Source organism: Bacillus kalamii, assembly GCF_047238185.1.
In the GTDB taxonomy this organism is placed as follows: domain Bacteria; phylum Bacillota; class Bacilli; order Bacillales; family DSM-1321; genus Bacillus_AD.
Genome location: NZ_JBDFMI010000001.1, coordinates 2,708,379 through 2,766,049 on the forward strand (window position 1 = coordinate 2,708,379; position 57,671 = coordinate 2,766,049).

55 protein-coding genes and 3 pseudogenes (2 of these 58 cut by a window edge) are annotated in these 57,671 nt (G+C 40.8%); 21 read left to right on the forward strand and 37 right to left on the reverse strand.

Annotated elements, in window-relative coordinates; genetic code table 11:
• From brnQ to ABC357_RS13480, 4 genes are all read right to left on the reverse strand, one after another.
• A protein-coding gene (brnQ, locus tag ABC357_RS13465; RefSeq protein ID WP_412888007.1) for a branched-chain amino acid transport system II carrier protein crosses the window boundary here: on the reverse strand, positions 1 to 1,204 show its 5' portion. The gene continues 119 nt to the left of window position 1, outside the view; 1,204 of the gene's 1,323 nt are visible here — the first part of the coding sequence; the start codon lies at positions 1,202 to 1,204; the stop codon falls past the left edge of the window.
• A 509-nt stretch (positions 1,205 to 1,713) separates the two neighbouring features.
• On the reverse strand, positions 1,714 to 2,907 hold the full coding sequence (locus ABC357_RS13470; RefSeq protein WP_412888008.1) for an MFS transporter: 1,194 nt from the start codon (positions 2,905 to 2,907) through the stop codon (positions 1,714 to 1,716).
• 99 nt (positions 2,908 to 3,006) lie between these two features.
• On the reverse strand, positions 3,007 to 3,318 hold the full coding sequence (locus tag ABC357_RS13475; RefSeq protein ID WP_412888009.1) for an ArsR/SmtB family transcription factor: 312 nt from the start codon (positions 3,316 to 3,318) through the stop codon (positions 3,007 to 3,009).
• Between the two features lie 94 nt (positions 3,319 to 3,412).
• Positions 3,413 to 4,312 carry an SPL family radical SAM protein gene (locus ABC357_RS13480; RefSeq protein ID WP_412888010.1) on the reverse strand — a complete coding sequence of 300 codons (900 nt, stop codon included), beginning with the start codon at positions 4,310 to 4,312 and terminating at the stop codon, positions 3,413 to 3,415.
• A 482-nt stretch (positions 4,313 to 4,794) separates the two neighbouring features.
• Here ABC357_RS13480 and ABC357_RS13485 point away from each other — a divergent pair, with 482 nt between their 5' ends.
• Positions 4,795 to 6,861 (forward strand): copper-translocating P-type ATPase, encoded by a 2,067-nt coding sequence (locus ABC357_RS13485; protein ID WP_412888011.1) that lies wholly within the window; start codon positions 4,795 to 4,797, stop codon positions 6,859 to 6,861.
• A gap of 453 nt (positions 6,862 to 7,314) precedes the next feature.
• On the opposite strand, the gene ABC357_RS13490 is transcribed toward ABC357_RS13485, so the two are convergent.
• Positions 7,315 to 7,473 carry a hypothetical protein gene (locus tag ABC357_RS13490; protein ID WP_412888012.1) on the reverse strand — a complete coding sequence of 53 codons (159 nt, stop codon included), beginning with the start codon at positions 7,471 to 7,473 and terminating at the stop codon, positions 7,315 to 7,317.
• A 79-nt stretch (positions 7,474 to 7,552) separates the two neighbouring features.
• On the opposite strand from ABC357_RS13490, the gene ABC357_RS13495 reads away from it, so the two are divergent.
• The 4 genes from ABC357_RS13495 (at position 7,553) to ABC357_RS13510 (ending at position 11,107) form a co-directional block, all read left to right on the forward strand.
• The gene (locus tag ABC357_RS13495) at positions 7,553 to 8,182 is read left to right on the forward strand and encodes a LysE family translocator (RefSeq protein ID WP_412888013.1); all 630 of its coding nucleotides are present in this window, start codon (positions 7,553 to 7,555) and stop codon (positions 8,180 to 8,182) included.
• Positions 8,183 to 8,433: 251 nt separating this feature from the next.
• Positions 8,434 to 8,742: a hypothetical protein gene (locus tag ABC357_RS13500; protein WP_412888014.1), complete on the forward strand. Its 309-nt coding sequence runs from the start codon at positions 8,434 to 8,436 to the stop codon at positions 8,740 to 8,742.
• A gap of 601 nt (positions 8,743 to 9,343) precedes the next feature.
• Complete coding sequence (locus ABC357_RS13505; RefSeq protein ID WP_412888015.1) at positions 9,344 to 10,513, forward strand: YhgE/Pip domain-containing protein; 1,170 nt, start codon at positions 9,344 to 9,346, stop codon at positions 10,511 to 10,513.
• A 69-nt stretch (positions 10,514 to 10,582) separates the two neighbouring features.
• Entirely contained in the window at positions 10,583 to 11,107 is a 525-nt protein-coding gene (locus tag ABC357_RS13510; protein WP_412888016.1) for a PadR family transcriptional regulator, read from the forward strand.
• 136 nt (positions 11,108 to 11,243) lie between these two features.
• Here ABC357_RS13510 and ABC357_RS13515 read toward each other — a convergent pair.
• The 3 genes and pseudogenes from ABC357_RS13515 to ABC357_RS13525 all read right to left on the reverse strand — a co-directional run.
• Positions 11,244 to 11,462 (reverse strand): annotated as a pseudogene (locus ABC357_RS13515) (DJ-1/PfpI family protein); the annotation flags it as partial.
• Positions 11,463 to 11,660: 198 nt separating this feature from the next.
• The gene (locus ABC357_RS13520; RefSeq protein WP_412888017.1) at positions 11,661 to 12,119 is read right to left on the reverse strand and encodes a hypothetical protein; all 459 of its coding nucleotides are present in this window, start codon (positions 12,117 to 12,119) and stop codon (positions 11,661 to 11,663) included.
• Positions 12,120 to 12,509: 390 nt separating this feature from the next.
• A complete protein-coding gene (locus tag ABC357_RS13525) occupies positions 12,510 to 12,689 on the reverse strand; it encodes a hypothetical protein (protein ID WP_412888018.1) in 180 nt (59 codons plus the stop codon).
• 241 nt (positions 12,690 to 12,930) lie between these two features.
• Between ABC357_RS13525 and ABC357_RS13530 the strand changes: the two genes are divergently transcribed.
• Complete coding sequence (locus ABC357_RS13530) at positions 12,931 to 13,911, forward strand: N(5)-(carboxyethyl)ornithine synthase (protein WP_412888019.1); 981 nt, start codon at positions 12,931 to 12,933, stop codon at positions 13,909 to 13,911.
• 78 nt (positions 13,912 to 13,989) lie between these two features.
• On the opposite strand, the gene ABC357_RS13535 is transcribed toward ABC357_RS13530, so the two are convergent.
• A complete protein-coding gene (locus tag ABC357_RS13535; protein WP_412888020.1) occupies positions 13,990 to 14,202 on the reverse strand; it encodes a hypothetical protein in 213 nt (70 codons plus the stop codon).
• A 311-nt stretch (positions 14,203 to 14,513) separates the two neighbouring features.
• Here ABC357_RS13535 and ABC357_RS13540 point away from each other — a divergent pair, with 311 nt between their 5' ends.
• The gene (locus ABC357_RS13540; protein ID WP_412888021.1) at positions 14,514 to 15,461 is read left to right on the forward strand and encodes an L-lactate dehydrogenase; all 948 of its coding nucleotides are present in this window, start codon (positions 14,514 to 14,516) and stop codon (positions 15,459 to 15,461) included.
• A gap of 50 nt (positions 15,462 to 15,511) precedes the next feature.
• On the opposite strand, the gene ABC357_RS13545 is transcribed toward ABC357_RS13540, so the two are convergent.
• From ABC357_RS13545 to ABC357_RS13565, 5 genes are all read right to left on the reverse strand, one after another.
• Positions 15,512 to 17,152, reverse strand: a complete 1,641-nt coding sequence (locus ABC357_RS13545; protein ID WP_412888022.1) for a putative polysaccharide biosynthesis protein — start codon at positions 17,150 to 17,152, stop codon at positions 15,512 to 15,514.
• A gap of 100 nt (positions 17,153 to 17,252) precedes the next feature.
• Positions 17,253 to 19,085: an asparagine synthase (glutamine-hydrolyzing) gene (gene asnB / locus ABC357_RS13550; protein ID WP_412888023.1), complete on the reverse strand. Its 1,833-nt coding sequence runs from the start codon at positions 19,083 to 19,085 to the stop codon at positions 17,253 to 17,255.
• Between the two features lie 22 nt (positions 19,086 to 19,107).
• A complete protein-coding gene (gene cuyB, locus ABC357_RS13555) occupies positions 19,108 to 19,848 on the reverse strand; it encodes a cysteate racemase (RefSeq protein WP_412888024.1) in 741 nt (246 codons plus the stop codon).
• Positions 19,849 to 19,876: 28 nt separating this feature from the next.
• Entirely contained in the window at positions 19,877 to 21,118 is a 1,242-nt protein-coding gene (locus ABC357_RS13560) for a carboxylate--amine ligase (protein WP_412888025.1), read from the reverse strand.
• A 175-nt stretch (positions 21,119 to 21,293) separates the two neighbouring features.
• Complete coding sequence (locus ABC357_RS13565; RefSeq protein WP_412888026.1) at positions 21,294 to 21,617, reverse strand: hypothetical protein; 324 nt, start codon at positions 21,615 to 21,617, stop codon at positions 21,294 to 21,296.
• Positions 21,618 to 21,818: 201 nt separating this feature from the next.
• Here ABC357_RS13565 and ABC357_RS13570 point away from each other — a divergent pair, with 201 nt between their 5' ends.
• Both ABC357_RS13570 and ABC357_RS13575 read left to right on the forward strand, forming a co-directional pair.
• Complete coding sequence (locus tag ABC357_RS13570) at positions 21,819 to 22,259, forward strand: MarR family winged helix-turn-helix transcriptional regulator (protein WP_412888027.1); 441 nt, start codon at positions 21,819 to 21,821, stop codon at positions 22,257 to 22,259.
• Positions 22,260 to 22,315: 56 nt separating this feature from the next.
• Positions 22,316 to 22,864, forward strand: a complete 549-nt coding sequence (locus ABC357_RS13575) for an NADPH-dependent FMN reductase (RefSeq protein ID WP_412888028.1) — start codon at positions 22,316 to 22,318, stop codon at positions 22,862 to 22,864.
• A gap of 52 nt (positions 22,865 to 22,916) precedes the next feature.
• Here the strand turns inward: ABC357_RS13575 and ABC357_RS13580 are convergent, their stop codons facing one another.
• The 9 genes from ABC357_RS13580 to ABC357_RS13620 form a co-directional block, all read right to left on the reverse strand.
• Complete coding sequence (locus tag ABC357_RS13580; RefSeq protein ID WP_412888029.1) at positions 22,917 to 23,120, reverse strand: zinc ribbon domain-containing protein; 204 nt, start codon at positions 23,118 to 23,120, stop codon at positions 22,917 to 22,919.
• A gap of 128 nt (positions 23,121 to 23,248) precedes the next feature.
• Positions 23,249 to 24,202: a magnesium/cobalt transporter CorA gene (corA, locus tag ABC357_RS13585; RefSeq protein WP_412888030.1), complete on the reverse strand. Its 954-nt coding sequence runs from the start codon at positions 24,200 to 24,202 to the stop codon at positions 23,249 to 23,251.
• A gap of 99 nt (positions 24,203 to 24,301) precedes the next feature.
• On the reverse strand, positions 24,302 to 24,964 hold the full coding sequence (locus ABC357_RS13590; RefSeq protein ID WP_412888031.1) for a phosphatase PAP2 family protein: 663 nt from the start codon (positions 24,962 to 24,964) through the stop codon (positions 24,302 to 24,304).
• Between the two features lie 167 nt (positions 24,965 to 25,131).
• The gene (locus ABC357_RS13595) at positions 25,132 to 25,854 is read right to left on the reverse strand and encodes a 3-ketoacyl-ACP reductase (protein WP_412888032.1); all 723 of its coding nucleotides are present in this window, start codon (positions 25,852 to 25,854) and stop codon (positions 25,132 to 25,134) included.
• A 353-nt stretch (positions 25,855 to 26,207) separates the two neighbouring features.
• Positions 26,208 to 27,599 carry an L-cystine transporter gene (locus tag ABC357_RS13600; protein WP_412888033.1) on the reverse strand — a complete coding sequence of 464 codons (1,392 nt, stop codon included), beginning with the start codon at positions 27,597 to 27,599 and terminating at the stop codon, positions 26,208 to 26,210.
• A gap of 172 nt (positions 27,600 to 27,771) precedes the next feature.
• On the reverse strand, positions 27,772 to 29,106 hold the full coding sequence (locus ABC357_RS13605; protein WP_412888034.1) for a CoA-disulfide reductase: 1,335 nt from the start codon (positions 29,104 to 29,106) through the stop codon (positions 27,772 to 27,774).
• 91 nt (positions 29,107 to 29,197) lie between these two features.
• Entirely contained in the window at positions 29,198 to 30,604 is a 1,407-nt protein-coding gene (locus ABC357_RS13610) for an L-cystine transporter (RefSeq protein WP_412888035.1), read from the reverse strand.
• Between the two features lie 29 nt (positions 30,605 to 30,633).
• Complete coding sequence (locus ABC357_RS13615) at positions 30,634 to 31,908, reverse strand: L-cysteine desulfidase family protein (RefSeq protein ID WP_412888036.1); 1,275 nt, start codon at positions 31,906 to 31,908, stop codon at positions 30,634 to 30,636.
• 188 nt (positions 31,909 to 32,096) lie between these two features.
• A complete protein-coding gene (locus ABC357_RS13620) occupies positions 32,097 to 32,774 on the reverse strand; it encodes a helix-turn-helix transcriptional regulator (RefSeq protein WP_412888037.1) in 678 nt (225 codons plus the stop codon).
• Between the two features lie 296 nt (positions 32,775 to 33,070).
• On the opposite strand from ABC357_RS13620, the gene ABC357_RS13625 reads away from it, so the two are divergent.
• Together ABC357_RS13625 and ABC357_RS13630 are read left to right on the forward strand one after the other, a co-directional pair.
• Entirely contained in the window at positions 33,071 to 33,784 is a 714-nt protein-coding gene (locus ABC357_RS13625) for a hypothetical protein (protein ID WP_412888038.1), read from the forward strand.
• A 157-nt stretch (positions 33,785 to 33,941) separates the two neighbouring features.
• Positions 33,942 to 34,511 carry a GNAT family N-acetyltransferase gene (locus tag ABC357_RS13630; RefSeq protein WP_412888039.1) on the forward strand — a complete coding sequence of 190 codons (570 nt, stop codon included), beginning with the start codon at positions 33,942 to 33,944 and terminating at the stop codon, positions 34,509 to 34,511.
• Between the two features lie 25 nt (positions 34,512 to 34,536).
• On the opposite strand, the gene ABC357_RS13635 is transcribed toward ABC357_RS13630, so the two are convergent.
• Positions 34,537 to 35,910 carry an amino acid permease gene (locus ABC357_RS13635; RefSeq protein ID WP_412888661.1) on the reverse strand — a complete coding sequence of 458 codons (1,374 nt, stop codon included), beginning with the start codon at positions 35,908 to 35,910 and terminating at the stop codon, positions 34,537 to 34,539.
• 350 nt (positions 35,911 to 36,260) lie between these two features.
• Here ABC357_RS13635 and ABC357_RS13640 point away from each other — a divergent pair, with 350 nt between their 5' ends.
• Positions 36,261 to 37,070: a class I SAM-dependent methyltransferase gene (locus tag ABC357_RS13640; protein WP_412888040.1), complete on the forward strand. Its 810-nt coding sequence runs from the start codon at positions 36,261 to 36,263 to the stop codon at positions 37,068 to 37,070.
• Between the two features lie 79 nt (positions 37,071 to 37,149).
• Here the strand turns inward: ABC357_RS13640 and ABC357_RS13645 are convergent, their stop codons facing one another.
• The 5 genes from ABC357_RS13645 to ABC357_RS13665 form a co-directional block, all read right to left on the reverse strand.
• The gene (locus ABC357_RS13645) at positions 37,150 to 37,302 is read right to left on the reverse strand and encodes a hypothetical protein (RefSeq protein WP_412888041.1); all 153 of its coding nucleotides are present in this window, start codon (positions 37,300 to 37,302) and stop codon (positions 37,150 to 37,152) included.
• A 35-nt stretch (positions 37,303 to 37,337) separates the two neighbouring features.
• Positions 37,338 to 37,634, reverse strand: coding sequence for a rhodanese-like domain-containing protein (locus tag ABC357_RS13650; RefSeq protein ID WP_412888042.1), 297 nt, complete (start codon positions 37,632 to 37,634; stop codon positions 37,338 to 37,340).
• A 19-nt stretch (positions 37,635 to 37,653) separates the two neighbouring features.
• The gene (locus tag ABC357_RS13655; protein WP_412888043.1) at positions 37,654 to 38,007 is read right to left on the reverse strand and encodes a rhodanese-like domain-containing protein; all 354 of its coding nucleotides are present in this window, start codon (positions 38,005 to 38,007) and stop codon (positions 37,654 to 37,656) included.
• A gap of 45 nt (positions 38,008 to 38,052) precedes the next feature.
• On the reverse strand, positions 38,053 to 38,307 hold the full coding sequence (locus ABC357_RS13660; RefSeq protein ID WP_412888044.1) for a metal-sensitive transcriptional regulator: 255 nt from the start codon (positions 38,305 to 38,307) through the stop codon (positions 38,053 to 38,055).
• Between the two features lie 184 nt (positions 38,308 to 38,491).
• A complete protein-coding gene (locus ABC357_RS13665; protein WP_412888045.1) occupies positions 38,492 to 38,998 on the reverse strand; it encodes a DinB family protein in 507 nt (168 codons plus the stop codon).
• Positions 38,999 to 39,171: 173 nt separating this feature from the next.
• On the opposite strand from ABC357_RS13665, the gene ABC357_RS13670 reads away from it, so the two are divergent.
• Entirely contained in the window at positions 39,172 to 39,930 is a 759-nt protein-coding gene (locus ABC357_RS13670) for a TrmB family transcriptional regulator (protein ID WP_412888046.1), read from the forward strand.
• Between the two features lie 64 nt (positions 39,931 to 39,994).
• Here ABC357_RS13670 and ABC357_RS13675 read toward each other — a convergent pair whose 3' ends face one another.
• Positions 39,995 to 40,372 carry a VOC family protein gene (locus tag ABC357_RS13675; protein WP_412888047.1) on the reverse strand — a complete coding sequence of 126 codons (378 nt, stop codon included), beginning with the start codon at positions 40,370 to 40,372 and terminating at the stop codon, positions 39,995 to 39,997.
• Positions 40,373 to 40,660: 288 nt separating this feature from the next.
• On the opposite strand from ABC357_RS13675, the pseudogene pgaC reads away from it, so the two are divergent.
• The 3 genes and pseudogenes from pgaC (at position 40,661) to ABC357_RS13690 (ending at position 43,591) form a co-directional block, all read left to right on the forward strand.
• Positions 40,661 to 41,851: pseudogene (gene pgaC, locus ABC357_RS13680) on the forward strand (poly-beta-1,6-N-acetyl-D-glucosamine synthase).
• A gap of 18 nt (positions 41,852 to 41,869) precedes the next feature.
• Entirely contained in the window at positions 41,870 to 42,235 is a 366-nt protein-coding gene (pgaD, locus tag ABC357_RS13685) for a poly-beta-1,6-N-acetyl-D-glucosamine biosynthesis protein PgaD (protein ID WP_412888048.1), read from the forward strand.
• A 180-nt stretch (positions 42,236 to 42,415) separates the two neighbouring features.
• A complete protein-coding gene (locus ABC357_RS13690; protein ID WP_412888049.1) occupies positions 42,416 to 43,591 on the forward strand; it encodes an MFS transporter in 1,176 nt (391 codons plus the stop codon).
• 95 nt (positions 43,592 to 43,686) lie between these two features.
• Here ABC357_RS13690 and ABC357_RS13695 read toward each other — a convergent pair whose 3' ends face one another.
• Positions 43,687 to 44,625 carry a hypothetical protein gene (locus tag ABC357_RS13695; RefSeq protein WP_412888050.1) on the reverse strand — a complete coding sequence of 313 codons (939 nt, stop codon included), beginning with the start codon at positions 44,623 to 44,625 and terminating at the stop codon, positions 43,687 to 43,689.
• A gap of 199 nt (positions 44,626 to 44,824) precedes the next feature.
• Here ABC357_RS13695 and ABC357_RS13700 point away from each other — a divergent pair, with 199 nt between their 5' ends.
• Positions 44,825 to 45,661, forward strand: a complete 837-nt coding sequence (locus ABC357_RS13700; RefSeq protein WP_412888051.1) for an amidohydrolase family protein — start codon at positions 44,825 to 44,827, stop codon at positions 45,659 to 45,661.
• 34 nt (positions 45,662 to 45,695) lie between these two features.
• Here the strand turns inward: ABC357_RS13700 and ABC357_RS13705 are convergent, their stop codons facing one another.
• From ABC357_RS13705 to ABC357_RS13720, 4 genes are all read right to left on the reverse strand, one after another.
• The gene (locus ABC357_RS13705; RefSeq protein WP_412888052.1) at positions 45,696 to 46,490 is read right to left on the reverse strand and encodes a Cof-type HAD-IIB family hydrolase; all 795 of its coding nucleotides are present in this window, start codon (positions 46,488 to 46,490) and stop codon (positions 45,696 to 45,698) included.
• A gap of 211 nt (positions 46,491 to 46,701) precedes the next feature.
• Positions 46,702 to 47,298, reverse strand: a complete 597-nt coding sequence (locus tag ABC357_RS13710) for a histidine phosphatase family protein (RefSeq protein ID WP_412888053.1) — start codon at positions 47,296 to 47,298, stop codon at positions 46,702 to 46,704.
• 99 nt (positions 47,299 to 47,397) lie between these two features.
• Positions 47,398 to 47,955, reverse strand: a complete 558-nt coding sequence (locus ABC357_RS13715; RefSeq protein WP_412888054.1) for an isochorismatase family protein — start codon at positions 47,953 to 47,955, stop codon at positions 47,398 to 47,400.
• 250 nt (positions 47,956 to 48,205) lie between these two features.
• A complete protein-coding gene (locus ABC357_RS13720; protein ID WP_412888055.1) occupies positions 48,206 to 48,970 on the reverse strand; it encodes a M15 family metallopeptidase in 765 nt (254 codons plus the stop codon).
• 183 nt (positions 48,971 to 49,153) lie between these two features.
• Between ABC357_RS13720 and ABC357_RS13725 the strand changes: the two genes are divergently transcribed.
• Entirely contained in the window at positions 49,154 to 50,752 is a 1,599-nt protein-coding gene (locus tag ABC357_RS13725) for an amidohydrolase (protein ID WP_412888056.1), read from the forward strand.
• Positions 50,753 to 51,021: 269 nt separating this feature from the next.
• Positions 51,022 to 51,681 (forward strand): transglycosylase domain-containing protein, encoded by a 660-nt coding sequence (locus ABC357_RS13730; RefSeq protein ID WP_412888057.1) that lies wholly within the window; start codon positions 51,022 to 51,024, stop codon positions 51,679 to 51,681.
• Positions 51,682 to 52,345: 664 nt separating this feature from the next.
• On the opposite strand, the gene ABC357_RS13735 is transcribed toward ABC357_RS13730, so the two are convergent.
• Both ABC357_RS13735 and ABC357_RS13740 read right to left on the reverse strand, forming a co-directional pair.
• Positions 52,346 to 52,702 carry a GNAT family N-acetyltransferase gene (locus ABC357_RS13735; RefSeq protein ID WP_412888058.1) on the reverse strand — a complete coding sequence of 119 codons (357 nt, stop codon included), beginning with the start codon at positions 52,700 to 52,702 and terminating at the stop codon, positions 52,346 to 52,348.
• Between the two features lie 110 nt (positions 52,703 to 52,812).
• Positions 52,813 to 52,930, reverse strand: a pseudogene (locus ABC357_RS13740) (shikimate kinase); the annotation flags it as partial.
• Positions 52,931 to 53,292: 362 nt separating this feature from the next.
• Between ABC357_RS13740 and ABC357_RS13745 the strand changes: the two are divergent.
• Together ABC357_RS13745 and ABC357_RS13750 are read left to right on the forward strand one after the other, a co-directional pair.
• A complete protein-coding gene (locus ABC357_RS13745; RefSeq protein WP_412888059.1) occupies positions 53,293 to 55,053 on the forward strand; it encodes a methyl-accepting chemotaxis protein in 1,761 nt (586 codons plus the stop codon).
• Positions 55,053 to 57,671, forward strand: the 5' portion of a protein-coding gene (locus tag ABC357_RS13750) for a non-ribosomal peptide synthetase family protein (protein WP_412888060.1). The gene runs 1,152 nt beyond the window's last position; the window shows 2,619 of its 3,771 coding nt (coding positions 1–2,619); its start codon is at positions 55,053 to 55,055; its stop codon lies beyond the right edge, outside the window. Before ABC357_RS13745 ends, ABC357_RS13750 begins: the two co-directional genes overlap by 1 nt.

The window sequence follows — 57,671 nt, forward strand, 5'->3', positions numbered from 1 at the left end:
TGGAACTTAAAGGCAAGTTGCCGATAAAGCTAGTTATTCCTGGAACATCTACACCAAGCGATCCTGCTGTATCAAGTATGCTGACAACTGCCGTAAAAAGGATCGTCCCTTTGTAAGCGCCATCATTTGGAACAAAGCGATGGAACGTCCCCAATAGAACTAATGCGATAATGATTGGATAGACTGCCAGGAAAATCGGCATAGTATATTTCACAATCTGCGCTACTCCCAAAGATCCGATTGTTGCACATATGACGCAAATAATGGCAACCCATGTTTTATAGCCTAACTTGTTGAGTGTCAACTCATTGATGAATTCAGCCACAATAACCATGACTCCGATTGTCGATGTCAAGCAGGCCAAAATAATGGCGACCGCAATAGCGTACGTACCGAAAGAACCCAATGACATATCCACGATGGAAGAAAGGCGCTCTGTATCAGACAACTCACTTGGCAGAATATTGCTGACCGTTGCACCAATGTAAAGCAATCCGCCGTATACAAACAGAAGGCACACTCCTGCAACCCCTATTCCCCAAAAAGATACTTTTTTGCTTAGTTTCCCCTTATACCCATAAGCAAGGATGGATGCTAAAAACACCGGAGCCACCAAAATCCCTGTCCCCACATCCCCTGTCTGATAAGCACTCAATAATGAACTGGATAATGTCCCTTGCTGCTTCATGTCAATCGGCGCTCCAAGCGGAGTCGATATACCCTTGATGATAATGATTGCCAAAGCCAAAACGAGCAATGGAGTCAACCATTTTCCAATCTTATCAATCACATTCGATTTATCTAAACAAAAATAAAAGACAATCGCAAAATAAATGATAATCGTCACAACAGTAGGCGTACCTGGTATGATTTTAGCAACGCCCAATTCATGAGTTGTCGCTGCCATCCTAGGCATGGTCACGCACATCCCGATACAGACCATCAATAACGTATTAAACGGCTTATAAAACCATCTTCCAACCGGCCTCATAAGCTTCTCCATCGTTCCGCCCGTATTATAAACCGCTAATACAGCCAATAAGGGCAAAACAATCCCCGTAATGCTGAAACCAATCAATGCAATCGGCCAGTTCGTCCCAGCCGCTTGGCCTACTGTAGGCGGAAACATGAGGTTCCCTGCTCCAAAGTATAAAGCAAATAAAGCCAGCCCTACGATAATAATATGTTTGACTTGTAATCGCATCTCCTATCCCCTTTGTGTCAAAATTGTGTAAATTTAAAAAAATCTTACCAAATAGTTAGGTTATTGAACAAGACTCCATTTTTTTTACGCTAGTGAAAATTTTTTTACTCTAATTCCATCCAATCATATAGCCTTCACTTCCATGTTTAACCGAAATCCTATTTTTATATACCAATGACAAAGTGAAGATAGATGATTTCATTTCTGATTATTCATTAAGAAGCAGGTTTCCGAAGGATTCGTGGAAGCAGTAATAAAGAGGCTAATAAATATGTACATCAAGAGAAAATAATCGTTATATATTTTTCAACTAATCAGGATACCTATAACCCTCCTATACAAAACCCCATAAAAAAGACGAGATGAATCAACATCTCGTCTAATTATGATTGCTATTTGTTCTTGGCTAATTTTGAAGATATAACAAAGCCAGTTAATCCATTTGCCACATCCTTATGGTATGAGCTTGAATGACCAGCGGTAATAATGGCCATTCAGGTTCGCTTTATTTATTCCAAAACTTGTGACGGAACTGGTTTTATTTTCTCTTTACTTCGATTGAGCATTTTTGTTTTCAGCATTATGAGCATGAATGCAATTATAGCAAAAATGACCCCGCTCCAGATGAGCTGGTGTATGCCAAATTGGGCAATAAACCAGCCTCCCACTGAAGCGCCTATCGTTATCCCAAGATTAGAAAATGACACAAATAAGCTATTTCCGAATTCAGGCGCTTCATCTGCCTCAGCCATAAGCCAATTCTGGCTGACAATAAGGCCGCCTGAATGGATAATCCCCCAAATACATACAGCTAAAATCATTGGCAACAAAAAAGAACCTGCCAGATAAGCGACTACATAAATGACTGTATATAAAACCGGAAACAGAATGACCGTTTTAGTCATATTTTTCTGCAAAAAACCCCCGAATAAAAAATTCCCATAAATCATAATGCAGCCAAAGGCCATCAACATGACACTTATTAAGGACTTATTCATGTTTGTCACTTCACTCAGATACTCGGCAAAATAACTGTAAACAGAGAACATGGCAGCAAAGATAAACATAATTGCACCGATATTGATCCATAATCCCGGCTTCCGCAGGATGCCGAGCTGCTTGCCATATGATAGTTTCTCCTTAATAGGCAAGGATGGGAGCCAGATCAACATCCCAATAAACGCAATCGCATTAACCGCTGCACCGAACAAAAATGCAGACTCTAATGAAAACTGTTCAGCAAGAAAAGAAGTCAACGGTACACCGAAAGCAAAACCTACCGTTATACCTGCGAATACTTTCGCAATTGCAGCATTACTTTTTTCCGGCACCACTAGGCCTGCGGCGGTTACCAGTGCCACTGAAAAAAAGACAGGATGGAACATAGCTGGAAGAATGCGAAAAATCAACATAACTTGGAAGCTCGCAGTATATGCATAAAAAATATTAGATAGCACAAACATGAATATAGCCGTCAAAAGAACAATTTTACGGTTAAACCGCGAAAAAATTAACGTTAGAAAAGGGCCAGAAACAGCCACAATTAAAGCAAATATACTAACAAGCATTCCAGCCTGTGAAGCAGTAATGTTAAATTTTTCAGTAATTTGGGGAAGAACCCCGACAATGCCCATCTCAGTGGTTATGATTCCGAATACGCCTAACGCCAACATAAACATCAGCAATATATTACTTTTTTTCAATTTCAATCCCATCCTTTTCCTTTATCCGTATGGAAACAAATCTTCTTAATTATATATCTAGATATATAGATATATAAGGCTAAAAAAACACCCTCCCTCTTATAATTCAGTTTTAATATACTCTGCGAATTCCTTTATAGTCTTTTCGTTCCGGCGGTAAAACGTCCACTTCCCTATCCGTTCAGACTCTAAAAGGCCGGCATTCTGCATGTTCAGCAAATAACTCGAAATGACAGATTGTGCAAGTCCTGCCTTCGCTTGAATATCTGCTACACACACACCTACTTTGAGAGTGATACCATTTTCTAAATAGATTCCCTCATCAAAATGTTCTTCTGGATGCTTAAGCCACCTTAAGATATGACAGCGTGTTTCATTGGATAATGATTTATAAATTAATAAAGGTTCCATATGGATGATTATATCTATTTTTATAGATTTGTAAATATTTTTTTAAAATACTAATACATAAATCCATGCATCTCAAGAAAGAGGCCACATTCCATCAATCAAAAAACGATAGCTGGGCAGCATTGGCGGGTGGATTTTTCAGTTTCTTCTTCATCGGATTGGAGTAACTGCTTGAAAGTCCATACTTGCCCTTTATTTCATTCACCATTTTATAGAGTGTATTCTTATATTCCTTGCTTGCCCCTCCTTTTCTATATATTGCTTGAAGGGGTCCATATAAATCCGGGAACTCCTGTCTGATAAAATCAAAAAATACGTTCCTAGTATTTCCCCGCAAGTAAAGGGTCCCAGGCAAAACATAATCCACACATGAATCCTTGGCTTGTGCATACAACCCGTCAACATTACGGTAACCATCTGTAAGATAAGGAATGATCGGCATAAAATGCAGGCCTGTTGAAGCATTTGTCTTGGAAAATTCCTTCAACATTGAAAATCTCTTCCATGATTCGGCGCCATTGGGTTCTATTTTTCTCCTGACTTCTTCATCCATACAAGTGATCGTTGCCGCCACATTTACATAGGTAATGGCTGAAAGTTCTTCGATCAGGTCATAATCCCTCAGGATCAGATCCGATTTTGTACTGATAATGCAAGGCGTTCGATATTTAATCAATAGCTTCAGAATATCGGGCATGAGTTTATAACGGGATTCGGCGGGCTGGTAGCTGTCCGTCACTCCTCCGATATTGATGACTTCCTTTTTCCAAGCAGGGCTGGCAAGCTCGGCTTCTAATTGTTCAACAACGTTGGTTTTTACATATATATCATCAAAATATCCTTCAGAATCCATATACGTATGGGAATAGATTGCATAGCAATACTTGCAGCCATGCTCACAGCCCCTATAAATATTCAGGTCCCATGAATACGGCATCTTGCGTTTCAATCGATGGCAAGCAGAATTACATGACATTTCCTTGTAATGGGCCAACTTTTTCAGCACTCCTTCCATTCTATCGTTTTCAAAGTGTAGACGTTACACCTACTATCACCAACTATTCCGAATTATCTATCTATCCAAAGAGTACCCATCCGCCCTCCTTTCTTCAATGGTATCTTTTGAATGATTTGTCCATTAATGGCTATTAAGATAAACATACTAGTTCTTTAACAGCAAGAATAAGCGGTATAGAACCTAATTGATCGAAATGATCTTATCGTATTTTCCAGATTGGTAAAATGGGCATCCTTCCTTCGTATATCTCCAGGAAAAATAACAAAATCCAGGTATCAAGGGCATTTTTAAATAGGTTTATTACAGGTTTAAAGAGTAAAGATTGGATCTTTGTATGGCCCCATTTCTCCTATTTCGTTTAAATAGATGTTTACACATACCCCATTGAGGTATATACACATTATAACAACATACCCAGTGGGGGTACATCTCATTTAAATACGTAGGAGGTTATTGATATGAAAAAGGAACACACACATCCTTCCGAGCATATGCACGGTAAGATTTCAAGAAATGAAGACAGCAATCATGATATGAGTCAAATGGATCATTCCCACAGCCATGGAGGCCATGAAGGGCACGACCATATGGCGATGATTGCTGACTTCAAAAAACGTTTTTGGGTTACATTGGTTCTATCTATACCTGTAATTATCCTGTCACAAATGATCCAAATGTTTTTCCATTATTCCGTAACATTCCCAGGAGATTCAATCATTCAGCTGGTCTTGGCCACTCTTATCTTTTTTTATGGCGGATGGCCATTTCTAAAAGGCATGGCCGATGAATTGAAAGGAAAATCGCCCGGTATGATGACCTTGATCGGCTTTGCCATTACCGTAGCCTATATCTATAGTGCGGCGACTGTCTTTGGCATCGAGGGGACAGATTTCTTTTGGGAGCTTGCCACTTTGATTGCCATCATGCTTCTCGGGCATTGGATAGAAATGAAATCAGTCATGAAGGCTTCTGATTCATTATCCTCATTAGTCAAGCTTATTCCCCAAAACGCCAATAAACTAATGGAAGATGGCCGGACTGAAACAATACCGGCAGCAGATCTTCAAAAAGGCGATCAGCTATTAATAAAGCCAGGAGAAAAAATACCGGCAGATTCTATCATCGAAAAAGGAACATCATCCATCGATGAATCAATGCTTACTGGCGAATCTATTCCGGTCAAAAAAGGGAAAGGCGACCAGGTGATCGGCGGCTCTGTAAACACATCCGGATCTCTGACAGTAAAAGTAACAAAAGGCAGCAACGACGGATACTTGGCACAAATTGTCCAATTGGTTGAAGAAGCGCAAAAGAGCAAATCTAAAACACAGGTGTTATCCGATAAAGCAGCTAAACTGCTCTTTTATGTAGCTGTCCTATCTGGCGTCGTGACGCTTATTGTATGGCTGGCGCTTGGTTATTCATTCGGCGAATCGATGAAAAGGATGGTAACCGTATTGGTTATTTCCTGTCCGCACGCCCTTGGACTTGCGATTCCTCTTGTCGTGGCCCGTTCAACTGCAATAGCTGCACAGAAAGGTTTATTTATCAGAAACCGGATTGGCTTTGAAGATGCCAGAAAGATCAACACGATGATTTTCGATAAAACCGGCACCCTGACAGAAGGCAAATTCGGTGTTACCGATATGATCCCCGCAAAAGGGGTTTCCGAGGAAGAATTGCTATATTTGGCTGGTTCTTTGGAATCCAATTCAGAACATCCTATCGCATCCGGAATATCTGCGAAAGTGAAAGAACGGAATATCGAATTATCGCAGCCCGAAGAATTTGATTCTTTAACAGGCGAAGGTATTTCAGGCTTAGTGGATGGACGGCAAATCAAGGTTGTCAACCCTGGTTATCTGGACACTCAAAACATCAACTATGATGCAGAAAAATTGAAGACATTGTCCGCCGAAGGCAAAACTGTCGTATCTGTCATCGAAAATAAAGCGTACAAAGGGATGATCGCCCTGGCTGACAGCATCAAAGAATCGGCAAAAGAAGCAATCGGCCAATTAAAAAATATGAATATCGATTCAATTATGCTGACAGGCGATAACCAACAGGTGGCAGAGCGCGTCGGAAAAACCCTTGGTATCAACCATGTCATAGCTGAAGTGCTTCCGGATGAAAAAGCCAATGAAGTGAAAAAAGTGAAAGCAACCAAGAAAAAAGTAGGAATGACAGGGGATGGCATTAACGATGCGCCCGCTTTGGCCAATGCAGATTTAAGCGTGGCAGTCGGAGCCGGTACCGATGTGGCGATGGAGACAGCCGATGTAGTGCTTGTGAACAGCAATCCAAAAGATATCGTTTCAATCATTTCCCTTTCAAAGTCAACTTATCGGAAAATGATCCAAAACCTATGGTGGGCGGCCGGCTATAATATTATTGCCATCCCGCTCGCTGCCGGAGTTCTTGCTCCGTTGGGAATTATTATGGACCCTGCAGTCGGAGCTGTATTAATGTCCCTTAGTACCGTAATTGTAGCCATCAATGCCAGATCGCTTAAACACGATTAAGCAGGCAAAAAACATACTAAATTGTCTCGCTTTAAAGACGATCATCTTACGTGAATAAGTCCATAAAATGAAAAAATCCGAACTAATATGAAACTCTACTAACCATTTCATATTAGTTCGGATTTTTCTTTAACAATGCTTTTGTCCCAGATTCTTGTTTCCATGATTGTTTACAAAAGGAATCCTCATTAAAATCCATCATGTCATAGGGAAAGACTGATTCAAAAATGAACATATAACAGTAAACAAATAGATATTTATAGTAAAATAAAGCCGATTGTAATGGCATGAGCGCATTTCGAGAATGTTATTACGGGCTATTTTGAAACGTTACGCAAAGCAGTTGGAAATGAACCGCTTATAGGAATGGAAGTTGAAGATGATCGGGCTATACCACAATAAAACATTGTGCTTGCGATATCCATTTGGTTTCCACCTCTAAGGAGCCATGTATCATTCAGTTGAAAATCCGCGCAGAAAGTTCGTATAACTGCCGATTGCTCTGCCGAATCGCCCTCCCTTATTCTTATCAAGTCCAAGAAACAGAACGGATTCAATCAACCACGCTTGATGAAAATGCTTTACTGTAGTAAAGTATAAAGAAGGCTTCATTCAATCCAATTCTGTAAATAAGGCTAGTCTATAAATAATATACTGACTATTCAGCCAACAAGTAAAGGGGGTAGTTATATTGCTTTCATTTGCAACAATTAGTTCATTTGTCGCTATCGTGATCGGCTTATTTTTAATACCGGGGCCCGCCGTATTCCTTATTGCCACCCGTACTGTCCAAAGCGGCCGCAGGGCTGGCGTTGTGGCAGGTCTGGGTATTGCCACCGGTGATTTGATCCATACGTTTTTTGCAGCCGTAGGACTCTCCGCTGTATTGATGACTTCAGCACTCGCCTTTAATATAATCAAATTTGCCGGCGCAGCCTATCTCATTTATTTAGGGATTAAAGCCATATTGGAAAAGCCTTCAGTACAGGGAATGCCTAAAGTACCAACAAAAAAGGGCAATAACGTATATCGACAGGCCATACTGATTGAAATCCTTAATCCTAAAACAGCTTTATTCTTTCTCGCATTTTTGCCGCAATTCGTGCATCCTGGACAGGGTCCATCCTTTGTCCAATTTTTATTGTTAGGGTTAATCTTTGTTGTTCTAAGCGCTATTTATACAACTTTATTAGCGGTTAGTGTCCAGAAGCTCGGACAAACAATCAAGCGGATATCGTGGCTAAGCCGCTGGGGAGGCAAGGCCGTGGGGGCCATTTATATCAGCCTAGGTTTAAAGGTAGCCATCCAGAGCCGCTCTTAGTTTTGAAAATCAAAAACAAAGGCCGCATATTTCTACTTGTCGGCCTTTGTTTTATCTCCCTGAAGACTGGCAGGCAAGGAACGGTTTATCACCCACTCCTATATTTTCATCGCCAATTGAAAGGAAAGTTCAATTGGTTCTCTAAAAATGCCTGCAGGATCAAGCTCTAATAATTCCTACTTCAAATGCTCTTCAAATATTATCGATTTGTCGCCCAAGTAACATTTGGCAGGATAGGAAGTCGAAAATAAGTGCCCAATGATAGAACTGGACGTCCAACTCTGTTCATAAGCTGGAAGGACATGCTTCTCCAACTGGAAATCAGAATTTGCAATTATTTCTTCGTAAGACTGATCCGGATGGATATATATGCCCTTTCCCGCCCTTCTTTTATCTCCATCCATCCTTTCACAATCTCAGCCACCTTCACTTGCCAAGGCAACTTATCCTTACCGGCAGAAACCGGATCGATGATGGCAACTCTGCTTCTTCCAAAAGCAGCCCATACAACGTGTCAAGCGTCTTTTCCCTCTTCATCCAATGGAATGCTTTTGCAATGACAACCATTTCAAAGGGGCCATTGTCCATTTTGATGTATGAATAAAGATCCCCCGTATGCCACTATGCATTTGCTGCTCGCATGATTCCGCTTATGCGCTTTGCTTCCATGGATCATCCCGGGCTACAGGTCAATTCCCATGATTTGTTCAAACCAATCCGTAAACCTTAGAGCCAACTGCCCGGCCCAGCAGCCTACATCCATCATTTTTCCCGTTCCATCCAATGAGAACACCTGAATCAACAACCGTATTAAAGAAGAGGGATAAACGTATAATAGCCAGCTATTCCTTCATGCAATTCGTTTCCATAGCAATTCATACTCTTCCCTTTACTTACATTCCTATTAAAAAATCTATACCAACAGTCTTTCATCCTCCCGACTTGGCAGCAGCCAGTTTTCATCATCCCTTTGCCTAAATCTTCTTGCTACATATACAGCGGAAAACGTAAACGCTTTCTTATATAAATGCATGGTTTTTTTAAAAAAAATGAGCATTTTAAATTGACAAAATATAAAGACAGTCGTAATATGATTATCTATTAAACCACTCTAATCAGAGTAGTTTAAATAAACTAACGAAAGAATCAAAGGGTGATAAAATGAAATTCTCAGCTTTTCTAAAAAATAAAATGGTCATCGCCGCTATTTTCATGGCAGTCTTTTACCAGATTATTATGATGGGCAGCTTTATGCCGGGATATAGTGCTATTCCAAAAAATATCGATGACCTCCATATCGCAATCGTTAACGATGATCCGCAATATGGCAAGCAAATAAGCAAACAGTTGAAGGATTCGCTTCCATTCAAAGAAATCGAATCCAATAAAACGTTGAAACAAAGTAAAAAAATGCTAGACGACAGAGATATCGAACTACTGATCCACATTCCAAAGGATTTCTCAGCCAATCTGCAGGGCGGCAAAGTACAGCCTAAGATGGATTTTTATATTAATCAGGCGACTCCTGCTATGGTTTCCAGTACAATGCAATCAATCGTTAAAGAAATCGATGCGAATATGAGTACACAATTCTCAACCAACAAAGCAAAAGGCATCCTTGCACAATTGAATGTGCCTGAAAAGCAAGCTGATGCAATGGCTAAATCCATTGAAAACAGTTTTGATGCCAACGTTGTAACAATCAACAAGGTGCCAGACGGCATGCACAACCAAATGGCTCCATTCTTCCTTACTATGGTTTCTTATGTAGGGGCAATGATAGCAGCTTTGACATTAACTGGTGCATTTAATGGCCTAAAAAATATAATGGGAAAATGGAGAACATACGCCTATACACAAATTGTCGGTATCCTTATGTCGGTAATTGCTCCTTTAATTGGAATCGGCATCCTGTATATCATGCATGGATATGGAAGTGAAACATTCTTCGAACTATGGGTGCATCATGCTCTGCAACTATTTGTCTCCTTGCAATTCACGTTGGTGTTCTCACTCTTATTAGGCCAAGCCGGCATGATATTGAATTTGCCGTTCCTATTGGTCCAAACCATTGCAGCGGGCGCAGTTATGACAAGAGATATGATGTATGGCTTCTTCAAGGCCATCAGCTATATTTCGCCAATGTACTATAGCGTGCAGGCAGATTTCACCTTGCTATTCGGCGGCGGCCAGTTAGCAACTTACGTTTGGCATCTAGCATTGATCGGACTCGTTTGCCTAGCTTTGAATACACTGATTGTGGCATTTCGCCATAAAGACAACGCACTTCCTAGACCTTTAGAATCTGCACATGAAAATTTATCTAACTAATTCTGTTTTTTCTTGATATGATGTAATTGAAATACTCGACCATTTGGCTGTGAGAAGGGAGTTTCTTAATTGTCTATCCGTTTATTTATATTAGGGACATTAGCAAGTGGGAATAACCATCCTTATATGATAAAAAAGAAATTATTTGACGCCCTCCCTATTAGTATTCAAAGGGAAATGAGTGAAGGTAAATTTTATTATAATTTTGAGGCTCTTCAAAAAAAGGGGCTCATCGAAACAGTAGAAGTCATACATGAAAAGAATCGGCCCGATAAAACATTGTATTCAATCACTGAAGCTGGCAAACAAGCTTTGGAGCATGAGATTTATGAGAGCTTTAAAAAGATATCCAATGTAAAGGATCTGTATATTTCCATTTATTTACTGGACTTTGTGGATACCGATAAAGTAGCTCTCTTTTTTGAAGAAACGATTGAGCAGGAAAAAGAGCAATGGAAGCAATATGCGGAATTAAAAGGCCCATATGAAAAGTGCGACCCAAAAGCGCATTTTATTATTGAACATGCTTTCGACAAAGCAACATTCAACATCCAATGGATGGAAAAATTGCTGGCATTCATTCGAAGTAATTGATTGCCCCCCACTTGCAAAAGCAAAAAGGAGCTGAAGCCAGCTCCTTTTTTGCTTTTGCCATTCCATTTTATAAACACCCCATAAGGTCTTTTACATGATCGGCATTCTCTTTATTCATCAACATTTCAAGCAACTAGAAAGCCACCCCGGACGCAGTACCCGGATTGGAGAATATCACAATATGCCCATCCCTTACAATCCGTTCATCAAGTGTCTGTGCATGGAATGCCTGTAGCTGCTCTTTCCTTTCCTTTTACTAGTTGGATGGGAATACGTCGTAGCTTTGGAGAATTCCGCTGTATGCTAATGCTAAAGAAGCAACACAAATGGACGCGATTAGCTTAATGGAAATATGGGATAATGGAAGAGAAAGATGCACTAGTATTGTAGTTGGGTGTATCCATATAGGAGCACTTCCTGAAAGGGAAGTGTTCAAAAGGAAAGTTTTTTGGAATAGCAGGCCGATACTAGCATTTCTAATTAAAAAAAGCAGAACCAGACGATAACGTTTTTGGTTCTGCTATCTATATTTTACTCTATCGCTACCATTTTATTAGATTCCTACAGTGAAATCACTGATTTGTGATATTTGGCATATAGAAAGAGCCGCTGAAGAAAGGCCCGCTGCCTGGACTTTTACGATTCCTTCCCCCACTCCAATGATCGTTGCATTTTGAATATTATTAAAAGCAGGGCCTAATACGTCAATATCTGCAGTGGCGATCGTCTGTAAAAATCTTCTAACCGGGTCTTCACAGCATGCGCATTCCCCTGTATTATCGACCGGCGGCTGAAGAACAAGCGCATCGATAATGGCTGCGGCAGCTCCATTACCCGCAACTCCTGTCACCTTACAAATAGGAACCATTATAGCCATACTGCCCATTTGGACTGTTACCCTAAAATCCGCGACGCCTAGCAGCGTAACATTTTGCAGGTTTCCTGATGTCTCATCGAGCGTCCCTAGCGTAATAGTTGTGCCTACAGGAATTTGCAAAAGAATATTCTGCATTGGAGTAACACAACAATCACATAGTGTATTCTGGGCTGGACCTGTTGGCCCTGTAGCCCCCGCTGGTCCCGTTGGCCCCGGAGGTCCGACTACTGGCACTTGAACGACGCAGCAGCATATCGGACAGGACGGAGATCCACAGGAACACTGTCTTTTATGATGGTGCCTTCTATCCATTTGCATCACCTTTCTTAACAAAATAACTTCTCATACTATTTAATGAAAGGAAATGTAAAAAGGTTCGAAAAATCAACTAGTGTTCCTTAACGTGCATTCTCCGCCTACACTCCAATACCATCACTAATCCAAAAATAATTATATGTGCATGGGACTAAGCAAGAATCCCTCCGAAACAGATGCGCAACACATGAAAATCAACCTTATACTTGATCACCAATCCCCGCCCATATCTTTATAATCGCCCATCAAATAGTTTGAGTCCTCTCCCTTTTTCCCATGTGCATCCGTCAAACGGGCTGGATGATTGTTTCTTTTTCTACGACGCCAATCAATATAGAAGGCAAACAGAAAAATCGCTGCTAACGCTATAAAGAAAACAACAATAACCACACTCTCACCTCCTTATATCAATATATGCAAAGTATAGGAACCGCTATTATCACTCGTATTAATAAACATCTTCCTTACACATCCAAACCGCGCTCGATGCCATGCCTTATCCGATCCTAATACTGCCTTAGCTTATTTCCTTTTTCTACTAAAATGTTTTCTTTTCATGAAAAAAGGAAATTAAATAAGTAGGTTGCTTAACAAACTATAGAGTTTAATCATTAGAAGGAGTTGATTTAAGATGTTTAGAACAATTGGTTTTCCGGTAGGCAGTAAAGAAAATGAAAAGAGACGGGCACTGATCTTGAAAGACATTCAATCCTTCCCATATAAGGGCCAACTGGTGTTCGAAAAAGACTATGGCGCTGTTCTGGGGTTCTCTAACAAGGATTTAATAAACGCGGGCGTACAAGTGGCGAATCGCGAGGAAGTTTTGAAGCAGGATGTGATTTGCGACCCGAAAGCCGGTGATGGAGATTACATTGCTTCTCTAAAAAAAGGGCAGATTCTTTTCGGATGGATCCATGCGGTGCAAAATAAGGCTCTTACAAGCCAGCTTGTAAAACAAGGCATTACAGCTGTCGCTTGGGAGGACATGAATGAAAAAGGAAGACATGTCTTTTGGCGTAACAACGAAATTGCCGGAGAAGCAGCTGCCCTGCATGCCATAGAACAAATCGGCGTTCTGCCCTATGAATTGAAGGTCGCTATTCTAGGCAGAGGAAATACAGCGCGGGGGGCTTATAAATCCTTCATGGGTTTAGGTGCTGACGTCACTGTATATGACCGTAAGACTGAAAAGCTGTTTCGTGAGGAAGCTCCGAAATACGATGTCTTGGTGAATGGAATCCTTTGGGATATCACACGGACTGACCATATCATTTATAAGGAAGACCTAAAAAAAATGAAGCCCGGCTCTTTAATTATTGATGTAAGCTGTGACGAAGGGAAAGGGATTGAAACAACCAGACCGACCACGATCGACAACCCCGTTTACATGATAGATGGAATCTACCATTACGCGGTCGACCATACGCCAAGCATTTTTCATGCATCAACCTCAAGATCATTGAGTGATGTCATGGCTGTTTATTTGCCCTATTTTATTGAAAGAGATGAAAAAAACAATACAGTCCTTCAAAAAGCGACCATCATAAAAGATGGAAAAATAATCGATAAAAAAATAATCGATTTTCAGCATATTCCTTCTCTTTATGCCTAAAACATATGTACGTCTGCCATTGCTGGGGAGATGCTATGATATCCCCCCGCATCCATTCTGGCATTGTGCCATGTTGTTTCAAAGAAAATCTTTTAGCTTAACGGCTTGAATGAGTTCATTCAGCCTTTCATTTCTCTCTTGATCTAATCTTCTTTTAGCATTCATATATCTGCTGGCTTTGATCACAAAATAAACCGCCAACCCGGCAAGCAGTATATAGACTATAATAGGGAATAAACTCAGAAACATCGTTACTCCGCTTGGCATGAACAAAGAATTGCCATATGGCATTAAACCCACCCCTTCAATCAATATACCAATAATTATACATTATTTACCAAAAATAAACTGTCCTTTCCATACAGCTTTTTTTCAAAACTATGTGTATGTAACAGCACAGTAATTGAAAGCGGAAGGAGTAAGACTCAAAATCCACTTCCCCAAACCTGGGAAGCTTATCTTCCGCATCAACATACCCAATTATGAAAACATCCTTTTATTCTACTTATTTACACCGCAATCCAAATGAATATTTTTACCTTTCACGATAACAATACGTAAGAGAAGGATTTAATCAAGCTAAACAAGGAGAGTACTCTATTATGAATAACGATACGAAAAAAGTCGCCATCATCGGTACCGGCTTTGTGGGGACTGCCATTGCCTATTCCATCGTCAACCAAGGAATCACTGAAGAATTGGTTTTGATCGATGTGGATACCGCCAAAGCAGAGGGAGAAGCGGCAGATTTGCGCCATGGTGTCCCATTCGGGCCTTCCAGAGTGAAAGTCCGTGCCGGAGACTACAGTGAATGCACAGATACTGATGTCATCATTATTACAGCCGGAGTGAACCAGAAGCCGGGAGAAACACGGCTTGCTCTTGTTGAAAGAAATGCCGCCATTATGAAAAGCATCATCCATAGCATTATGGATTCCGGATTCAACGGAATTATGATCATTGCATCTAACCCTGTGGATATTATGACATATATCGCATGGAAAGAATCCGGCTTGCCGAAATCATCTGTCATTGGTTCGGGGACCACCTTAGACACGGCCCGCCTTCGATCTGCTCTTTCCGAATACTTCGATGTCGATCCACGGAATATCCATACGTACATTATGGGTGAACACGGAGATACTGAATTCGCTACATGGAGCCACTGTTCGATTGCTTCCCAACCGATTAAGGAATACATAAAGAAGCATGGCGACACATACAACGAGGCTCATCTAAACGATATCTTTATCAGCGTACGTGACGCGGCCTATTATATTATCGAAAGAAAAAAAGCAACCTATTTCGGAATTGGGATGTGCGTAGCCCGTATTGCTAAAGCTGTTTTGAATAATGAAAGGGCCATCTTGCCTGTTTCCGTCTATTTGGAAGGACTGTATGGCCAGAACGATGTCTATTCAAGCGCTCCCGCTGTCATTACACGACAAGGAGTAGAATCGATTATCGAGCTTGATTTATCATCAGAGGAAATGGATCAGCTTAACCACTCTATTTCTGTACTGAAGGAAACCATGAAGACCGTGTTATAACAGAAGAAAAACAAAACCTGCATTCATCTGCAGGTTTTGTTTTTAGGTACTTAGGAAGCCTTCGAAAAGAACCTGGTTACTTTTTTAGTAAAAGCAACTCCAAGAATTTTTTCCGCCAGCGTCGTTTTTATACTGATGAATCCATACAAGGCTGCCCCTGCCAAACCGCACACAAATACCAGGAGGACTGACTCCGCTTTGCCCTGGCCGTATTGGATGAATGGAGAGAATACAACTTCTAGCAACCAGACTGCAAGCGCCATAGCAGCTGTAATAAGGCCCACAAGCAAACTTCTCCGTATGACAAAATGGAAGTTCATCTCCGTATGCTTCTTGATTTGCCAGAATGTATACATAACGGCACCGAGAAGACCTAAGCCTGTAGCGAGAATGGCCCCCTCTGTTTCGAACAGCTTCAACAAAGGGATATTTAATGCCGCTTTCAGCAATAGGCCGATGATAAGTGCCATGACGGCACCTTTTTGGCGGTTCAGTCCTTGTAAAATTGCCGCATTGACTGAATAAAAAGCAAACAGAATCGCTACAGGGGCGTACCAACGAAGGATTTCCCCGCCGTATGCCGCCGCTTTCACATCATAGAAACTGCCGTACAGCGGATAGGAAATGGCGGATATGCCAATGACTGCCGGCAACGTCAGAAACAGCGTGACTTGCAATATTTGAGAGATTTGGCGATGGAGGCCAGAGCGATCGTTCCGGTAATAAAGCTGTGTGATTGCCGGAACAAGAGTAAGGCTAAAGGCTGTCGCCAGCGAAACCGGAATCATAATAAGCTTATGGGCATACATCGTAAAACTGGCAAAATAAGCTTCAGCTGCCTGGCCGTTCATCCCCATTCCAGTTAACGTCCTGTTGAATGTCAATGCATCAATCTGCTGGAATGCCGGAATGGCAATCCCCACAAAAACGAAGGGAATTGCATACACGAGCAACTCCTTATACATCGCTCTGTATGGGATATGCCTTTCTTCCACACGCTGCTGTAAAAGCAAGCTGTTCAAATAGCGCTTTCTCTTGAACCAATACGTTAATAGCACAGCTAACCCTGCCATCGCTCCGATAAAGGCCGAAAATGTCGCCCAACCTACGGCTAAGGCTATACTTCCATCGAATACCTTTATGATTAAAAAAGAAGCCCCTAATAACACAATAATTCGGACCACTTGTTCAACCATTTGGGACAAGGTCGTCGGTCCCATTGACTGATGGCCTTGAAAAAACCCCCTGATTAGCCCCATCATAGGGACAAGCAATAAGGAAAAGCTTGTCATCTGGATGACCATCGTTGTATCTTCGATTGTATTTCCGTGTTGATCCCCGGAAATCATCATACCTGCTATCCATGGAGATATGCTATACAGGACAAGGAAGGCGGCCAATCCTGTCAGGCTCATCAACAAGAAGCCTGATTGAAAAATTCTCCGGCTTGTCCTATAATCGCCCAGCTCATTGTATTTGCTGACAAATTTTGCAACCGCAAGCGGAATCCCTCCTGTTGCAATTCCCAGAAAAATGGTGAAAGGGATATAACCGTAATTATATAAAGCCCCTCCCTGTTCATTGACGAGATGATAGAAAGGAATGACATAAATCATTCCGATAAACTTGATGAAAAACGTTCCAATGGTCACAATTAATGTGCCTCTTACAAACGATTTATTAGCTGGCAAGCAGGCTGCCCCCTCTTTTGCTCCCGTTTTTTATATAGCGTCAGGCTAACAGCGGCCTGTATATCGATTTACTTACAAAGAAAGCTTTTCTATTTTTCCTTTACGAAAAAAAGCGCCGATACCAAATGATAAAACAATAGATGGTCCAGATTTTTTGCATGTTCTCGCTTCTGCGTGCCTTATGGTCCTCTAGAAGCTTAACGATATACTCCTGATTAAAAAATTGGGCTGCAATGTCACCTGTAAAAGCATCCTTGATTTCAGTAAAGTAGGCCTCTTCCCTCATCCACTCCGCCAATGGCGATGGGAATCCAAGCTTTTTCTTATTCGCTGTTTTAGGGGGCAATTCCTTTAGCGCGGCCTGCCTTAATGCATATTTGGTATTTTCTTTATTGACACGTAATTCAGACGGCAATTGAAGCGCTAATTCTAATAACTTGCGGTCAAGGAAGGGGACACGCAATTCAATGGAATTCGCCATGCTCATCCGGTCTGCCTTCAGCAGAATATCATTTGCCAGCCATGCATGAAGGTCAAAGTATTGCATCTGGGACACTTGATCCAAATGTGCACTTCTCTGGAACAGCGGATCGGCTAATTGGACACAATCTCTGTTGAGCGCCGGTTCCTTCAATAATTTTTCCCTTTCCGATTTTCCAAATATATAATCGATGCGGAAATATCTTTCCTTCAACGGCTGCGCTCCGCGGATTAAAAAACGTTTCCCCTTTAACTTAGGTGAAATTCGGGCAATAGAGGCCAAACCGTTTCGGAACCCTTGGGGAAGCTTTTGGTATTTTTCATAGACTAACGCTTCCTTATATTGGTTATAACCGCCGAATAATTCGTCCGCGCCTTCCCCTGACAGTACAACCTTGACATATTCACTGGCCTTATTGGCAATGAAATATAAAGGGATTGCTGATGGATTGGATAGAGGCTCATCCATGAAGTATTGGATATCAGGAACCGCGGCAAAGAACTCTTCAGCTGTAATTTTACGAGGGATATTTTCAACCTGAATTTCATTTGCGAAATCCGTTGAATAACTTAATTCACTGTATTTTTCCTCACTGTACCCTGCTGAAAATGATTTCACCGGAGCGAGTTTGGCTGCTTCATTCAGCACAAAGCTTGAATCAATGCCGCTTGATAGGAAGCTGCCCACTTCAACATCAGCAATCATATGCTTCTCAACCGATTCTTTGAACACTCTGCCAATTTCTTCTATATATTCTTCATCACTCTTCGTATAATCAATTTTATACGTCATTTTATAATAGGATTGGGTTCTGAATTTGCCATTGCAGAATTCAAAATAATGGCCGGGCTTCAGCTTTCGTACTCCCTTAAAAAGAGTTTCATCCGTCGGGATATATTCATAGCTTAAATAAGCAGGCAGTAAAGGTGCATTGAACTCCTTTTTAAAAGCCGGATTAGGGATCAGCCCTTTAACTTCCGAACCAAAAATGAAGGCATCGTCATTTTGATAATAATAGAATGGCTTTATTCCGAAAATATCGCGTGCACCGAATAATTTTTTTTCTTTTTCATCCCATATGACAAATGCAAACATGCCCCTCAGCTTATTGAGGAGCTTCACCCCGTATTCTTCATATCCATGGATCAAGACCTCGGAATCGGCTTCACTTGTGAAGATATGTCCGCGATCAGCGAGCTCCTTCCGTAGTTCTTGATAATTATAGATTTCTCCATTAAAGACGAGGACCTTCGTTTCATCTTCGTTGTACATCGGTTGTTTTCCATGGTCTAAATCGATAATAGATAAACGGCGGAATCCCAGCTTAGCCCGGCTTCCATAATAATAGCCTTCATCATCCGGCCCTCTGTGATAAATGGCATCCGCCATCTGTTTAATTGTTTCTCTTTCACTATTTTCGTTTGCGGATACATATCCTACAAATCCACACATGTCTTTATCCCCCAGCACGTTTTTAATTCATATCTTTAGATGCCAATGCATCTCTATATTTACTCTTCTTCCCAGCTATTTGGATTGTTTTCTTTACAAGGACCTGTTGCGCATCAATCACCTCAACTGCAGATATGCAGCCAAATTGTGAATGGACAACAGAAAGCTCTGTACATCCAAGTATGATGCCCTCACATCCCAGATTCGCCATCCGATCCAACACAGACATGTATAAGCCGAAATCAATGTCGTTTTGTTTCTTTACTTGCTCATAAATCAAGGTATTCACGTCTTCTTGAATGCCAGCAGGCGTTGCAATGATCTGCATCTTTTTTCCTTCCATCTCTTGATGGTAAAGCCCCGATGCTATCGTCCCTTCAGTAGCCAGGATACCGACCTTCCGTAAATCGGGAAATTCCTGTGCCATTGTTTCAACGGTTTCGCGGATCATATGGATAATCGGAACATCTGTGGACGATTGGAGCTCGCCATAAAAATAATGGGCCGTATTGCACGGAAGGACAATACATTCCACTCCGCACTCCGTTAACTTTCTAACGTCTTCCAGCAAAAAAGGAAAAGGATCGGCTTTACTGCTATCCAAAATGAATGCGGTCCGGTCAGGAACAGAGGCATGCTGGATAACAATACAATTCACATGTTCCTGGTCACGCTCCGCTTCCGTCCATTTAATGACATCTTCCATAAAAAGAACAGTCGCCTGCGGGCCCAATCCCCCTAGTACGCCAATACACTTATTCATACCGATTCTCCCATGCTCCCATGCTCCATCACTGATTTGGAGCCGGATATTTTTTAAACTTCACATAATAATTCATTGAAGAGGCAACATCATACAATCGTCTATGTATATTGGAATCGGCCGGATAATAACGTAAAGGATGCTCGACTGCTCCCTTTCCGTAAAGCGATTCCACCTTTTCAATTATCTGCTTTTCTTCTTTTAACTGCGAGAGAAGAAGATTCTTAGGGACAAGTGAAAACAATACATCCTCTCCGCCAAATACTGGCTCCAGAGGCCGATTGTATAGAAAGCACTCCACGTAATAGCGCGCCACATTATTTCCCTGGGCTGTCACATAATAATTACTTCTGCCTAATCGTGCATTTATTTCAAAAAATTTATAGGTCCCGTCCCGCTCATCAAATTTAATATCAAAATTAGAAAAACCTATATACCGGCAATATTCCAAAAGCTTAGTTGCTTGTTCTATCACTTTTTCATTGTACACAGTGCGGATAGCCAATGGGTTCCCTATACCACCAGGTGTATGGTCCTCCAGCAAGGTTTGCCCCATGGACGAAAGGATGACTTCCCCCTCTTGATCGCTGAAGCATGTAAGGACATGCATGGCAGTGTCGTTTCCCGGAACGAATTCCTGTGCCAGCATAATGCCTTTAAATCCAGCATCCACAACCAAGGAAAGCGTTTCTTCCCATTCTGCTTCTGTATGCAGAATATAGGCCTTCATTTTGCCCTCAAATTGCAAATGGACATAATCCACTGATTTTGATGGCTTTAACACAACAGGAAACGGGAAAGGAACGGCCGGCATAGTTGCCATGTCGCTGCAATCAATTGCAATCGTCCTGGGACAATCGACCCCTATTTGATCGCACAACCGATAAAATAAAGATTTATCCGTCAACTCATTAAATAACTGCTCTGTTATATATGGAATGGTCCATTCATCGCCAAAGTGGCCGCGAATAGCGACTATGATCTCAACATGCCAATCATCGCTTCCAATCAATAGTTTCGGCAGGCCAGGATACCGATTCTCGATTCTTTTCAATTGTTTGATCAAAATATCTTCATTCTGCATGTTCGGTTCAACCCAGTTATAGATAATCGCAGAATTCTTCACTGGCCCTGTTTCTACAGCTGAAATAATAATACTATTAACTTCATATTCTTCATGAAATGATCTGGCAATGGCATATGCGCCTAGATTTCCGCCAAGTATGACGGGAATGAAGGGTTGCTGGGCCAATTGCAGCTCTTTATCCAAACTAATTCCTCCCAAACAATTAATGCGTAAAAAACGGCTTTACTCCAAATCGATCATAATAAACGGATGTGTACAACCCGCTGAATCATGGACACATATTGGACACAGCCGTACCTAAAAGCTGCTTGCTAACATGCCAGCAGTCCAATCGCATAGCTATTCTTTCTACCTTTCATTATGACGAAAATAAAGCAGATACATGCAGATAGCCGATATAGCATGCATAGCTGGAGATGGTACAGATACAAATTCCATGGCCGATCAATAGCCATTTTCTGTATTTGCTTCGAGAGCCTTTATACGCGCTCCCCAAGCCAATCACCGGAAAAAGAACCAGCAAAATAACGGATGCATTCAGGAACCCAATGGTTGTCCAACTTGTAAAGGTGCTTGAATTGATCGATTGCATGGGCACTGAACCAATAATCACATAATTAACAATGGCTAAAAGCAATGTCACCACCAAGAATACATAAGAGACTTTTATCTTTCTTTCCATCATAAACCCCCATCTGCTTCATCCAGAATATAACCATTCTAACGTAAATATTCTATTAATTCCACTTTATTCCTAACCAGGAATATTATCGTAACCATCGTCCTATATATTGTTCTTCAACATACATAAGCATCTTAATTGACATATTTATTTGAATTTCGGATAATTAATAAGCAAATAGTTGCTATATCAACGAAATAGGTGGTAGTCATAGAGAAGACAATTACAAAACATGTAGGTGTATTAATCCATACAACCGATTTGGAAATAACCAACTATCTCAAAACCATATTGGCGCCGCTACAACTTGCACCTGAGCAGCATTTGATCATCGCTTTATTGTTGAAAGAAGAAGGGCTTTCACAAAATCAGATTGCCGTACAGCTTAATAAAGATAAATCGAGCGTTGCCAGAATGCTTGACAGCCTTGAGAAAAAAGGATTTCTCATCAGAGCAAAATGCCCAGTGGACCACAGATCTTCTAAAATATTTTTAACCGAAGCCGGCAAGGAATTGAAGGACGCTGTTGAGAATATATCCACTGTCACAAGAGAATTAATCAGCAAGGGATTAACGGAAGAAGAAATAGGCGAATTGAAGAGGCTGTTAATGATTATCAGAAAGAACGTAAGCCAGCAATAGCCCTATTATTTTTCAGTTGATATAAAACACAAAAACTTATATTCGGAGGAATAGAAATGAAAATTGCAGCAATTGTAGGCAGTAATCGTAAAGATTCATATAATATGAAACTAACGAAATTTGTCCAAAAAACATATGCGGATAAATTTGATATGGAGATCCTTATGGTGAACGACCTGCCATTCTATAATGAGGATACCGAACATGCACTTCCGGCTCCTGTAGTGGCCTTTATCAATAAAGTAAAAGAAGCGGATGCCATTCTTTGGGTGACTCCCGAGTATAACTACTCCATACCAGGCGTATTGAAAAATGCGATCGACTGGTTATCGCGCGGCGAAAAGGTCCTTATCGGAAAACCATCCTGGATTATAGGCGCCTCAATGGGAACAATGGGAACAGTCCGTGCACAATTGCATTTACGCGACATCTTATTCTCACCTGGCGTTTCATCACCTTTGCTGCCAGGAAACGAATTCTATGTCGGCCAAGTGCATGAAAAAGTGAACGCAGAAGGCGAATTGATCCACGAACCGACACTTGCATTCCTGAATGTTGTAGTTGATAACTTCATCAACTGGTACAATCAACACACTAGAGCATAATGATTAACATGAAAGGCCCCTCCTTTTCTTAGAAAAGGAGGGGCCTTATTAATTACCCAAAAAATAAATCCAATAAATTGCTTCCCGTTGAGGATTGTTTATTATAGAATTCCGAATAGCCGCACTTCTTGCAGTATACGACTGTAAACTGGTTATGCTGCACATCGAACATTTTAGAAAGCCCGGTTCCAGTCATCGCTACATCCTTCTGGCCGGCATCCGTACTTCCACATTTTAAACATCCTTTATCACTCACTTCAGAATCATCTCCATTTCTCTGTATATATACTATACGGATAAGAATTCCAAAGGTTTCAGATATTCCGCCTTCTTGCATTCAACCCAAAAGAAGCCTAACGGTTTACCTGTTAGGCTTCCTTCCGACTATTCATCTTCAAACCAGCCTTTATGTTTGAACCACAAGAACATAACCAAGCCCATAATGAACATGACAGCCAAAATAACGAAGTACCCCCAATGCCATTTTAACTCAGGCATATTGACAAAATTCATGCCGTAAAGACCGGCAATGAATGTAAGCGGCATAAAAATCGTTGTAATGACAGTCAAAGTCTTCATAATGTTATTCATCCGGAAGGAATTCAACGAAATATAGTTGTCCCTGATATCCGAGCTTAATTCGCGATTGGATTCTATCATTTCGCTAAGTTTCAATAGATGATCATATATATCCTTAAAGTACGCTCTTTTCTGTTCCTGAATGATAAAACGCTTTGATTCCAGGATACGGTAGATAAGATCACGCATCGGAAGGATTGTCTTCCTGACAGTCAATAAATCCTTCCTGACTTCAAAGGTTTTGTGTATAACTGAATCATGTGCCTTTTTCGATTCATGAAGATTTTCGATCATTAATATCCGATCTTCCAGGCGCTGGACGATTGGGAAAAATGTATCTACAATTTTATCCAATATGGTATAACTCACTTCAACTGCTGTATGGCGGATTAAATCATTCTTCTTTTCGAACAGCTCCCAAGTGTAATTTAACTCCTTCAGGTTTTCATAATGGAATGTAACAATAAAGCGTTCTCCAATAAATAAATCGACCTCATGGGCCTCCAGTGTTTCTTCATTGAGCGCCTGAATGACAAGGAAGCTAAGGTTTTCATAATAATCCATCTTCGGCCTTTGCAATCGTTCAACGCAATCTTCAACAGCAAGAGGATGAAAATGGAATGCAGTGTCAAGCAAAGCAATTTCATCCTTTTCCGGCATATTGAAATCCACCCAATACCACTTAAACTCGTTTAGTTCCGTTATAGGCGGATCGAAAATCAATTCATTGTTTTCATCAATGGCTAATATCCTAATCATGGCAATCTCCTGACATACTATCTATATGAATATGCCTATTTTACCCTTATTTTATCCATAAGTAACAGTATATACAGATGGGCAGCCACTACGTTTGGTTTATTTCCTGATTTCCCCTGCATGTTCCCTCACCTTGAACTTTACGGATTTTGGTTTCCATGCGTATGACCATAATGCATAAGAAGATGTATACAATACAGCCCCCAAGCCCAGCCCTGAAAGAACATCGAGAATGGCATGCTGCTTCGTAAATAACGTAGAAGCTATTATCATAATTCCTATAATGACGGAAATAGAGGAAAGCCATGGTGTCTCCTTACGCCGCTTAATCATAGCCAATATAATGATAAAAGTCGTCAATACATGGATGCTCGGAAAACAATTCACAGGCTGGTCATGGCTATAGATGAAGCGGACCAGCTGGGAGAATACATCGTCCCCCGTAACCACAGGGCGCGGAACCGTAGTCTGCCATACGGCATAGACGATAAAAGAAATAATCTTTCCCGCAAGCAAAGAACTCAACGCCACAAAATACAGCTTCCGCTCCTTATAGCATAAATAAATCAGAGAACTATAAATAAACGGATACCATACCACGTACGGAATAATAAACTCTTTCACAAATGGAATGCTTTTGTCCAATGGGATGGAAATAGGATAAGCTCCTGCAGTTGATTGATTGAGGATGGAATACATGGGTCCTGTCAAAAGCAAGGGTATCAAAAAGAGCAAAGGGTGTATACGTGCTAGCCTTTTCATAAGTTCCCTCCTACTCTATAGTATATTGACAGGTTGAGGTTATTCAAAACTGTCATTTTATTTTAGCATTATTTATAAAAAAAACATACAAAAGTTTACAATGAATAAACATTTTATTTACACAGGGAAAGAAGCTGATATAGCTGCCTCTTTCCCTGTATGTCCCCTTATTGCGGGTTAGTCGTCCAAATTCCTGATGTTTTAATGAAAACGCGCTGCGGCAATTGCAGGATGGATAAAATCAACTCAGCAACATCTTCTGGTTGCATCATCCGGCCTTCTTCACCAATTTTCAAACCGCTGTTCACTGCCAAATCTGTATTGACTGTGCTAGGAGTGATGGCAGTGACACGAATATTCTGCTTTCGCACTTCCTGCATCAATGATTCAGTCAGCCCTAATACTGCAAACTTTGAAGCCGCATATGCGCTTCCCGTCGCAAACCCTTTCTCACCCGCAGTTGAAGAAACATTTATGATGCTTCCTTCTTTCTGCTTCAATATTTCAGGAAGCACCTTTCGGGTAACATAGTAAGTCCCCATTAGATTCACTTGAATGATTCTTTCCCAATCTTTAGGATCCATTTCAAGGAAGGCTCCAAATTGGGCCATTCCGGCATTGTTGATTAATATATCCACTTTGCCCAATTTCTCTATAATTGAATCGATTGCCCGTTCCACCTGTTGTTGGTCGGAAACATCCGCAATCGCATAAACGGCTTTAATCCCATATGTTTGTTCCAGTTGGGAACACAGTTTTTGAAGTTCTGTTTCACTTCTGGCAAGCAAACCCAGATTGAGCCCTTCCTTCGCCAAATCAATAGCGGTTGCCCTGCCGATTCCCTTACCTGCGCCAGTAATGATCGCTGTCTTATTCTTCAGTTGCTGCATGCTGATTCCTCCCCGGGATATATTGTCCTATCTAAAGTTTTGACTATTCACCGTACTTATTATATAGACTATTTTCTGTTAATCAAACAAAGAAACTTCCCTCAGTCAGTTTTTGTTCCTTTTGTTTCAATTTATTTACACAAATGGCTCACACAATCGCCAGAATGGGGCCATAGGGGAGCATGGTATTCGATTTTCTTTACCGGTAAAGGCCTTTCTCTTAATCAGCATGAGATGCAAGAGGCCTAAATGAAAACGAACAGGTTTCACACCTGTTCGTTTCAGACTATATAAACAAACAATACGTTCTCTAAAGCCTGTAGGCGGGATTCCATCGTTGGCTTATTATGGGTTTATACCTCATCCCCAACGTCTTTCTTGGACGAATCCTGAAACACACCTACGTCCAAATCATGCATCAGTTTGGCTGAAACCACGCCTGCAGTCATGCTTCCTGACACATTGACTGCGGTTCTCCCCATATCGATTAATGGCTCGATTGAAATAAGCAAGCCTGCCAATCCTACTGGAAGATTCATCGCGGACAATACAATTAAAGCTGCAAAAGTCGCACCTCCGCCGACACCTGCCACTCCAAAGGAAGAAATAGCCACGATAATGACCAGCTGGATAATGAATCCCGGACTTAATGGATCAATGCCGACCGTAGGAGCAATCATGACCGCAAGCATAGCTGGATATATACCTGCGCAGCCATTCTGCCCGATGGATGCTCCCAGTGTTGCCGCCAAGTTGGCGCCTCCTTCTGGCACCCCCATCTCCTTTGTCTGTACTTGGACATTAATTGGGATTGTACCGGCACTTGTCCTGGATGTAAAAGCAAAAGTCAATGCAGGCATCGCTTTTTTTAGGAATTGCAAAGGGTTTAGACCGACAAAGAAGACCAGCAACAAGTGTACGGCAATCATCGCTATTAAAGCCGCATAAGAGGCGATGACGAAGGCCGATAAATTAATGATTCCCGCCACCTTTGTTGTAGCGATCGTTATCGTCATTAAGGCGAGAACACCGAATGGGGTCAGTCTCAGAATCAATGTAACAACCCTCATTACAACCGCATACAGGGCATCCACCATTTTTTTGAAAATATCGAATTTCTCCGGCTTCTTTTTGCGCACACCTAACGAAGCGATCCCTATGAATGCGGAAAAAATGACAACACCCAATGTCGATGTAGGCCTAGCGCCTGTCATATCTTCAAACGGATTTGTCGGGATAAAATCTAATATTTTCTTTGGTATGGAGGTCGTCGCTGTCCCAACCTGCCCTTCCAATTCCTGCGCCCTATCTTCTTCTGCCGCGCCCGCTTGGATATTTTCGGCATTCAGGTGAAAGGCATTGGCAGAAAAAACGCCAATGCTCGCAGCAACTAATGTAGTAAATACAAGAATGGCAATGATTAATCCTGCCAGCTTTCCAAGGTTTTTACCGGAGTCTACATTGGCAATTGCAGAAGTGATCGAAACAATGATTAGCGGCATAACAATCATTTTCAGCAGCCTTACATATCCATTGCCTACGATTCCGAACCAATCCGTTACAGTCTGGATGATATCGGAATCCGAACCATATAAAAGTTGAAGAAGAGCTCCAAATGCAATTCCAAGCCCCAAGCCGGTAAACACACGCTTCGGAAACGAAATATATTTCTTTTGCATTCTCCACAGAAAATAGAGCAGAGCCAAAAATAAAATAAAAATGATAATAATGCTGAATAGATCCATAGATCTCCCTCTCTGTCATTTCCCGGGACGGATTGCCACAGGGAAACATATAGTGAGAATCGCCCGAAAACGAATCCTTACCGCTTATTTTTTATCCATTGCAGAGAACCTATTCATAAAGAGGCGAGATACAAAAAAAGCCCCGCCAAGTTGGCGGGGCCTGAGAGATCTATTATTTCGCTACATTGCCTGCTACATTCATAACGTCCCATGTTCTTGCAAACGGTGGAGCGTAACAGAAGTCCATCATGCCCAATTGTGAAGTTGTCAAGCCGCTGTAAATGGCTACCGCCAAAGCGTCTACACGCAAAACTGCTCCGTTCTTGCCGACAATCTGCCCGCCTAGGATAACTTTTGTTTCTGCATGGTAGACAAGCTTCGCATGGATAGACTCTTGTCCAGGATAGTAATTTGTTTGGTTTTTGTCGGAAATGAACACTGTTTTATATGGAATGCCCATTTTCTCTGCTTCTTTTTCGCCGATGCCTGTACGGCCAGCTTCAAAATCCATTACCTTCAAGCAGGCTGAACCCAAAGTCCCTTCAAATGTTGACGCACTTCCAGCCAAATTTTCACCGATGATGCGGCCGATTTTATTGGCAGTCGTTGCAAGAGGGATGTATACATCTTCTTTACGGACAAGATGGTACACGCTTGCACAATCTCCCGCTGCATACACATCCTGTAAAGATGTTTCTCCGCGGTCGTTGATTTTGATTGCACCGTTTCCAAGCATATCAATGCCAGTTTCCTTTAGGAAAGCTGTATTTGGCCTTACGCCTGTCGCAATGACAACGATATCTGCTTTGTACTCGCCTTTATCAGTTGTAACTGCTTGGACTTTCCCTTCACCTTTCAGTGAAGTGACCATTTCCGCAAGCTTTAGGTTCACTTGGTGCGAGCGGATTTCTTCTTCCAGGATTTCAGCGATTTCACTGTCGAAGCTGTCAGGAAGGATATGGTCTGTAAGTTGGATTAGAGTTACTTCCTTGCCCAATTTCTTCATGGCTTCAACGACTTCAAGACCGATATATCCAGCCCCGATTACAACAATATTCTTGTTTTCTTCCTGTTGTGCCGCTTCCTTCAAAGCAATGCCGTCTTCCATTGTCTTCAGTGTAAATACATTTTCAAGTTCCTTGCCTTCAAATGGAGGTATAATCGCTGAGGCACCTGTAGCAACAAATAAACGGTCGTATTGATCTTCGAATACGTCTCCAGTAGCCAGGTTTTTTACAGTCATTTTTTTATTTTGGGCATCCACGGATGTGACCTGATGAAGTGTTTGCACTTCGATACCGGACTCTCTGAATTTCTCAGCTGTTCTGGCAATCATCCGATCGCTGTTATCATAGAAGTCTCCTACATAATAAGGCAGCCCGCATGCTCCGAATGATACGATATCGCTCATTTCATATACGACAACACTTGCATCCTTTGCCATACGTTTTGCTTTTGCAGCAGCACTCATTCCCGCTGCTTCACCGCCGATAATGATAATTCTCATTGTATTCTTCCTTTCTCCCATACAAGCTGTTTGCTAAATATGAAAGCGGGAGGGTTCCTGAATGAACCCAGCCCACTCCATGCTATGTTTATTATGCTACATCTTCAGAATCTTCATCATCTGAAAGATCCGTATTACTATTGTAAACTGTTGTATCGATTTCACCCAAGATTTTAGCTGATACAGCACCAGCAGTCATTGAGCCTGATACGTTAACTGCCGTACGTCCCATATCGATTAGTGGTTCGATTGAAATCAATAGACCTGCTAGGCCAACCGGCAAGTTCAATGCAGAAAGTACGATTAGCGCCGCGAAAGTCGCCCCGCCGCCGACACCGGCAACACCGAATGATGAAATAGCAACAATTGCCACTACTTGCAGAATGAATCCAGGATCCATTGGGTTAATGCCTACCGTTGGAGCAATCATAACAGCAAGCATAGCAGGATAGATACCTGCACAGCCGTTTTGGCCGATAGATGATCCGAAAGAAGCAGCAAAGTTTGCAACACTTTCAGAAATACCCATACCTTTAGTTTGCGCTTTTACATTCAATGGAATTGTACCTGCACTCGTACGTGATGTGAATGCAAATGTTAATGCCGGCAATGCTTTTTTAATAAACTGGATAGGATTTAAACCAACTGCTGTTACTAATACTAAGTGAACCACGATCATAGTAATCAATGCTGCATAAGAGGCGATTACGAATGTCGATAGATTGATGATGCCATCTACACTTGTTGTTGCGATTGTACTTGCCATCAATGCTAATACACCGAATGGCGTTAAACGAAGGATTAGTGTAACAATACGCATAACGATTGCATACATAGCCCCGACAATTTTATGGAAAGTCTCAAATGCTTCTGGTTTTTTCCTGCGGATTCCAAGAGCCGCCACACCTACGAATGCTGAGAAGATTACAACGCCAAGTGTGGAAGTAGAACGTCCGCCTGCCATATCCTCAAACGGATTTGTAGGAATGAATTCCAGCATTTTTTGCGGAATGGACGTGTTAGCTTGTTCTACTTTGCCTTCTAGTTCCTGGCTGCGCGCTTCCTCAGCTTGTCCAGCCTGGATAGACTCAGCGTTCAAATCAAATACGTTAGCAGAAAGAATACCTACTGATGCTGCAATCAGAGTCGTGAAAACCAACACCCCGATGATTAAACCTGCCATTTTACCTAAGCCCTTAGAAGACTTTAAGTTCGTCATTGCAGAAATAATTGAAACCATGATCAATGGCATAACGATCATTTTCAGTAAGCGAACATAACCGTTACCGATAATACCGAACCAGTCGGTCGACGTTTTAACAACTTCAGAATCAGATCCAAATGCAAACTGCATGATTGCACCGAATGCGATACCCATTCCAAGACCCGCGAATACACGCTTAGAGAAGGAAACATATTTTGTTTGCATACGATATAAAACAAAAACCATTGCTAATAATGCTGCGATGTTTAACCCAACAAAGATTACTGAATTCATTAATGAGCACCTTATTTCTTATAGTCTATTTATTTTTTATTTAACATTTGCTTTAACACGATTGTATCCAAAGTCGGAGAACCTTCATTTCCGATTTGGCTGAAGTTGCGGATTGTATCGTTAACATCCTTTTCTACAAATCCGTTCGTACCGGAAATGCAGATACCCTTCTTGGCCAGCAGCGCTGCTTGCACGGCAGCTCCTGAACATGTCGCCACCTTCATGGCACAGCCGGCTTTCGCTCCGTCACATAACATTCCCGTTACATTTCCAAGTGTATTCTGGATGGAATAATACATTTGCTCTGTATTGCCGCCTAGCAGGAAAGTAATGGCTGCCGCAGAGCTTGCACCTGCGATAGTCACTCCGCACAAAGCAGATAAACGGCCGAATTGATTTTTGATGAAGATTGCAATCAAATGACTGATCGCAACTGCACGGATCATTTCTTCTTCGTCTGCACCAAGTTTTCTCGCCACTGCCACAACCGGCAACGTAACGGCTATTCCTTGGTTACCGCTGCCTGAGTTGGCCATAACCGGCAAGGTTGCTCCGCCCATGCGCGCATCCGATCCAGCTGCCGCATAACTCATGGCATGATTGGCGAGGTCATCAGATAAAAGGCCGTCCTGCATTTGTTCTTTGATCATCTTGCCGACCTGAAGCCCATATTCATTCTCAAGTCCATGATTGGCGACTTCCAAGTTCATTTCGATGCTTCTTTTGACAAGATCCAATTTAGACAATGGGCAATGTAAAGCAAATTGAACAATATCGTCCAAAGTGAAATCAGCTTCATCTTTGCTTCCTTCTTCGCTGCCCTTGCCCTCATTCAATGCACATTGCTCTTCGCCATTAACTTTAATGGACGTGATTAAAGTATGTTCATCTTCGATGACAACCTGCACAGTTTCATTTTCTGTCTCAATTGTCGCATCAATGACTAACACTTTAGGAGAAATCGCTTCCACAACCTTCACCATGCCATTGTTGCAAAGAGCTAACGCCTGTTCTTCTTGTTCAGAAGAAGCTTTTTCAATAAGGGATAATTTTTTTTCCGATCCTTTTACAATTGCCCCCAAAGCCCCTACGAAAGCAATTCCAGTATGGTTTCTTCCAGGGATGGCAACAGCCATGGCATTTTTAATCACATTTCGGCTGCATGAAAGCGTAATGGATTTAATCGGTGCTGTTGTTTTTTCAGCTGCCACTGCGGCTGCATAAGCAATCGCTATAGGCTCTGTGCAACCGACAGCAACGATCAATTCTTTTTCAAGTACGTGTTGTAGGTCTACGTAATTCATTTTTGGCCCCCTTCGATCTTTTGTTTAATAAAGCCAATGATGCCGATCGTCAAACATTATGGCTAATTTGTGAATTAATTCACAAAATCGAGTAAAAAAAGAGGCATCTATCGACTTTATGTATATCCGTCTGATTCACTCTTTAAGATTGTGAATTTGTGAGCAAACTTTCACGCACTTCATGGCTCTTATGTCTGCTTAGACGTTTCTTTCACTTTCTGCAAATAGCGATACACAGTTGGTTCTGAAGTTTGAAGCAAGCTGCTCACCCTATGGACACTGCTCTTCAATAAAAACACACCTTGGTCGTACAGTGTTTTGATGAATGCTGTTTTCTCTTCAGGAGACATTCTTTCAAATGGTATATTGCTCTTAGCCAATTGGTCGGTTACTACCGTTTCTAATGCATCATCCAAATTGCCGTGCAGATACTCTTCAGCATCATTGCTTTCCATCTTCTTAACGGCCGGGCCACTATTCGTTTCTGAAAACGTTGTAAAGTACTCCAGCAATTCTTTCGCTTTCTGGAAAAAAGCAATATCAGTATTGACACAAAGCATACCGACTAACTGTCCCTTTTCATCTTTAATAAAATAGCTTGATGAGCGGAATACTCTTCCGTCTTTGCCGACAGCTTTGTAGTTTGCCACATAATCCTGTTTGGCATATAGCTTCTTTTGCTTCACTTGAAGAATAAAGTTCGTAGGGTTATCCCCTACTTTTCTACCTGTGACATGGCCATTTTCAATCGCAACAATCGTCTGCTCATCTCTCGTTAAATCGTGAAGGGCGACCTCCGATTGTTCACCAAGTATATTAGCCAAGAATTTCATTATAGAAGAATAAGGTTTTAGATATGCATTCATTTCGTGAATCAACCTATCAGCTCCTCTGCCACCTCTTTCGATATTGTGATAATTTCTTATCGTGATAATAATTTATTATTGCAATAAAACTTTATCATGATAATAAAAGTTTATCAACACCTTTTTTCTATTTCCATATTGTACATGTTTTTCATGTTTGTAGATTAAGAATGTTAGTAATCATTTTATGCATCTCAATATGGCCAGCAGTCGGCTCGCCCTCATTCTTTTTAAGTTCTATAAAAGGAATTAAGTAAATCCATGTCAAATATAAGTAAAATAATGGAGGGAGACATATGGCCAGAAAACGATTAGTTCTTTTTATTCTTTGTTTTTCTGTTATCCCGTTCTTGTCCAGCTGCAACCCATTTCAGAACAATTGCCCGCCGAATGTACAAATAGATTATATAGACGCATTGAAATGGAATGATATCCACTATGAGAGCCATCCCGAACTAAAAGATACTATAGCCAACGCCCAATTAGGCAAATTAATCGGATATATTTCTTACCGGATGGCTGAGGACGCGTGCTTGAATTATAAGATGAAAAACGGCGATGCTACATTTCTTGAGGAAGGAACAAAGGTCTATAGTCTATCAGGCTACCGCACCTCCTCAAGAGTATATGCTGACGGCCGGATTTTTCAGGCAAACGAGAAGCCAAAAGCAAAAACGATCGGCGACTTATATGACATAAAGGGCAAAGTCGAAAACATTGCCTTTGAAAGTACAGATGACAGCCGGCCATTGCACTCTTTTTCGCAGCAATCCATCGAACCGTTCCTGCATGCGTACCTGCAGCTTCCTTTATTATCTTCGCGTCAGACATCAAGAGCGATTGACACATTGAAGGATGAAGACCGTGTATTCATCCGCTTACTATTGAAGGATGGAAGCTCTCTTAGGATCAGCTATTGGATGGACCAAAACATAACAACTCCGTGGGCAGAAGGCAACGAGGCCACTCAAAAGCTAGTGAAAAAAGAATGGAAGAAAGGATTAGATTAATAGACCGATAACCGCCTTTCTGTTTACCGTCCATCCTTAACCAGCCCGTTATCCATAGCAAGTAAAAGGCATGTGGAACCTGAGGGAATATCTATTGATCTCTATACCATTAAGAACTATGCAAATAAATGAACTATATCGCAATAGGAGGGATTCCATGAAAACGGCACTATCTTTATCGAAAGAAACCGATCGGCTCCTGATCCGCTTTTATGAAAAGAGCGATTTTCCGAATTGGCATGAGTCCATGAAACAAAGAATGCCTTCACAGCAGCCATTTGATGATGGCAGGCCTACAGGCATCGAGAATTATACATCAGAAACATTTAGTGCCTGGGTAGAAAAAGACCATCATGCAGCTGAAAAGGATTACTTTTATCACTTAGGCATTTTCAGGAAGCAAGACGGCGTTCACATCGGTAAAATTGAATTGTTTACGATTCTCCGTATGGATTATCAATGGGGAATGATGGGCTATTCAATCCACAATCAGTTCTGGAGACAAGAATATGGAATGGAAAGCGTAAAAGCGGCTTCCGAGTTGTTTTTCAATGTGCTTGGTTTCCATCGCTTGGAATTGCATATTCATCCCGATAATGCCCCATCGCTCCAGCTGGCAGAAAAAGCTGGCTTCCGGTTGGAATGCCGGCGGGAGTCCTTCTCCTTGGAGAATGGCGTATGGAGCGATATGTTGATCTATTATTTAAATAACAACCTATCGCAATAAGGGAAGCGAATCCGCTTCCCTTATTTTATTGATCCACTTGGTCACTTTCAAAAGGTGCGGTAATAGTCCCTTTATTTTTGTTCTTAACATAATAAAAAAGGTAGCAGAAAATGAAAAAGCCAATGCCTATCACTAATCCCGTCAACTGGGTCGGATCGAATGCCAAAAATAGCAGTATGGAAATGCAAAACAATAGGCAAATCAATGGCACATATGGATAAAAGGGTACTTTATATTGAAGATCGCTTACTTTTCTACCTGACTTTACGTATTTATATCGGAACATAAGCTGTGAGCAAGCGATGCCCATCCATGAAATGGTGACAGATATGCCAGCAATCGACATTAAGAAAACAAAAACGGTATCCGCCGCTATGACGCTGGTCAACAATGACAGAAGAGAAAAAACAATTGTCACAAGGAGAGCTGTAAAAGGAACTTTGCGCTTCGATAATCTTCCGAACTTTTTAGGTGCCATCCCTTCATGCGACATGGACCATAAAAGGCGTGTAGATGCATAAATGCACGAATTTCCGACTGACAAAATGGCAGTCAATATAACAAAATTCATAATGTCGGGAGCAAAAGGTATGCCCGCAAGATCCATCAGCGTTACAAACGGGCTTTCCAGTAATCCTAATTCCGATGAGGGAAAAATGGCTGATAAAACAATGATAGACGAAATATAGAAAATAATAATTCTAAAAAGGACGTTTCTGATGGCGCGTGGAATATTTTTCTGAGGCTGTTCACTTTCTCCTGCTGCAATCCCTATCAATTCAGAACCTTGATAAGAAAAAATAACATTCATCATTGTAACAAAGAGGATGCCGAATCCTTGAGGAAATAACTTATTCTCTGTGAAGTGGCTTAACACAGGAGCCGGGCGGTCCGCCAAATGGATCAAACCAAATATGGCCCCTACTCCAATAGCCAGGAAGAAAAGGACTGCTACTACTTTTATTCCCGCAAGCCAATATTCTGCCTCTGCAAATCCCTTTGTGGAAAGTGCATTTAGCGCAAATAAAAAGAGGATGAAAATGAAGCACCATACCCAGGTGGATGAACCCGGAAACCATCTGTGCATCAACATCCCTGCTGCTGTAAATTCAACTCCGGCAGTGGTAGCCGAACCAATAAAATACATCCAGCCCAACGAAAAACCGGCAGCAGGGGAAATGAATTTTGATGCATAGGTCTGGAATGATCCGGTTACTGGCATAAATACCGCCAACTCTCCCAAACAAACCATGACTAAATATAAAATGATACCACCAAATAAATAACCAATTAAAGCCCCGCCTGGACCTGCTTGATGAATGGTAAAGCCCGCATTCAAAAATAAGCCTGTCCCGATAACCCCTCCAAGCGACAGCATGAATAAATGCCTGCTTTTCATGGATCTGTCCAATTGATTATGCTCCTGTTGATCCACTTGCCTCACACCTTTATCTTTTTCTAAAAATCAGTCCGTTAATAGGTACATCCAACCACTTTGACCACCAACAAATTCCATTTAACGGAATTACCTTCCTTTTAACGGAATGATTCTGGATAAATCGTATAACGGATCGATTTAATTGTCAATTTATTTTGAATAATTAGTATATAAGCGCTTACATTTGGAAAGTTGGCAAGAATGTAAGGTTTGTTATCCTATTCACCCTCGGTTTAGTTCTATTTAGAAGGAATACGATACGATCCCCTCGAATTGAAGGAATAAACTAATTAAGAAAAAAGGTGGAATCTATGAGCAAGGTAATAAACTACTACAATCAATTTGATGAGTGGGGCAGGCTTGACCGTGCGCCGGTAGAATTCCAAGTGAATTGGCATTTTATAAAAAAATATTTGCCGGAAACAGGCATTATTCTGGACAACGGTGCGGGTCCAGGAAAATACTCGATGGAACTTGCCAAAGAAGGTCACCGGATTACATTAACTGATTTAACGCCTCATCTCGTTGCTTCAGCAGCCAATAAGGCAAAAGAACTCCAATTAGAAAATCAATTTGACGGTTTTTATGCAGCAGATGCAAGAGAACTTCATATGGTTAAGGATGGATGCTTTGATGCCGCTTTAATGCTTGGCCCTATGTATCATTTACAGGAAGAACAAGGCCGTATCCAGGCAATTAAAGAATTGTATAGAGTTACGGTGACGAATGGCGTAGTTTTTATCGCTTTTATGCCAAGAATCAGGCATATATTGACTTCGCTTCTTTCACCTGAGCGCTGGAGGCCGAACAATCAAATGGACGCCATTATGGAATTTGCCCTAACAGGCTGTTTCAATCATAGTGATGAAGGGCGATTTACAGAGGCGTATTATTTCAATATTGAAGATATCATTCCATTTATGGAAGAACACGGATTTGAAACGTTAGAACTAATAGGCTCTAATCCAGGAACGATCTTGGACAGCCATAATTGGGACTATTGGACAAACAAAGGTGAACACGAAATGGAAAAACTGATGTCGTTCATTAAAGAAAGTGCTGCAGATCCTTTTATTCTTGGCATATCAAGCCATCTGCTTTATATTGGGAGAAAAAAATGAAGTTCAGTTTCAGTGAACAACCATATATAGCATTCCTCCTCACAACAAACAGACTGCCGTCATCCAGACGGCAGTAATCTTATTTAATCAGATATTCATATATGAGAAAGCCTGCGCCAACCACTATCCAAAGAAGGACACCAGGACAAATGGGCAAAGGCAGAAATGCCTTCTTCCCCGCTTTTTTGAACGGAATGCCGCAGCTCCCTGTTTTACAGCTTTTGTTGTCCATTAGTTCCCCTCCCTTGGAATCAGAGGTGTTCATTTTCATTCTGTTTCACCTTTCCAGGCAAGCATTCCCCCTGCCATATTCAATACGTTGAATCCTTGATAATCAAGAAAATTGGCAGCTTGGGAGCTCCTGCCTCCCGATTGGCATACAAGAATGTATTCATTATGTTTATTTAATTCATTCATCTTAAATTCCAATAAGCCTAAAGGAATATTAATGGCTCCCGGTATTTTTCCCTGTGCCACTTCTGACGTTTCCCTTACATCGATCAGATTCGGTTTTTTTCCTTCATTCAATAATGCTTGTACTTCTTCTGGAGTGATATTTTTCATCCCATTGCCTCCTCACTGTTTAATGCCAGGCGCTCATACCGCCTTTTACATTTGTTACATGCTGGAATCCCAATTTCTTTAATTCTTTGCTGGCCTTACTGCTTCGCATTCCGCTTTGGCAAATAACGACCACTTCTTTTTCTTTCGATAGTTTGGATTGTTTATTTTGGATGTCCCCTAGGGGTATATTTTGGAACTGTCTAATATGATTGCCTCTGTATTCCCCCGGTGTCCGTACATCAATAAATTGTTTATCTTTATCGTTCAGCTCATTCTTTAATTGGCTTGTCGTAATCTGGCGTACCCCTTTTGCCGGCATCATCCGCCATACTAAGAACAGAATAATTGCGGCAATAATAATAATGGTTGTCATATTCCTGCTTCCTCCTCTTGGTTACCTTATTAGGATATTTATTGCTTATCTGCTTTTAATGATAAGCTGTACTGCATCAGACAGTTGTTGATCATGGGCTGGCGACATTTTACTGCCTTGGATGCAATGGACCATATGGTTGCTTATTGAATAATCAATAGCTGAATTGATGTCTTCACGGGCTTCTCCTAATTCATCTACGATTTTTTTAAACCCTTCTTTCTGCTCCATCAAGCCCAAAACATGGTGGATCTGGAATTCTGCTTTTTGAATAGAACATATAGTTTGTTGATCATACATCACAGCTATCCCTCCTTTACGAAGATATAACGGCCTCTTAATAAAGCGGATGTTCTATAAAGGTGATTATATACCCAATGGGGTATATTTGCAACAATAAGAACTCCTATTTTAAAGATCCTTCCGACAGCGCCGGCTAAAGAAAAAGGCTACCAATCATGATAGCTTTTACTTTTATCAATTTTTATTTCTGCATTTTCTTCAATATACGGATTTGGCCTCTATGATTCAGCTCATCCTCAAATACATGGAACCAAAGAAAGTAGTGATTGGCAGAATCCTTTCCCCACATTACTTCGCTGTTAAGCCACTCGTCATCTCTTTTCCTGAATTCCTCCAAAGTTGCCGAGCGCACGGTAGCCAATTTATCCAAGTAAAACGATAATGGGTTCCCTTTAACGTGAATTCTGGCTTCATCCCCCAACTCAAGCCCTAATTTCAGTTCCTCTAATTCTTTCAGTGTCGGCTCTCTTTTTTCAAACGTATCTATTTGGTAATACCGTTCCACTGCTGCCATGTGAAGTAATAGGGCACCGATTGAATTGCTACCCTCATATGGCAGATAATCAAGCTGTTCAATAGTTAGACCTTCTACTGCCCATAATGTTGTATTCCTTGCATACTCCATCATTGATACAAGTTGGCCGATCTGGGGTGTAAAGCCGTCTTTTTTCTGGATTTTCAAATCCATACTATCTCCTCCTTCCTTGCCACTCCGAATTATAACAATATTTCAATAATTCTTCTATTCAATCTTCCTTTTGTTTTCCATTTGTGGACAAACACTTGTATATTGCACTATTAATAATTATGATAATACATACATTGAATAAGATCGTCTTCAACAGCAATAAAGGAGGGCCTATGTTAAAAGAATTCGGTTTTTCCCAATATGAAAGCCAAGTATATGAGGTTCTCGTTTCAAGCGATGAACCGATGGATGTCACCATGATCGCCAAGTATTCCAGTGTTCCAAAGACAAAAATATACGAAGTCATCTCTCGCATGGTCGATAAAGGAATGGTGATGGAAGCAATCTCTGAAAAGAAAAAAATGTATACAGCCCTTCCATTGGAATTAGCTGTAGAGAGGCTAACGGCCGAGTTTCAGGAGAATATCAATAAATTCAAGGAAAATACGTCAAAAAGAACATTTTCCGATGACCGGGTTTGGAGCTTTAAAGTCCAATCCACGATCGAGGCACAGACCAAGCAACTGATCAAGCAAGCTAAAAAATCAATCACCATTTCGGGCTGGAATGAAGACTTCAAAAAATATGTTTCCCTGTTAGAAGAGAAGGAACAGGCAGGAATCGAAGTGAAAGCGCACGTTGTAGGCGACATATCCGCTAACCTTTCCCACCTTTATTACTTCATTCCCACAAAAGAGGATGTATTTCTTGAACCTTTTCAATTACTGATTATTGATGACCGTGAAATCATTTTTGCAACAGCCGAAGAAGGTTCCTGGCAGGCTATCCGTACGATGTCACAGCCTTTTGTCAAAGTATTTGCCGAGTTTTTCTATCATGATGTCGTTCTGACCAAGATTTTAGGAAAATATAATGAGACATTGATGAACGACCCGGAGATTAAAAATATCGTAACAAAATTGCGCTTTTAATCTCTCTTCTCTTTATAAAAACGGAAGCAAACGTTTGGTTTGCTTCCGTTTTTATATTTACCTTTTACTTTTCCATCACTGCAAAATAATTGCCTTCATTATCAGTAAAATTGAATACTCTTCCCGAAGGCATCGTCACCATTTCCCCTACTGTTATCTGTTGCTTGGACAAATCATCATATAATTGATCGATATTTTCCGAGAAGAACAGTAAAGAAGGCGTGCCGAGCTGCAATTCAGGAGACATTTTGGCGACTACTTCTTTATTATGCAAAATAATGCTTGTCTCATTGTCCTTGATTGGGGCAATCTCGATCCATCTCATACCCTGGCCGTAATCTCCTTCAGAAATGATGCTGAATCCGACTTTTTCTGTCCAAAATGCAGCTGCCTCATCTTGATTTTTTACATATAGCATAATCTGGCCGACTTTTTTAATCATCCATTTCACTCCCTTGCCATTTCTTGAATCATAACACCGCTTGAAATATCTTACAATTAGAGACTTTAAACAAGCCATATTTACCAAATGCAATATAGCCTTAAATGCGAGTGCAAACGTTTTCCAACGATCATAGTTTTCTCTCCATTGCCCTGTTTTTTTCGAAAATAATGCTAAATATTTGTAAAAATAATCAATTAATCATTATAATCAGTTTCTGTAGCTTTCACTGGAGGGATTATTTTGAGTACTATTTTTATCTTGTTCTTATTTTATTATCCGCTAATCATGGGGCTCGTTTGGATAATTGGAGGGATTATTTACTACATCCGTCGTGAAAGAAAGGATATTCCTCTTTCTGACGATGCTAGTTTGCCTTTTGTATCAATCCTTATACCTGCACATAATGAAGAAAAAATAATTAAAGAAACCGTGCATTTTACCTCTCTGTTAAACTATCCAGACTATGAAATTATAGTTATTAACGATGGAAGCACTGACCAAACGATGCAAATCTTAAATGGAATAATGGATCAATATCCAAGATTGCGTGTAGTCGACATCCAACAAAATAAAGGCAAAGCAAATGCATTGGAGCAAGGTGTGTTAGCAGCAAAAGGCGAATTTATCGCAACCATCGACAGCGATGCCATCTTGGATAAGGATGCTCTTAAGTATGTCATGCCAAACTTCATCACACCACGAAATAGCGAACGGGTCGGTGCTGTCACCGGAAATCCAAGAATTCGCAACAGGACAACTCTCTTATCTAAAATCCAATTAGTTGAGTATGCAAGCATCATAGGACTTATTAAGAGAACCCAGCGAATTATGGGAAAGGTCATGACTGTATCCGGGGTATTCGCTGTTTTTAGAAAAAAGGCTCTTATTGATGTCGGGATGTAGGATAAGGATTTAGCGACTGACGACATCGGCATTACATGGAAGCTACAAAGGAAGTTCTGGGATATCCGCTATGAACCGAAAGCTTTCTGTTGGATGCGGGTTCCTGAAACAATAAAAGGGATTTGGAATCAACGGATAAGATGGACCCAAGGCGGAATAGAGGTCATATTCCGGCATCGCACTATTTTTACGGATTGGCGCCAGAGAAGGTTGTTCCCTGTTTTTATTGAACAATTATTGAGCATACTCTGGTCAATTACTTGGTTCTTCGCCCTGCTTACGGCAATCTATCAGTTTGTATGCAATCAAGCCTTTCTTTCGCCATTTATTTGGATTGGAAATTATTTGGCTTTCATATGCATTCTACAATTGTTAACGGCTCTATTTATTGAACGGCATTACGAAAAGAACATACTCAAATATATGGTTTGGGCAGTCTGGTACCCGTTAGTCTACTGGCATATAAATGCCTTGCTTGTCATTTTTTCCTTGCCGAAAGCAACAAGGATTTTCAGAAAGAATAAATCTGAGTATGCAACATGGAAGAGTCCTGACCGCGGATTGGATGTGTAAACAGGAAAGGAGCTTACAATGGTTATACAACAAAAGAAAAAGAAAGCAAGAACGATGATAGAATTGGCCGTTACACTCTTCGGATGGGCCTTTTTACTTAGCTTCTTATATATTCTCATTCGTTCTTTCAAATTTTCTTTCAATCTCTCATTCAGTACATTGACGATCGCTAATATCAATTCAATTGTGCTCTTTACAATATTGATTATTTTTATGAGTTTATCACTATTTTTCTTTTGGGTTACCTACAATAAAAAAAGATACGGCCATTTGACTCGAAGAAAATTCCCAGCAGACACTACAGTGGCACAAGTGGCTGAATACTATTCTCTATCCGAGGAAGAAGTGCTCAACCTACAAAAAAATAGGCACATCATTCGATAGCTCTAATGAAAGAGTGGACAATCATGTTCACTCTTTTATTTTTGCCTATGGGTTCCCTATCTTCTGTCAGCCTGTAAAACTATTGCTTGATAATCTATCTCATATGGGATAACATGTAATAGTTGTTTTTACCACAACAGTGGTAAAACAATTCCGTGAGATTAGGAGGGACTTTTTTTTATGAATTTTAAAGTATATATTCTTGCCGTTTCTACCTTTGTTGTCGGTATGGTAGAATTGGTCATCGGCGGAATTTTGCCATTAATATCAAAGGATTTAAATATAAGTATATCCGCGGCAGGGCAGCTAATTACTGCATTCGCCCTTGTGCTGGCTATTGCAGGGCCAATTACGATGGCTGCCACTTCGAAAATTGAACGAAAAAAATTGTACTTAGGAGCATTAGCCATTTTCCTGATTGGGAACTTGATTTCCTTTTTTAGCCACACTTTTGAAATGCTAATGCTGGCCAGGATTTTCACCGCCATTGCAGCATCATTATTGATTGTCCTTTCGCTGACAATCGCCCCGAAGATTGTGGCACCGGCTTACCAGGCGCGTGCAATAGGGGTTATTTCGATGGGAATAAGCGCAGCACTGGTTCTTGGCGTACCGCTTGGTGTATTGATCGGCGAAATGTTTGGGTGGAGAATGTTATTCTTGCTCATTGCCTTCTTGGCTTTAGTCGCCATGGGAGTAATATATAAGTACCTGGATGAACTTCCACCGGATACGATGGTACCGTTGCGTGAACAGTTTGCATCTCTCAAAAGCAGCAAAATCATTTCCGCCCATTTAGTGACAATGCTTATGCTTGCAGGACACTATGTGCTCTATGCCTATTTGACTCCCTTCCTGCAGGATCGCCTGGATTTCGGTCCAATGTGGATCAGTGCCACCTATTTTGTCTTTGGGTTGGCAGCTGTTACCGGCGGTGGAATGGGAGGATTGCTTTCAGACCGGCTAGGAGCCAAAAAGAGCATTCTGCTGATGACAGCAACGTTTGCTATTGTTCTCTTTCTAATGCCGTTTTCCACATACGTTAAAGTACTGTTCCCTGTATTTCTGATGATCTGGGGCGCATTAAGCTGGGCTGTATCTCCTGCCCAACAGAGTTATTTAATCCAAACGGCACCTGAATCTGCCGGCATTCAACAAAGTTTCAACCAATCTGCCTTGCAACTTGGCATTGCCCTCGGTTCAGCCATCGGCGGAATTGTTATTGAACATAACCCTGTCACGGCAAATGCCTGGGTTGGCGGCATCCTTGCATTGCTTGCATTTGGATGTGCTGTTTTCTCCTTAACAAGACCTGCATTAAGCAAGAAAAAACAACAAGTACAGCATGCCAGCTAACAAAAAAACGCTCTTCAGCCATTCCAGGCAGAAGAGCGTTTTTCATATTCAATCGACAAGAGGCAAAGCATACACACGTTAATGATATTAAAGCTTTATTCAGCAGCATACGTCCATACTACTCTTCCTGATGATGTCTCTATGACTTGCCCCTTTGCTGTCACCAAATGGGTTCCGTCTGAGAATAAATAGGCATCCCCCGGGCTTTCCACTAATTTCTTCAGCTTCGTTTCACCCATATTATCAAACCCGACAAGCAATAAATCCGGACTTTCATTTGCAGTCATACTGTATAGCCCAATCCACATTTTCAGCCCGTCATTCCAGCGTACCTGGATAAAATGACCATTTTTATTGCTGATTGTCCATTTTTTCTTACCTTCCAATGTATAACATTGCAATGGACCGCCCAACCAGGAAATCATGACATGGTCTCTTGAAAAGGCTGCATCCAGTACAAAAATACTTTCTTCATCACAGTCCCATTGAATGATCCAATCATCTGTGGAAACCAGCATCGGACGTTTGTCATCCGCTTCTTCATTAGGTATGGCTAACGCAATCGGATTAAACCGTGAAAAGGATAGCTTAAAAATATCAGTCAACGACTCTTTCGTTTCCCCTGTATTGACATCAATAATTAAAAAGGTGCCATAACTGAAGCCAATTCCAAAATAGGCTCCATGATCGCCGGGCATTTCAACAAGCTTCTGGACATTCGTCAAGTCAGCTCTTTTCCACAGGCATTCACCTGTAAATCCATTATAAGCATGGACTCCGCCATAATAATTTCCAGTAACGATGATAGGAATATCTAAGTCAAGAACCAGCATACGTTCTGCTCCATCATCCAAATTGGTTTCAATAGTTAAAAAATGGGAGCGATCCTCAATTGACCATAACTGAACAGTATTTATGGATTTCGTCGTGACAAAATAATTTTGCTTTGTCCGCGACACATAAATCCTATGGATATCTTCCATTGTTTCACCTTCTTTTCCTTCTAAATCAGTAAGCTTATATAAATCTACCATGCAGAATAATCATACAAAAAAAAACACTCACTTAAAATATTAGTCTACTGTTGTCAAAGTCATATGACAACTAAAAGGTATCGGTCTCCCTTATAGTTAGTGATTAATTCTCCATCTCTCTTTCAGCAGGAAGGAATCCTCCTATAGAATCAAGAACATATACTGTGGTAAAAAATTGAAGATCGTGGAGGCAAAAAGAATGCAAATCACAAGTTCCGTATCAGGCATAAAAACACAAAACAGCACCTCCTTGTCTAAGGATGATCGGCTAACCAAGGATAAAACCATTTTTGATGCGCATATTCATATCATCGATCCTAGTTTCCCTTTAATAGAAAACCAAGGTTATATCCCTGATTTTTTTACTTGTGAGGACTATCTTCATAAAATGGAAGGAACCCAAGTAATCGGTGGAGCAATCGTCTCTGGCTCTTTTCAAGGCTATGACCAAACCTATTTCACAGATGCCCTTGAAAAGCTTGGCCCACAATTTGTCGGTGTTACACAAATTCCTTTTGAGACAAGCGATCATGAAATCCTGAAGCTGGATGAACTAGGCATAAGGGCGATTCGTTTCAATTTGAAAAGAGGCGGATCGGAATCGATCGACCATTTGGATTACATGGCGCGGAGAGTATTTGAATTAGCTGGCTGGCATACTGAACTATACAGCGATGCAGCACTCCTTGAAGAGATCCAGCCACACCTTGAAAAACTTCCCGCCTTGTCCATCGACCATCTCGGCTTAACAAAAAAAGGATTTAAACACTTACTTTCCATGGTCGATAGAGGAATCCGCGTAAAAGCAACCGGCTTCGGACGGATAGACTTTGATCCGGTTGCTGCCATCAAACAGATTGTCTCCATTAATCCTGATGCACTTATGTTCGGCACAGATCTTCCTTCCACCAGAGCAGCACGGCCTTATGAGGAAAGCGATCTCGCTACCGTTTATGAAGCCCTGTCTGTACGGGAAGCTGAAAACGTATTATGCAATAATGCTTTAAAATGGTATTTGCATAAAAAAAGGCCATAAAAAAAGAAGCGGTGCGTTAGCATCGCTTCTTTTTTTAATCAGCTGACAAAACCATTTCATTGATCGTTTCCACCACTCCGCCATGGTTATTATCGCACTTTGTTTCGAAACGGGATACTTCTTTTATTTTGTCATGGGCATTGGCCATGGCATAACTGTAATACGCTTTTCCCATTAATTCCAAGTCATTCAAATAATCGCCGAATACCATTGTCTCTTCCGGGGCAATGTCCAAGCGCTCCTGTATTCTTTCCATTGCAATCCCTTTATTGGAGCCAGCGTTCATTATATCGAGCCATACAAAGCCTCCGACAGTCACCTGCAAAGAATTCGCATATTTTTCAAAGTAAGATAGGCTATGCTTTTCCGCTCCTCTAAAATCAAGCAATGAAATCTTTAAAATATCATCTTCTACTTGTGCTAGATCCTCTACTACAGCTTGGCTCGCATAATATTTATTGATTTCTTCAATCACTTCCGGACTCGGCTTTTCAAAATAAGCCGCCTTCTTTCCGCATAGGACAATATGGATTCCTTCAATGCCTCTTGCAACATCGACCAACTCCTTGACAACTTGCGGATCCATGGGATTGGAGAAAATTTCTTCTCCCTTATACACAACGATTGATCCATTCTCAGCAATAAAAAGCATATCATCTGCATATTCGTCAAAACGGCGTGCTAGATTGTAATATTGTCTGCCGCTGGCAGCCCCAAAAATAATTCCTTTGTCTTGCAATCGGTTGAAAACGGAAGAAAAATCTTCAGGAAACTGATTTTCATCATTTAAAAATGTACCATCCATATCGGTAGCGATTAGTTTAATCATGTTTTGCCTCCCCATTGGTGCAAACTAGTTGTTTGTGAATAATATGTATTATAGCAGATTACAGCATTAATGAGGAAATGCAACAGTAAACCCAATGACCTTCTAGTACAAAGCATCTACTACTCTATTACTAATTTCAATTATTAGAGTCCTCCTACAAGTACCCGTAGATAATTATTCGGGACTGCCTTCCCCTCTCTTAATAGCCTTTTTATATCATTGTATTTGAGCCTGCTAAGTTGCCCGCATAGTCTCTATTCCAAATCCTCTTCACTTCCTTCAAATCCTTTTGCTCAAAAGAAAGCTTATATATATCGGGCATATCGAGTTTTTTCCAGAAAGAATAATCATACTGTTCATCGAAGAAGTTCATCATTAGCGCCATAATATTTCCGTGTGTCCCAATAGCTAAATGGTTGCCTTCATATGTTTCTACGGCCGCCAAAAGAGCGCTAACGCCCCTTTTTTGTGCATCCACATTAGATTCCCCGCCTTCCAATGAGACTGTGTGATGCTTCCAAACATATTTGACTGCAGCCGGAAAATCCTGAACGGAGCTAGCTGATAATTTCCTTTCCTTAAATCCATCAACCGTTATGATTTCCTTGCCGATATCTTCGGCAATCCCTTGCACTGTTTGGATAGCCCGCTTGTACGGGCTGGAAAGTACCAGCTCTATTTTTTCATGTTTGAGCAACTGTGCAATATGTTTTGCATCCTTAAAACCTTGCTCAGATAACGGACGGCTTTCATCATCCGCTGTATATGCTGAATGGGCGTGGCGGATTAGGTATACATGTGTCAACATCCTCAAAGCTCCCTGCTATATATCAATTTGCTTTCGTTCATCATGCTTATAATCGCCTGAATAAATGACTGTTACTACTAACATAGTACTATTTTCTCTTTATCTATAGATATGGTGGGTTGGTACAAATACATCCTCAGCTGCATCTCTGACAAGTGAAAAATGATCTACATTGTAGTGTCCATGCAGGATATGATTATGATGATGAATGATTTGTTCCGCTGTTAAAATAGGGGAATCACAAGTAGAATGCCCATCAGCGATCAACGTAACATCAAACTGATTGATCGTTGCCGTTCGGACAGCCGTATCGATACAGTATTCCGTTTGGCATCCCATGATGACCAAATGTTCGATCCCCTTATGTTGTAAGTAAGCATTTAAAGGCGTTCCATAAAATGAATTAGTAGCGGCTTTATCAAATAAAACAACTTCAGAAGGCACTTTGATTCCTTTATGTAGTTGAAAACCAGGACCTTCTCCTCCAGAAACGTCTACATCTCTTATACATATTATCGGTATCTGGTTATGGACGGCCTTTTCAATGACCAGATTAATGTTTTGGATCAATTTTTCCTTTGCGAAAACACCTTTTTCTCCATTGCTGCCATCTATTAGATCCTGTTGGGAATCAATGATTAATAATGCTTGTTTCAATAAGCTCACCTCTGCGATATGTAATAGTGACCCGAGATATTGCAGCTAGCATCGTTATTGCCTGGCGAATGAAGAATATACGCTTCATACTTGTCCAAATAGTTTATAACAGTTGTTTTCAACGAGCAGTAATTACCCCTATATCCGCTTTCCTAGCAGTAAATAAGCCATGCTTTTGTTAGATCACAACATGTTAATTCTATACTTGTAGGTGGTTCTCCTCTAAAAACTTGTGCCTAACTTGACTTTTTCATATTGACTTCACATTATCCATGAATTCCTCAAGCGTCATTTTGTTCTTATACATAATATCGGCATACTTTGTGCCAACATAACGGAAATGCCATGGCTCATAGCTGTATCCTGTTATTTGTTCCTTGCCTTTTGGATAGCGGAGAATAAAGCCATACAGATGGGCATTCTTTGCTAGCCACTTTCCTTCTTTTGTCTGTTCAAACTCCGTTGATAGGGCGTATCCATTCGAAGCACTTGAAATATCCATTGTTAACCCGGTCTGATGCTCGCTTTGGCCTGGCTTAGCCACTACTTTCCATGCCGCTTTTTCACCGTTCTTCCTTACCTCTGCCTGGAAAACCTCCCGTTGGCGGGTGTATGACCGATAACCGGAAACAGCAGCTAATTCGATTCCTTCCCTGCTGGCAGCAGCAAACATTTTTTCAAGCGCTGCCGCCCCATCCTTTCTCATAAGAGCCTTTTCAGCTTGTCCGCTCCCGAACGAGTACACTACATCCGCCCTTGCCAAGCCGCTTGGAATATAGGCTGCCGGCAATTCAAACTGTTTATTGACCAATGCAAGGCCATTTGCGGGATTCTGTATCACTTGTTTCCCATCATTGAGAATAATGTTATTGGCATATTGCTTTTCCAATGGTATCTTTTCGGCAAGGACAACAGGTTTCACTTGCTTATGTTCATTCTCCTTCTGCTTGGACTGCCATGTATACATTCCTATCAAGATACAGAAGATGATAAATATTTTGATGATCATTTTCATAATTGGGACATTCTCCTAAAACTCTTTTTATTCATCGTATCAAGCTCTTATTAACTTTCATTAAAGCATTTCTTATAGATATCTTAAGCTTTTATGTTAAGGTCATATCGAGAGGACCAGTCAAACGCATAGATTATAGTTCAATCTTGCATACTTAGCTTATACAGAAGTGAGGGAGATAATATGGACGAAAAACTATTTTATAATGGCACTATTATCACAATGGAAAAAGAACTTACAACTGAGGCAGTATTCATCAAAGACGGCATAATTGAAAAAGTAGGCACAAAAGAATACGTCATGAAAAGCAAAAGCGACTATACGGAAATGATTGATCTTAAAGGAAAGACACTATTGCCTGCCTTTATCGATCCACATAGCCATTTATCGGCATTTGCCTCGACTCTGCGCCTTGTACCGTTAAATGAAGCAATCAGCTTTCAAGATATTATTCAAAAAATAAAGCAATTTAAAGAAAACCATCCGCTGAAACCCGGCGACTGGATTATCGGCTTTGGCTATGACCACAATAATTTGGAGGAAAAAAGCCATCCAGATCGGCATGTGCTTGATAAAGCTTCCACTGATAATCCCATTCTGATTTCCCATGCTTCCGGACATATGGGCGTTTTAAACACCAGTGGCCTAAGAGAGATGAATATAACCGGTACTTCAATTGACCCGGAAGGCGGAAAAATCGGCAGGGAGAATGATAACAACGATCCCTCCGGCTACATGGAGGAAAATGCATTTATTAATCTGTCATCCACTTTACCGCGTCCATCACTGGAAGACCTTTGCAACCAAATGGAGGAAGCGCAGGCCATCTATTTCAGCTGCGGAATCGCCACAGCGCAGGAAGGCATAATGAAAGACCAAGAATTTCATATCTTGAAAAAAATGGCCGATGAAAAAAGGCTGTTGATAGATTTGATCGGCTACGTCGATTTGAAGAACAACCATCAACTGACAAAACATACAGAATACGTAAAGAAATATCAAAATCGCTTTAAAATCGGCGGCTACAAAATATTCCTGGATGGTTCTCCCCAAGGGAAAACCGCTTGGATGTCAGAACCATATGAGAACAGTGAGGATGGGTATAAAGGCTATCCTGCTTACCAAAATGAAGAAGTTGAGGAACTGATTAGAACAGCTCTTGATGAAGATATGCAGCTTCTGACACACTGTAATGGGGATGCAGCAGCTGAACAGTTAATTACTTCCTATCAAAAAATGCTGGATAAGGCTCAAAGACACACCAACCTCCGACCGGTCATGATCCATGCCCAAACAGTCCGCAACGATCAATTGGACCGAATGGAACCGATTGGGATGATCCCATCCTTTTTCGTGGAACATACTTATTTTTGGGGAGACACCCATATCCAAAACTTAGGAAAAGAACGGGCATTTAAAATAAGCCCTGTAAAGAGCGCAATCGATAAAGGCTTGATATATACACTGCATCAGGATACACCTGTAGTGCCTCCTGATATGATGCACACAATATGGAGCGCTGTAAACCGGCTGACAAAGTCAGGCGTTGCCATCGGGGAAAGCGAAAAGGTAACAGCTTTGGAGGCTATCCGTGGAATAACCATTAATGCCGCATACCAATACTTTGAAGAAGATAAGAAGGGCTCTATCAAGGAAGGCAAGCTTGCGGACCTCATTATTTTGGACAAAAATCCGCTGGAAACTGAGCCGATGACGTTGAAGGATATTCAGATCCTCCAAACATACAAAGAAGGAAAATCAGTTTATACCAAGATGCGTTAGATTACCCGAACAAAACCCTTACAGGAATGTAAGGGTTTTGTCATCACAATCAATATGATTAAACAGGGAAAACAGAGTAAACTATAGCTACAAGGACAAAATAGCCTATTTCTCCTCTTTATTGGCGAATGTTACCGCTATTCTCCCTTCATATATTATGGACAGCTGGTTGCTTCAGCAGGGACCCCGGACTATAATCTGTATATGATCCATAATCTCTGGCAGAACAGCCAGAACAGAATATAAATACATGACACAGAGGTTAATAGATGATGAAGCTCTTGAAAAAACTGTTTACATTATTATTGGTTGTTGTCATTTTATTTGCAGGCGGAATGACAGTTCTCGGCTATTTTAAATATAAAGACGCAATATCTGAAATGCCTATTCTTGAAAAAGTGGCCAGTGTAAAGGATAATCCAACCTATACAAAATTAAAGAACATCAATCCCGATTTTTATGACAGTGTTGTAGCGACTGAAGACCACCGCTTTTATAAGCACGGGGCCATCGATGCCATCTCACTTGTGAGGGCCACCATCGTGAATTTAATGAAGGGCGAAATTAAACAAGGCGGAAGCACCATTACTCAGCAAGTGGCCAAAAACCTTTATTTCTCCAACAATCAGCATTTTTTACGGAAAATTGCAGAAATGTTCGTAGCGAATGACCTTGAAAAGACCTATTCTAAAGATGAAATATTGGAACTCTATGTAAATATCGTTTATTACGGAGACAATAACTATGGAATCAGCCAGGCAAGCAAAAACTACTTCCATACGACGCCTGACCAACTCACATACGACCAAGCCACTTTACTCGCCGGTTTGCCCCAGGCACCAAGCGCATACGCCTTAAGCCAGCACCCGGAACGGGCAAAACAAAGACAAAAAGAAGTAATAGCAGCCCTAAAAAAATATAGGGAATAACGAATAGCGGAAGCGGCTTGCACAGGCCCGACAAGCTTAAGACGAGAATTGCTTAAAGGCTGGGTTTGCCTTTAACTATTCTTGGCTTAAGACCTCGAGGGCTTAGCCGCTGCAGCTGGACATGACGAATAGCCGGTGCCGGTGATCCTTTTTCCTAAGAAAAAGGATCAGCCATGCGGCATAAATAAGACGATCCTTACAGGAAGCATGCTTTTCCGCTTCCGAAAAGGGTGGCTTATTTCCGAGCATGGCAGGCACAAGGCTGGACAACTAGAATAGCGGAAGCCGCTTGCACAGGCCCGACAAGCTTAAGACGAGAATTGCTCAAAGGCTGTTTTTTGCCTTTGACTATTCTTGGCTTAAGACCTCGAGGGCCTAGCCGCTACAGCTGGACATGACGAAAAGCCGGTGCCGGAGAGTTTTTTTCCGAACACTTCAGCTAATGTAGGCTTGAACTAGTGCTGATTTACAATTAGCGGTCTCTTTATTGTTCCAGAAATGCAAAATTCCTTAGTAAATGAAATGAATTCTAAAGCTTGTGAACAAATTAAGTAGTGAATTTTTATATTCTTTTTCCTTCCTCTTCACTATCAGTAAATTTTCCTTCTGTATATTCTTCTATTACGTTTCTCCAAAATAATTGCGCGCGTTTATTTTTTAAAATTCAGAAAACTCCCCATTCCCCTCTATGCATACTAAATATTTCTTTAGCTACTAGTTTACCTAAACCATATCTTTGATACTTTTCCATAATAAAGAATTCAACAATTGAGTTATATGATTTTTTATCTGTATTAATATATATAACTAAAACGAATCCAATAAATTTTTCGTTGGATTTGATTAAGTAAGCAAAATAATTCTGTTCTGTCCAATAATCATTTAAAGGATATTCACTATACCTTCCGTTTTCTTCAACATCCACATCCATAAACTTTGAAAAATCATAAATATAGAATTGAAATAAGTTAGGTAAGACCTCTAAATCAGCTTTAGTTGCAACTATTATTCGATAGTCCATTTATTTACACATCCTTATAAAAAATTCAGTATATTTTACATTCCTGAGCCCTCCAATCATCTTTTCTTGCATATTAAATGCCCAGACACAAAAGAGAATGTTTCCATACCAACCAAATCAAGCGTCAAATCATTATGAAAAAGGTTCAAATCCGTTATTTTTGCTAATTCTTGTCAAACCTGTCATTTTACCAACTGCTTGGGCTCAAAATACAAGAACAAATTTCATAAACTCTCCCTTCCCTTCTTTCATTCATTGATTTTATTTTGAATATTTTAACATGAATTGTCTTGTCTAAGTCTCGTGAGCCTAACTAGTGCCGCGGAAATATAAAAGTATTTTTTGATATAGCTAACATCTCCGATTATCAATAGCCAATAGTGTACTGTTCAGTATTCAGACGGTCAATTATATCTACAAGATTCTATCGAATCAAAAACAGCTCTAAAAATTCATCTTTTCATTCCGATATACAAATGGACTGCTTATAAAGTCCTATATTAAAAGTATTAATAGCAAATACATTTTATGGTAAAACATGTATTTGTTCGTTTAATTATGCCCTTAAAAAATATTTTAGGAGAGTAAAAATGAAAAAACGAAACAGGAAAAATCTCACAGTAAGCACCAAACTAAATTTAATCATTATCTTAATTATTTTCACCTTAGGAATATTCACAATGGGTATTGCTTACTACACCATCAAATCAAGTAATTTGAAGGATATGAATAATGCTTTGCATGATTCAGCTCTCATTATTGCTCAATCGACCAACAAAGAGAAAATTTTATCCGCATTAGGTCAACCAAATGATCAAAATCCAGATGTGCGCGACTTAACTAAAGAAATGGATTACATAAATCAACATTCAAGTGTCATAACCAACTTGAACTTAATCAGTAAAGTAAATGGTAAATATCATGCACCAGTTTTATCATCCAGTATTCTCGATGCAGGAGTATCTTACGATTCGGAACTTGAATCAATAGGCATTTCGAAAAAATATATCTCTAAAATCGACCAGGTCTTTAAATCAAAAAAAGTATTGGCAACAGAGATATATGGAGATCAATATGGTCAATATAAAACCGGTTTAGCACCGCTTCTTGATGATGACGGCAATGTAATTGCTGTCTATGCTGTCGATTATGATGTTTCTTCAGTGAAAAGCAAGGCATTGGAAGAAGCACTGAAAGTCTTTTACATGACAATCGTGTTCTTAATCATATCAAGTATTTTTGTTCGTTTCTTTGTGGCAAAGTACTTCAAACCAATTAACAGCTTATCGGAAGCTTCCAAGAAAGTTGCTGAAGGAAATCTGGATATTGAGCCAATTGAAGTAAAATCCAAGGACGAAATCGGCATCTTAACAGAAAATTTCAATAGTATGATTGATCATTTGCGAACCATCATCATTTCTGTAAAAAAAGCCGCTTCTGAAGTAGAAACATCCTCCACATCGTTATCGAATAATATGAATGGTGTCAGAGGTCTAACCAACCAGATTGTTGGTTCCATGCAGGAAATTGCTAGTGGAACAGATTCACAAGTGGATCACACAGGACAAACAACCAGAATCATTGAAGAAATGTCATTAGGCATCCAGCGCATTACTGAATCTGCTGCCATTATTTCTGAGAATGCTATCCATTCATCTGATGATGCTGCAAAAGGAAATAAGGTAACAGAAAAAACGGTTCAGCAGATGACTCTCATTAATCAAACGGTCCATCAATCTGCCAATCTCGTACAATCATTGAATAAACACTCAGAACAAATACAAGGTATTGTTAAGATTATCACTGATATTGCCACTCAGACTAATCTGCTTGCCCTTAATGCCGCCATTGAAGCTTCACGTGCCGGCGAGCATGGAAGAGGATTCGCGGTAGTAGCCGATGAAGTAAGAAAACTAGCCGAGCAATCAAGCGAGTCCACTCGCCAAATATCTGAGATTTTGACTAAAGTACAGACACTTACAAGTGAAACAGTCCTGACAATGGAAAATGCCGTTCAGGAAGTGAACCAAGGTATTCTCCATGTTAACGAATCAGATTCGTCCTTTGCTCAAATTCTTGATTCCATCCGACTTGTTTCTGAACAGATACAGGAAATCACTGCTACATTCGAAGAAATAACTGCAGGATCAGAAGAAGTTACACAGTCAGTGCAAATCATGGAAAATATTTCGAAGAAATCCCGTGATAATACAAAAGAAGTAGCGGATTCCTCTCTGTCACAATTAGATATTATCGAAGATATGACAGAAGAGTCCTACGAGTTGAAACGCCTTTCAGATAGATTGCAAACAACAGTAGAAAAATTTACAGTCAATGAGGGAGATAAATAATGTCGAACCAACATATGGATTATTGGCAAGCGCAATTGGAAAAACCGGTAACCCCCATCGATTTACCGATTGATTATAGTAGACCATCCATTTTCACTTATCAAGAGGAACAGTTTCAAACAAAGATTACGATAGACTTACAAGTCCCATCCCACATGGGAAGCACCTCAAAAGAGGAAAAAATCCATGCATATCTGCTGGCAGCCTTTCTATTATGGACTCATAACAGTTGTAATGAGGTAGACCTTTTTATAGGCCACGCAGATGCACATAGCAGAAATATTATACCGTTCAGATTTCAAATGGCCACTTCTGAAACCTTATCATCACTGTTAGAAAGAGTACAAAAACAGTGTACAGATATGGAGATTCAACGCTATAGTAATGGCCTAGATCCGCATCTACATGATCTAATCGCCCATAAGGATCCCGGCCGCCCTCTCTATCCTGTTGGATTCCATTATGGAAGCATTGTATCTCCTGCCATTGATTTTGTCGAAACAGATATCCACTGGCAGGTTGAGTATCGAAATGGCCTATTATCCATTCATGTAACTTACAACGCTACATTATTTAATAGAGAAAGCATCAATCGATTCATCCAACAGTATGAAAAACTGTTGGATTCAATGAATCTTGCTGACAATCACTCCCTGATCAGCGAATTAAAGATGATGACTGAAAAGGAAAAAAATCTATATAAAAGATTGAATGAAACAGCTCTTGATTATCCTAAAGATGCTTCTATTGCCGACTTGTTTATTGCTACTGTAAGAAGATTCCCTGAACGGATTGCCCTTTCTACTGATTCAGCACAACTTACATACAGCGAACTGAATGAGAAATCCGATGCAATTGCACATATGCTGTTGGCTAAAGGTCTACAAAAAGGGAATTTTGTCTCCATCCTTATGGAAAGGAGTTTAGAAACAATCATCAGCATTGTCGGCGTGCTGAAAGCCGGCGGTGCATACGTCCCTATCGACCCTACATATCCTGAGGAACGATGCGCCTATTTGCTGAATGATACAGACAGTAAGTTCATTTTAACTAAAAGAACATATTCTGATTTATTAAAGAACATGATCACAAGCCCAGTTTCAAATCCTTATATACATTTCATGGATGAGCCTCTTACCGAGTACCCAGATTCTACCGTTAGTATAAATGTCACACCCGATGACATAGCTTATGTTATTTATACATCTGGCTCAACTGGAAAACCGAAAGGAACTTTGCTGACACATAGGAATGTAACTAATCTTGTTGCATCTCTATTCGATATATATGGCTGTACAAAAGAAGATGTTTATACTCAATTCTTCTCCTTTAGCTTCGATCCCTCTGTGGCAGAAACATTTATGACCCTTTTCTCAGGAGCTAGGCTCCATCTGCTTACAGAACTCGAAAGAATATCGATAGAGGATTTCGCAGTTGCTGTGGAAAGAATACAAGCAACCGGCATTATATTGCCCACTGCTTTCTTCAATCAACTAGCTATGCATTTACCTTCGTCTGAAGGATATCGATTCCAATCGGTAAAAAACATCTCAATGGGTGGTGAAGCCCTTATTGGTTCTATGGTAAGAAACTGGCAAAGTAAAGTAGGGACTGATATGGATGTATTGAACCTGTATGGTCCGACAGAATGTACGGTTATCTCAACAATGGGCCGAGTATCGGGGGCATTGCCTGAAGAGCAGTCCACTATTCCGATAGGCCACCCGATAGGTAATTATGAAGCCTATATATTGAACTCGTATAATCAGCTTTCACCTGTAAATGTACCTGGAGAGCTTTGCATAGGCGGTATTGGCCTTGCGGAAGGATACTGGAAGAGACCAGAAAAAACCACGGAGGTATTTATACCTCATCCTTTTTCCAATAGTATTGGTGAACGAATCTATCGTACTGGTGATATGGTGCGTTTACTGCCAGGCGGAGAGATCGAGTTCATAGGCAGAAAGGATTCGCAGGTCAAGGTTAGAGGATTCCGGATTGAAATCGGTGAAATAGAAGATGTACTGGCCCGGCATGCCCAAATCAGTGAAACGGTTATCATCCCTAAAAAAGGGACAGATAACAATAATACATTACATGCCTTTTTTACATGTACGCAAGGAACCATTAAGGAAGAACAAATTCGCGGCTTTTTAAGTAAACACCTACCCGAATACATGGTTCCCTCCAGCTTCGTTCAATTGGAAGAAATGCCTTTGGCTCCAACTGGTAAAGTGGATCGGAAAAAGTTGGAAGAAACCGAACAAATAATGAGTATTCAGACGAAAAAAATATATAAACAGGCGGAAACGGATATTCAGCATATATTGACGGAAGCCTGGGAACACACATTAGGCATAACCCAAATCGGGATAGATGATGATTTCTTCCACATTGGTGGGCATTCCCTAAAAATTTTGCAGATTTTGGTCCAAGTCAAAAAGCATTTCCCATTCCTCAAAATACAGGACTTCTATCAATATCGAACAATAGAAGAAATGGAACAATACATTTTGATAAGTGAACCCGTTACTCCTGCACCTACATCTGAAGAACAGACACATTGGGAAATGAAAGACCTTATCGAACCTCCTGCTATCGTCTATAACATGGACGAT

Bases quoted from the DNA above. Each gene is read 5' to 3' on its own strand.
- ABC357_RS13475 (WP_412888009.1), bottom strand. From the start codon at position 3,318: ATGGAACCTTTATTAATTTATAAATCATTATCCAATGAAACACGCTGT.
- ABC357_RS13485 (WP_412888011.1), top strand. From the start codon at position 4,795: ATGAAAAAGGAACACACACATCCTTCCGAGCATATGCACGGTAAGATT.
- ABC357_RS13490 (WP_412888012.1), bottom strand. From the start codon at position 7,473: ATGAAGCCTTCTTTATACTTTACTACAGTAAAGCATTTTCATCAAGCG.
- ABC357_RS13505 (WP_412888015.1), top strand. From the start codon at position 9,344: ATGAAATTCTCAGCTTTTCTAAAAAATAAAATGGTCATCGCCGCTATT.
- ABC357_RS13520 (WP_412888017.1), bottom strand. From the start codon at position 12,119: ATGCAGAATATTCTTTTGCAAATTCCTGTAGGCACAACTATTACGCTA.
- ABC357_RS13530 (WP_412888019.1), top strand. From the start codon at position 12,931: ATGTTTAGAACAATTGGTTTTCCGGTAGGCAGTAAAGAAAATGAAAAG.
- ABC357_RS13535 (WP_412888020.1), bottom strand. From the start codon at position 14,202: ATGCCATATGGCAATTCTTTGTTCATGCCAAGCGGAGTAACGATGTTT.
- ABC357_RS13540 (WP_412888021.1), top strand. From the start codon at position 14,514: ATGAATAACGATACGAAAAAAGTCGCCATCATCGGTACCGGCTTTGTG.
- asnB (WP_412888023.1), bottom strand. From the start codon at position 19,085: ATGTGTGGATTTGTAGGATATGTATCCGCAAACGAAAATAGTGAAAGA.
- cuyB (WP_412888024.1), bottom strand. From the start codon at position 19,848: ATGAATAAGTGTATTGGCGTACTAGGGGGATTGGGCCCGCAGGCGACT.
- ABC357_RS13565 (WP_412888026.1), bottom strand. From the start codon at position 21,617: ATGGAAAGAAAGATAAAAGTCTCTTATGTATTCTTGGTGGTGACATTG.
- ABC357_RS13575 (WP_412888028.1), top strand. From the start codon at position 22,316: ATGAAAATTGCAGCAATTGTAGGCAGTAATCGTAAAGATTCATATAAT.
- corA (WP_412888030.1), bottom strand. From the start codon at position 24,202: ATGATTAGGATATTAGCCATTGATGAAAACAATGAATTGATTTTCGAT.
- ABC357_RS13590 (WP_412888031.1), bottom strand. From the start codon at position 24,964: ATGAAAAGGCTAGCACGTATACACCCTTTGCTCTTTTTGATACCCTTG.
- ABC357_RS13595 (WP_412888032.1), bottom strand. From the start codon at position 25,854: ATGCAGCAACTGAAGAATAAGACAGCGATCATTACTGGCGCAGGTAAG.
- ABC357_RS13600 (WP_412888033.1), bottom strand. From the start codon at position 27,599: ATGGATCTATTCAGCATTATTATCATTTTTATTTTATTTTTGGCTCTG.
- ABC357_RS13605 (WP_412888034.1), bottom strand. From the start codon at position 29,106: ATGAGAATTATCATTATCGGCGGTGAAGCAGCGGGAATGAGTGCTGCT.
- ABC357_RS13610 (WP_412888035.1), bottom strand. From the start codon at position 30,604: ATGAATTCAGTAATCTTTGTTGGGTTAAACATCGCAGCATTATTAGCA.
- ABC357_RS13615 (WP_412888036.1), bottom strand. From the start codon at position 31,908: ATGAATTACGTAGACCTACAACACGTACTTGAAAAAGAATTGATCGTT.
- ABC357_RS13620 (WP_412888037.1), bottom strand. From the start codon at position 32,774: ATGAATGCATATCTAAAACCTTATTCTTCTATAATGAAATTCTTGGCT.
- ABC357_RS13625 (WP_412888038.1), top strand. From the start codon at position 33,071: ATGGCCAGAAAACGATTAGTTCTTTTTATTCTTTGTTTTTCTGTTATC.
- ABC357_RS13630 (WP_412888039.1), top strand. From the start codon at position 33,942: ATGAAAACGGCACTATCTTTATCGAAAGAAACCGATCGGCTCCTGATC.
- ABC357_RS13635 (WP_412888661.1), bottom strand. From the start codon at position 35,910: ATGAAAAGCAGGCATTTATTCATGCTGTCGCTTGGAGGGGTTATCGGG.
- ABC357_RS13640 (WP_412888040.1), top strand. From the start codon at position 36,261: ATGAGCAAGGTAATAAACTACTACAATCAATTTGATGAGTGGGGCAGG.
- ABC357_RS13645 (WP_412888041.1), bottom strand. From the start codon at position 37,302: ATGGACAACAAAAGCTGTAAAACAGGGAGCTGCGGCATTCCGTTCAAA.
- ABC357_RS13650 (WP_412888042.1), bottom strand. From the start codon at position 37,634: ATGAAAAATATCACTCCAGAAGAAGTACAAGCATTATTGAATGAAGGA.
- ABC357_RS13655 (WP_412888043.1), bottom strand. From the start codon at position 38,007: ATGACAACCATTATTATTATTGCCGCAATTATTCTGTTCTTAGTATGG.
- ABC357_RS13660 (WP_412888044.1), bottom strand. From the start codon at position 38,307: ATGTATGATCAACAAACTATATGTTCTATTCAAAAAGCAGAATTCCAG.
- ABC357_RS13665 (WP_412888045.1), bottom strand. From the start codon at position 38,998: ATGGATTTGAAAATCCAGAAAAAAGACGGCTTTACACCCCAGATCGGC.
- ABC357_RS13670 (WP_412888046.1), top strand. From the start codon at position 39,172: ATGTTAAAAGAATTCGGTTTTTCCCAATATGAAAGCCAAGTATATGAG.
- ABC357_RS13675 (WP_412888047.1), bottom strand. From the start codon at position 40,372: ATGATTAAAAAAGTCGGCCAGATTATGCTATATGTAAAAAATCAAGAT.
- pgaD (WP_412888048.1), top strand. From the start codon at position 41,870: ATGGTTATACAACAAAAGAAAAAGAAAGCAAGAACGATGATAGAATTG.
- ABC357_RS13690 (WP_412888049.1), top strand. From the start codon at position 42,416: ATGAATTTTAAAGTATATATTCTTGCCGTTTCTACCTTTGTTGTCGGT.
- ABC357_RS13695 (WP_412888050.1), bottom strand. From the start codon at position 44,625: ATGGTAGATTTATATAAGCTTACTGATTTAGAAGGAAAAGAAGGTGAA.
- ABC357_RS13700 (WP_412888051.1), top strand. From the start codon at position 44,825: ATGCAAATCACAAGTTCCGTATCAGGCATAAAAACACAAAACAGCACC.
- ABC357_RS13705 (WP_412888052.1), bottom strand. From the start codon at position 46,490: ATGATTAAACTAATCGCTACCGATATGGATGGTACATTTTTAAATGAT.
- ABC357_RS13710 (WP_412888053.1), bottom strand. From the start codon at position 47,298: ATGTTGACACATGTATACCTAATCCGCCACGCCCATTCAGCATATACA.
- ABC357_RS13720 (WP_412888055.1), bottom strand. From the start codon at position 48,970: ATGAAAATGATCATCAAAATATTTATCATCTTCTGTATCTTGATAGGA.
- ABC357_RS13725 (WP_412888056.1), top strand. From the start codon at position 49,154: ATGGACGAAAAACTATTTTATAATGGCACTATTATCACAATGGAAAAA.
- ABC357_RS13730 (WP_412888057.1), top strand. From the start codon at position 51,022: ATGATGAAGCTCTTGAAAAAACTGTTTACATTATTATTGGTTGTTGTC.
- ABC357_RS13735 (WP_412888058.1), bottom strand. From the start codon at position 52,702: ATGGACTATCGAATAATAGTTGCAACTAAAGCTGATTTAGAGGTCTTA.
- ABC357_RS13745 (WP_412888059.1), top strand. From the start codon at position 53,293: ATGAAAAAACGAAACAGGAAAAATCTCACAGTAAGCACCAAACTAAAT.